Origin of the sequence: Rhodococcus sp. NPDC060084, assembly GCF_042730335.1 — a bacterium.
Taxonomy (GTDB): domain Bacteria; phylum Actinomycetota; class Actinomycetes; order Mycobacteriales; family Mycobacteriaceae; genus Rhodococcus.
The window spans coordinates 1-44,642 of record NZ_JBHWWX010000036.1; the positions used below are offsets into that span (position 1 = coordinate 1).

55 protein-coding genes are annotated in these 44,642 nt (G+C 66.6%); 47 read left to right on the plus strand and 8 right to left on the minus strand.

The genetic code is table 11. The features are described 5' to 3' along the window. On the plus strand, window positions 1-2,539 hold a 2,539-nt coding region (locus ACFWBU_RS16700), incomplete at its 5' end, for an amino acid adenylation domain-containing protein (RefSeq protein WP_378528778.1). Between the two features lie 134 nt (window positions 2,540-2,673). Then, window positions 2,674-3,732 (plus strand): alpha/beta hydrolase family protein, encoded by a 1,059-nt coding sequence (locus tag ACFWBU_RS16705; RefSeq protein WP_169619977.1) that lies wholly within the window; start codon window positions 2,674-2,676, stop codon window positions 3,730-3,732. Window positions 3,733-3,840: 108 nt separating this feature from the next. Here ACFWBU_RS16705 and ACFWBU_RS16710 read toward each other — a convergent pair whose 3' ends face one another. From ACFWBU_RS16710 to ACFWBU_RS16720, 3 genes are read right to left on the minus strand one after another with little or no spacing between them, the layout of a single operon-like run. Further along, entirely contained in the window at window positions 3,841-4,686 is an 846-nt protein-coding gene (locus ACFWBU_RS16710) for an ABC transporter permease (protein ID WP_378528779.1), read from the minus strand. Window positions 4,687-4,690: 4 nt separating this feature from the next. After that, complete coding sequence (locus ACFWBU_RS16715) at window positions 4,691-5,548, minus strand: ABC transporter permease (protein ID WP_169619975.1); 858 nt, start codon at window positions 5,546-5,548, stop codon at window positions 4,691-4,693. After that, entirely contained in the window at window positions 5,545-6,591 is a 1,047-nt protein-coding gene (locus ACFWBU_RS16720) for an ATP-binding cassette domain-containing protein (protein WP_378528780.1), read from the minus strand. The genes ACFWBU_RS16715 and ACFWBU_RS16720 overlap by 4 nt, the downstream gene beginning before the upstream one ends. Before the next feature lie 411 nt (window positions 6,592-7,002). On the opposite strand from ACFWBU_RS16720, the gene ACFWBU_RS16725 reads away from it, so the two are divergent. The 25 genes from ACFWBU_RS16725 (at window position 7,003) to map (ending at window position 21,703) form a co-directional block, all read left to right on the plus strand. Then, a complete protein-coding gene (locus tag ACFWBU_RS16725) occupies window positions 7,003-8,511 on the plus strand; it encodes an amidase (protein WP_378528793.1) in 1,509 nt (502 codons plus the stop codon). A gap of 464 nt (window positions 8,512-8,975) precedes the next feature. Next, window positions 8,976-9,281, plus strand: a complete 306-nt coding sequence (rpsJ, locus tag ACFWBU_RS16730) for a 30S ribosomal protein S10 (protein WP_003938093.1) — start codon at window positions 8,976-8,978, stop codon at window positions 9,279-9,281. Window positions 9,282-9,309: 28 nt separating this feature from the next. Further along, window positions 9,310-9,963 (plus strand): 50S ribosomal protein L3, encoded by a 654-nt coding sequence (gene rplC / locus ACFWBU_RS16735; protein ID WP_169619973.1) that lies wholly within the window; start codon window positions 9,310-9,312, stop codon window positions 9,961-9,963. Next, window positions 9,960-10,640 carry a 50S ribosomal protein L4 gene (rplD, locus tag ACFWBU_RS16740; protein WP_169619972.1) on the plus strand — a complete coding sequence of 227 codons (681 nt, stop codon included), beginning with the start codon at window positions 9,960-9,962 and terminating at the stop codon, window positions 10,638-10,640. Before rplC ends, rplD begins: the two co-directional genes overlap by 4 nt. Continuing rightward, window positions 10,637-10,942 (plus strand): 50S ribosomal protein L23, encoded by a 306-nt coding sequence (gene rplW, locus ACFWBU_RS16745; RefSeq protein WP_072813738.1) that lies wholly within the window; start codon window positions 10,637-10,639, stop codon window positions 10,940-10,942. Before rplD ends, rplW begins: the two co-directional genes overlap by 4 nt. A gap of 38 nt (window positions 10,943-10,980) precedes the next feature. Then, window positions 10,981-11,814, plus strand: a complete 834-nt coding sequence (gene rplB, locus ACFWBU_RS16750; protein WP_169619971.1) for a 50S ribosomal protein L2 — start codon at window positions 10,981-10,983, stop codon at window positions 11,812-11,814. A gap of 19 nt (window positions 11,815-11,833) precedes the next feature. After that, the gene (gene rpsS, locus ACFWBU_RS16755; protein ID WP_072699610.1) at window positions 11,834-12,115 is read left to right on the plus strand and encodes a 30S ribosomal protein S19; all 282 of its coding nucleotides are present in this window, start codon (window positions 11,834-11,836) and stop codon (window positions 12,113-12,115) included. Continuing rightward, window positions 12,112-12,510, plus strand: coding sequence for a 50S ribosomal protein L22 (gene rplV / locus ACFWBU_RS16760; RefSeq protein WP_169619970.1), 399 nt, complete (start codon window positions 12,112-12,114; stop codon window positions 12,508-12,510). The genes rpsS and rplV overlap by 4 nt, the downstream gene beginning before the upstream one ends. Further along, on the plus strand, window positions 12,510-13,307 hold the full coding sequence (gene rpsC, locus ACFWBU_RS16765) for a 30S ribosomal protein S3 (protein WP_072699608.1): 798 nt from the start codon (window positions 12,510-12,512) through the stop codon (window positions 13,305-13,307). Before rplV ends, rpsC begins: the two co-directional genes overlap by 1 nt. 3 nt (window positions 13,308-13,310) lie before the next feature. Continuing rightward, on the plus strand, window positions 13,311-13,727 hold the full coding sequence (rplP, locus tag ACFWBU_RS16770; protein WP_072699607.1) for a 50S ribosomal protein L16: 417 nt from the start codon (window positions 13,311-13,313) through the stop codon (window positions 13,725-13,727). Next, on the plus strand, window positions 13,727-13,963 hold the full coding sequence (gene rpmC / locus ACFWBU_RS16775) for a 50S ribosomal protein L29 (RefSeq protein WP_072699606.1): 237 nt from the start codon (window positions 13,727-13,729) through the stop codon (window positions 13,961-13,963). Before rplP ends, rpmC begins: the two co-directional genes overlap by 1 nt. Beyond that, window positions 13,960-14,244 carry a 30S ribosomal protein S17 gene (gene rpsQ / locus ACFWBU_RS16780; RefSeq protein WP_169619969.1) on the plus strand — a complete coding sequence of 95 codons (285 nt, stop codon included), beginning with the start codon at window positions 13,960-13,962 and terminating at the stop codon, window positions 14,242-14,244. Before rpmC ends, rpsQ begins: the two co-directional genes overlap by 4 nt. 298 nt (window positions 14,245-14,542) lie before the next feature. Beyond that, window positions 14,543-14,911: a 50S ribosomal protein L14 gene (gene rplN / locus ACFWBU_RS16785; protein ID WP_072699604.1), complete on the plus strand. Its 369-nt coding sequence runs from the start codon at window positions 14,543-14,545 to the stop codon at window positions 14,909-14,911. Continuing rightward, window positions 14,911-15,228 carry a 50S ribosomal protein L24 gene (rplX, locus tag ACFWBU_RS16790; protein WP_072699603.1) on the plus strand — a complete coding sequence of 106 codons (318 nt, stop codon included), beginning with the start codon at window positions 14,911-14,913 and terminating at the stop codon, window positions 15,226-15,228. Before rplN ends, rplX begins: the two co-directional genes overlap by 1 nt. 1 nt (window position 15,229) lies before the next feature. Beyond that, complete coding sequence (rplE, locus tag ACFWBU_RS16795) at window positions 15,230-15,796, plus strand: 50S ribosomal protein L5 (protein ID WP_169619968.1); 567 nt, start codon at window positions 15,230-15,232, stop codon at window positions 15,794-15,796. A gap of 4 nt (window positions 15,797-15,800) precedes the next feature. Next, entirely contained in the window at window positions 15,801-15,986 is a 186-nt protein-coding gene (locus ACFWBU_RS16800) for a type Z 30S ribosomal protein S14 (RefSeq protein ID WP_006554598.1), read from the plus strand. Between the two features lie 166 nt (window positions 15,987-16,152). Then, window positions 16,153-16,551 (plus strand): 30S ribosomal protein S8, encoded by a 399-nt coding sequence (gene rpsH / locus ACFWBU_RS16805; protein ID WP_169619967.1) that lies wholly within the window; start codon window positions 16,153-16,155, stop codon window positions 16,549-16,551. 14 nt (window positions 16,552-16,565) lie between these two features. Beyond that, window positions 16,566-17,105: a 50S ribosomal protein L6 gene (rplF, locus tag ACFWBU_RS16810; RefSeq protein ID WP_169619966.1), complete on the plus strand. Its 540-nt coding sequence runs from the start codon at window positions 16,566-16,568 to the stop codon at window positions 17,103-17,105. Window positions 17,106-17,107: 2 nt separating this feature from the next. Next, a complete protein-coding gene (gene rplR, locus ACFWBU_RS16815) occupies window positions 17,108-17,515 on the plus strand; it encodes a 50S ribosomal protein L18 (protein ID WP_169619965.1) in 408 nt (135 codons plus the stop codon). Window positions 17,516-17,546: 31 nt separating this feature from the next. Beyond that, window positions 17,547-18,203, plus strand: a complete 657-nt coding sequence (gene rpsE, locus ACFWBU_RS16820; protein WP_169619964.1) for a 30S ribosomal protein S5 — start codon at window positions 17,547-17,549, stop codon at window positions 18,201-18,203. Next, a complete protein-coding gene (gene rpmD, locus ACFWBU_RS16825; RefSeq protein WP_006554593.1) occupies window positions 18,203-18,382 on the plus strand; it encodes a 50S ribosomal protein L30 in 180 nt (59 codons plus the stop codon). Before rpsE ends, rpmD begins: the two co-directional genes overlap by 1 nt. A gap of 2 nt (window positions 18,383-18,384) precedes the next feature. After that, entirely contained in the window at window positions 18,385-18,828 is a 444-nt protein-coding gene (gene rplO, locus ACFWBU_RS16830; RefSeq protein WP_169619963.1) for a 50S ribosomal protein L15, read from the plus strand. Window positions 18,829-19,031: 203 nt separating this feature from the next. After that, window positions 19,032-20,345, plus strand: a complete 1,314-nt coding sequence (gene secY / locus ACFWBU_RS16835) for a preprotein translocase subunit SecY (RefSeq protein WP_169619962.1) — start codon at window positions 19,032-19,034, stop codon at window positions 20,343-20,345. Next, complete coding sequence (locus ACFWBU_RS16840) at window positions 20,342-20,887, plus strand: adenylate kinase (protein ID WP_296551752.1); 546 nt, start codon at window positions 20,342-20,344, stop codon at window positions 20,885-20,887. Before secY ends, ACFWBU_RS16840 begins: the two co-directional genes overlap by 4 nt. A gap of 18 nt (window positions 20,888-20,905) precedes the next feature. Then, complete coding sequence (gene map, locus ACFWBU_RS16845; RefSeq protein WP_296551753.1) at window positions 20,906-21,703, plus strand: type I methionyl aminopeptidase; 798 nt, start codon at window positions 20,906-20,908, stop codon at window positions 21,701-21,703. Between the two features lie 9 nt (window positions 21,704-21,712). Here the strand turns inward: map and dtd are convergent, their stop codons facing one another. Continuing rightward, entirely contained in the window at window positions 21,713-22,150 is a 438-nt protein-coding gene (dtd, locus tag ACFWBU_RS16850) for a D-aminoacyl-tRNA deacylase (protein WP_169651617.1), read from the minus strand. A gap of 184 nt (window positions 22,151-22,334) precedes the next feature. Between dtd and infA the strand changes: the two genes are divergently transcribed. The 10 genes from infA to ACFWBU_RS16900 all read left to right on the plus strand — a co-directional run bounded on the left by infA (window position 22,335) and on the right by ACFWBU_RS16900 (window position 28,080). Beyond that, window positions 22,335-22,556 carry a translation initiation factor IF-1 gene (infA, locus tag ACFWBU_RS16855; RefSeq protein WP_005140011.1) on the plus strand — a complete coding sequence of 74 codons (222 nt, stop codon included), beginning with the start codon at window positions 22,335-22,337 and terminating at the stop codon, window positions 22,554-22,556. 90 nt (window positions 22,557-22,646) lie between these two features. After that, window positions 22,647-22,760 (plus strand): 50S ribosomal protein L36, encoded by a 114-nt coding sequence (rpmJ, locus tag ACFWBU_RS16860; RefSeq protein ID WP_003938068.1) that lies wholly within the window; start codon window positions 22,647-22,649, stop codon window positions 22,758-22,760. 212 nt (window positions 22,761-22,972) lie between these two features. After that, a complete protein-coding gene (gene rpsM / locus ACFWBU_RS16865) occupies window positions 22,973-23,341 on the plus strand; it encodes a 30S ribosomal protein S13 (RefSeq protein ID WP_072699592.1) in 369 nt (122 codons plus the stop codon). Continuing rightward, window positions 23,341-23,754 (plus strand): 30S ribosomal protein S11, encoded by a 414-nt coding sequence (gene rpsK, locus ACFWBU_RS16870; protein WP_072699591.1) that lies wholly within the window; start codon window positions 23,341-23,343, stop codon window positions 23,752-23,754. The genes rpsM and rpsK overlap by 1 nt, the downstream gene beginning before the upstream one ends. 26 nt (window positions 23,755-23,780) lie before the next feature. Beyond that, the gene (gene rpsD, locus ACFWBU_RS16875; RefSeq protein WP_169619958.1) at window positions 23,781-24,386 is read left to right on the plus strand and encodes a 30S ribosomal protein S4; all 606 of its coding nucleotides are present in this window, start codon (window positions 23,781-23,783) and stop codon (window positions 24,384-24,386) included. Between the two features lie 99 nt (window positions 24,387-24,485). Next, window positions 24,486-25,547, plus strand: a complete 1,062-nt coding sequence (locus tag ACFWBU_RS16880) for a DNA-directed RNA polymerase subunit alpha (RefSeq protein WP_378528782.1) — start codon at window positions 24,486-24,488, stop codon at window positions 25,545-25,547. Between the two features lie 30 nt (window positions 25,548-25,577). Continuing rightward, window positions 25,578-26,129 carry a 50S ribosomal protein L17 gene (rplQ, locus tag ACFWBU_RS16885; RefSeq protein WP_378528783.1) on the plus strand — a complete coding sequence of 184 codons (552 nt, stop codon included), beginning with the start codon at window positions 25,578-25,580 and terminating at the stop codon, window positions 26,127-26,129. 5 nt (window positions 26,130-26,134) lie between these two features. After that, the gene (gene truA / locus ACFWBU_RS16890; RefSeq protein WP_378528784.1) at window positions 26,135-27,052 is read left to right on the plus strand and encodes a tRNA pseudouridine(38-40) synthase TruA; all 918 of its coding nucleotides are present in this window, start codon (window positions 26,135-26,137) and stop codon (window positions 27,050-27,052) included. A 133-nt stretch (window positions 27,053-27,185) separates the two neighbouring features. Next, window positions 27,186-27,767: a hypothetical protein gene (locus ACFWBU_RS16895; protein WP_169619954.1), complete on the plus strand. Its 582-nt coding sequence runs from the start codon at window positions 27,186-27,188 to the stop codon at window positions 27,765-27,767. Further along, window positions 27,760-28,080, plus strand: a complete 321-nt coding sequence (locus ACFWBU_RS16900) for a transcriptional regulator (protein ID WP_169651618.1) — start codon at window positions 27,760-27,762, stop codon at window positions 28,078-28,080. Before ACFWBU_RS16895 ends, ACFWBU_RS16900 begins: the two co-directional genes overlap by 8 nt. A 37-nt stretch (window positions 28,081-28,117) precedes the next feature. Here the strand turns inward: ACFWBU_RS16900 and ACFWBU_RS16905 are convergent, their stop codons facing one another. Further along, window positions 28,118-29,260 (minus strand): acyl-CoA dehydrogenase family protein, encoded by a 1,143-nt coding sequence (locus tag ACFWBU_RS16905; protein ID WP_378528785.1) that lies wholly within the window; start codon window positions 29,258-29,260, stop codon window positions 28,118-28,120. 56 nt (window positions 29,261-29,316) lie between these two features. On the opposite strand from ACFWBU_RS16905, the gene ACFWBU_RS16910 reads away from it, so the two are divergent. Continuing rightward, window positions 29,317-29,898: a TetR/AcrR family transcriptional regulator gene (locus tag ACFWBU_RS16910; RefSeq protein ID WP_296551755.1), complete on the plus strand. Its 582-nt coding sequence runs from the start codon at window positions 29,317-29,319 to the stop codon at window positions 29,896-29,898. A gap of 20 nt (window positions 29,899-29,918) precedes the next feature. After that, window positions 29,919-30,494 (plus strand): NADPH-dependent FMN reductase, encoded by a 576-nt coding sequence (locus tag ACFWBU_RS16915; RefSeq protein ID WP_169619950.1) that lies wholly within the window; start codon window positions 29,919-29,921, stop codon window positions 30,492-30,494. 9 nt (window positions 30,495-30,503) lie between these two features. Here the strand turns inward: ACFWBU_RS16915 and eccE are convergent, their stop codons facing one another. Beyond that, on the minus strand, window positions 30,504-32,132 hold the full coding sequence (gene eccE / locus ACFWBU_RS16920; RefSeq protein ID WP_378528786.1) for a type VII secretion protein EccE: 1,629 nt from the start codon (window positions 32,130-32,132) through the stop codon (window positions 30,504-30,506). A gap of 104 nt (window positions 32,133-32,236) precedes the next feature. On the opposite strand from eccE, the gene eccB reads away from it, so the two are divergent. Then, window positions 32,237-33,688 (plus strand): type VII secretion protein EccB, encoded by a 1,452-nt coding sequence (gene eccB / locus ACFWBU_RS16925; protein ID WP_378528787.1) that lies wholly within the window; start codon window positions 32,237-32,239, stop codon window positions 33,686-33,688. A gap of 4 nt (window positions 33,689-33,692) precedes the next feature. Here the strand turns inward: eccB and mycP are convergent, their stop codons facing one another. Further along, the gene (mycP, locus tag ACFWBU_RS16930; RefSeq protein WP_378528788.1) at window positions 33,693-35,066 is read right to left on the minus strand and encodes a type VII secretion-associated serine protease mycosin; all 1,374 of its coding nucleotides are present in this window, start codon (window positions 35,064-35,066) and stop codon (window positions 33,693-33,695) included. A gap of 4 nt (window positions 35,067-35,070) precedes the next feature. After that, entirely contained in the window at window positions 35,071-36,528 is a 1,458-nt protein-coding gene (gene eccD, locus ACFWBU_RS16935; RefSeq protein ID WP_378528789.1) for a type VII secretion integral membrane protein EccD, read from the minus strand. A gap of 250 nt (window positions 36,529-36,778) precedes the next feature. On the opposite strand from eccD, the gene eccCa reads away from it, so the two are divergent. The 7 genes from eccCa to ACFWBU_RS16970 form a co-directional block, all read left to right on the plus strand. Continuing rightward, on the plus strand, window positions 36,779-40,765 hold the full coding sequence (gene eccCa / locus ACFWBU_RS16940) for a type VII secretion protein EccCa (protein WP_378528790.1): 3,987 nt from the start codon (window positions 36,779-36,781) through the stop codon (window positions 40,763-40,765). Further along, window positions 40,747-42,276 carry a type VII secretion-associated protein gene (locus ACFWBU_RS16945; protein ID WP_378528791.1) on the plus strand — a complete coding sequence of 510 codons (1,530 nt, stop codon included), beginning with the start codon at window positions 40,747-40,749 and terminating at the stop codon, window positions 42,274-42,276. The genes eccCa and ACFWBU_RS16945 overlap by 19 nt, the downstream gene beginning before the upstream one ends. A gap of 139 nt (window positions 42,277-42,415) precedes the next feature. Then, window positions 42,416-42,781, plus strand: a complete 366-nt coding sequence (locus ACFWBU_RS16950; RefSeq protein WP_296551762.1) for a WXG100 family type VII secretion target — start codon at window positions 42,416-42,418, stop codon at window positions 42,779-42,781. A 36-nt stretch (window positions 42,782-42,817) separates the two neighbouring features. Beyond that, window positions 42,818-43,123: a WXG100 family type VII secretion target gene (locus tag ACFWBU_RS16955; protein WP_169619943.1), complete on the plus strand. Its 306-nt coding sequence runs from the start codon at window positions 42,818-42,820 to the stop codon at window positions 43,121-43,123. Window positions 43,124-43,381: 258 nt separating this feature from the next. Further along, window positions 43,382-43,825, plus strand: a complete 444-nt coding sequence (gene rplM, locus ACFWBU_RS16960; protein WP_169619942.1) for a 50S ribosomal protein L13 — start codon at window positions 43,382-43,384, stop codon at window positions 43,823-43,825. Further along, window positions 43,822-44,337, plus strand: a complete 516-nt coding sequence (rpsI, locus tag ACFWBU_RS16965; protein WP_169619941.1) for a 30S ribosomal protein S9 — start codon at window positions 43,822-43,824, stop codon at window positions 44,335-44,337. Before rplM ends, rpsI begins: the two co-directional genes overlap by 4 nt. A 193-nt stretch (window positions 44,338-44,530) precedes the next feature. Then, a partial coding sequence (locus tag ACFWBU_RS16970; RefSeq protein ID WP_378528794.1) for a hypothetical protein occupies window positions 44,531-44,642 on the plus strand: 112 nt, incomplete at its 3' end.

Here is a 44,642-nt window from a genome sequence, read left to right on the forward strand (position 1 = left end):
CGACGCGATTGCGGTGGTGTTCGAAGACGAGTCGTTGACGTATGCGCAGTTCGATGCGCGGGTCAATCGGCTTGCGCGGTATCTGATCTCGCGGGCTGTGGGTCCGGAGACGACGGTGGGGCTGGAGATGCGCCGGTCGTTGGATCTGCTGGTGGGGATGTATGCGATCGTGCGGGCGGGCGGCGCCTATGTGCCGATCGATCCGGATCAGCCTGCCGAGCGGAATGGTTTCATTGTGGAGTCGGTGTCGCCGGTGTTGGTGGTGTCGACGTCGCGGGACGGGTTCGAGCTTCCCGGTTCCGATTCCGGGTCCGGGTCGGTGCCGGTGGTGTCGATCGACACGCTGGATCTTTCGAGCGTTGCGGCCGGTCCGGTGTCCGATGATGAGCGGATTGCGCCGGTGCGGCCGTCGAATACGGCGTATGTGATTTTCACGTCGGGGTCGACGGGCCGGCCGAAGGGTGTGGCGGTCTCGCATGGGGCGATTGTCAATCGTCTCGAGTGGATGCAGCACGAATACTCGCTCACCCGAGATGATGTGGTGTTGCAGAAGACGCCGTTTACGTTCGATGTGTCGGTGTGGGAGTTTTTCTGGCCGTTGGGTGTGGGTGCGCGGTTGGTGATGGCTGCTCCGGACGGTCATCGGGATCCGGCCTATCTGGCGACGGTGATGGCCGAGCGTTCGGTGTCGGTGGCGCATTTTGTGCCGTCGATGTTGGCGGTGTTCGTAACCGAGGCCGGGGTCTCGGATCTGTCGGGTCTGCGCTACGTGTTTGCTTCGGGTGAGGCGTTGTCGCCGTCGTTGGCGGCGCGGACGCGTGCGATGCTTCCGAATGCTGCGGTGCACAATTTGTATGGTCCGACCGAGGCCGCGGTGGATGTGACGTTCCACGAGGTGACCTCGGCCGATACCGTGTCGGTTCCGATCGGTGCGCCGGTGTGGAATACGCAGGTGTTTGTGCTCGACAGCCGACTGGCGCCGGTGCCGGTGGGTGTGGCGGGTGAGTTGTATCTGTCGGGTGTGCAGTTGGCTCGTGGGTATGTGGGTCGGCCGGATTTGTCGGCGGAGCGTTTTGTGGCGTCGCCGTTCGGGGCGGGTGAGCGGTTGTATCGCACGGGTGATCTGGTGCGGTGGACCGGCGACGGTGAGTTGGAGTACATCGGTCGTACCGATTTTCAGGTGAAGTTGCGGGGGTTGCGGATCGAGCTCGGTGAGATCGAGGCGGCGTTGGTGTCGCACGAGTCGATCGCTCACGCTGTGGTGGTGGTGTCGGCCTTTGATCTCGGGGATCAGCTGGTGGGTTATGTGGTGCCTGTTGCGGGCGAGACTGTGGATCGTGACGAGTTGGCGGGGTTTGTCTCGGGGTTGTTGCCCGCGTATATGGTGCCGTCGGTCTTGATGGTGCTCGATGAGTTGCCGTTGGGTTCGTCGGGCAAGTTGGACCGCAAGGCGTTGCCTTCCCCTACCTTCGAAGCTCGCGAGTTCCGGGCGCCGCAGACAACCGTCGAACAGAGTGTGGCGTCGACGTTTGCGGACGTGTTGAGCCTCGAGCGTGTCGGTCTCGACGACAACTTCTTCGCCCTCGGAGGCAACTCCCTGGTCGCGACGCAGGTCGCCAGCCGGCTGCAGAAGGAGACGGGGGTCGAAGTTCGGGTCCAGTGGTTGTTCACCGACTCCTCGGTAGCTGCACTCGCGCACCGCATCGAAACCGATGCCGGGAGCGAGGAGGACTTCGATCCGCTCACGGACGGCGCCGTACAGGTTCTGCTGCCGTTCCGTACGCACGGTTCCGGAAACCCGTTGTTCTGCATCCATTCGATGTACGGACTCGCGTGGACCTACTCGGGCCTGACCGGATTCGTGGACGATCGGCCCCTGTACGGGATACAGACGCGCGCACTGTCGGACAACGACTACCTTCCCGGAACCATCGCGGAGATGGCGGACGACTATCTCCGGGAGATCAGGACGGCGCAGCCCGAGGGACCGTACAACCTGATGGGATGGTCGCTCGGAGGAGTGGTGGCACACGAAGTCGCCGTGAAGTTGCAGAAGCAGGGCGAGTTCGTGGAAAGCCTCGTGATGCTGGACAGCCACTGGGATCTCGAGGCAGCGGAGTTCCGCCGTGCCATTCGCGCCAACCTCGCACAGATCGGCGTGATGCTCGAGGACTCGGACGATGTGGCTGCCCTGTCCGACGAACACATCCGAAGACTCTGGGACACGATGGCACAGGACGTGACTGCGCTCAGCGCGCTCACCCTCGAGCGTTTCCGCAACTTGTACCGAAGCGCCGTCCGATCGGGACAACTGATCGCATCGCATCTCCCGGGAACGTTCGACGGTGACATCCTGTATTTCAGTGCAGCCAACCATCCGCCCGCCCGGCACGGAGCGGCGAAGCGGTGGGCTCACCTCGTGACCGGACATGTCACCGATGTACCGATCGACTTCAGCCACGACGACATGACCTCGACGGAGGCGCTCGCGGAGATCGGCCCCGTGCTCGACCACTACCTCAAACGGAATGTGGTGTAACAAGTTGCCGCTGGAATGCGACGCATGTAACTGTACGTAGGCTGCGATCGGGTACGTTCCGTTCGTACTCGCCTCGGACGAGGCGCCGTTGATGTCGACCACGCTGTCCAACCCGAAAAAGGTGAAAGAACCGTATGAAGCATCCGAGACGAGGATCCGGACGACTTCGCGTCCTGACTGCAGGCGCAGCATGCGCGTTGTTCTCTTCCGCTCTGCTGGTCTCCCCGGCAGCGGCTGATCCGGTCGCGGACACCCTGCAGCCGCTCGAGTCGGTGACGAGCGAGAACGGATCGCACATCAGCCGCATCGAAAAGTACGACGAGCAGCAGTTGCTGGTCTACGTTTACTCGGCCTCGATGGACAAGGAAATCCTGCTCGACGTATGGCGTCCGGCAGACATCAGTGAACCGCGCCCCACGCTGTACCTGCTCAACGGTGCCGGTGGCGGAGAAGACAGCGCGACGTGGCGTTACCGTACCGACGCCATCGACTTCTTCAAGGACAAGAATCTCAACGTCGTCTCGCCGGTCGGTGGTAAGTGGAGCTACTACACCGACTGGAATCAGGAGGACCCGGCCCTCGGCGTGAACAAATGGGAGACCTTCCTGACCAAGGAGGTTCCTCCGCTGATCGATGCGGCGCTGGGAACCAACGGTGTGAACGCGATCGCCGGTTTGTCCTCATCGGGTACCTCGGTGCTCCAGCTCGCGATCGCGGGCGGGGGTCTCTACAAGGGTGTGGCCGCCTACAGCGGATGTGCGCAGACCTCCGATCCGATCGGGCAGGAGTTCGTCAAGATCACCACCGAGGTGTGGGGCGGGGGCGACACTCGCAATATGTGGGGTGAAACCGACGATCCGACCTGGGTGGAGAAGGACCCGTACGTCAACGCCGAGAAACTTCGGGGTCTCGAGCTCTATATCTCCAACGGCAACGGACTGCCCGGACAGTACGACACCCTCTACGGCCCGGAGATCGACGGCAAGGTGGAGATTCTCGCCAATCAGGTGGTCGTGGGCGGTGTCATCGAAGCCGCGACGAATTACTGCACTCACAATCTTCGCGACCGGCTCGACGAGCTGGACATCCCCGCGACCTACAACTTCCGTGACTCCGGCACTCATTCGTGGAAGTACTGGCAGGACGACCTGAAGGATTCGTGGCCTGTGCTGCAGAAGGCCCTCGGCATCTGACATCGGCTGTGAACGCGTGAAGCCTCTCCCACATCTGGGAGAGGCTTCACTGCTTCCGGTCCCCTGGGCTGCCGGCTCCCGTGCGCACTATTCGGGAATCCGGCGTCGTCAGCCGTCCCGCGCTGCGCGTCGGTATCCCCGGATCGCAGGCACGAGGAACACTGCGACCGCGCCGAGCGACCACGCAAGCGTTTTCACGAACGGTTCGGCCACCGGCCCGCCGATCGCCAGCGCGCGCATCGTGTCGATTGCGCACGACATCGGCTGGTTGGCCACGATCGGCTGGAGCCAGGTCGGGTAGGCCATCACCGGCACGAATCCCGAGTTGAAGAACATGAGCATCGTGCAGACGATCGACACCAGTTCGACCAGGGGAATTCGTCCGGGAACGGTTGCCAGCACCGTCACCATCATCGCGAAGCCGATACCGAAGATCAGCGGCACCACGAAAAGCAGGACGGAAGCGCCGAGGCCCTGGGTGAACCGGAAACCCATCACCATCCCCGCGGCGACGATCACGAGCGAGGTCACGAAGACTCGTATCGTCTCTGCCATGAGGCGGCCCACGAGGCCGGCCGAACGATGGATCGGCAGGGTGTAGAAGCGTCCCAGCAGTCCGGAGTCGCGCTCGGCGCGCAGCCCGACCGCGCTCACCACCGACCCGAACATCGCGCCGACCAGCACGATCATGGGAACGGTACCGAAGATCGACGATTGCCCGGTCGCGGCGGTGATGCTGTCCCCGAGCACGATCCGGAACATCACCAGCGTCAGCGCCGGGTAGATCAACGCCTGGATCAGAGTTACCGGATCGCGCGCCCACCGCAGCAGGAGGCGCCCGCACTGCAACCGGCTGTGCTCCCACAACGCGGGGAGAGAGTTCTCGTCCCGCGCATGGTCGGCTGCCGGGTACACAACCGTGCCGTTCGGGCGTGATTCGACGGTGTCGCTCATCCGCTCACCCCCTCCTCGTCGTGGCCCAGAGAGCTGCCGGAAGACAGACCACAGCGAGCCCGATCATCCAGAACGCACTCGGCCTGAAGACTTCCCATGTCACGCCGTCCTGCGCCATGTCGCGCATCGCGAAGGAGAACTGCGAGATGGGCTGGTTGCGGACGAACGGCCTGATCCATTCGGGAAAGCCGCTCTCGGGCACGAATCCGCATGAGAGCATCCCGAGGATCAGTTGTGGGAGTGTCAGCGCCTGAGACGTCGCCTCCGGGCTCTTGGACAGGCTTCCGATCGCGTCGGCGCCCAGGCACAGCAGAACACTGATGGCGAGTGCGGTCGCGCAGAACAAGGCCGCCTGGCCGAATCCCGCCGAGAACCGGAAACCGATCGCATAGCCGAATCCGATGGCCGCAATCAGCGACACGATCGACCGGACCGTCCCGGCCGCCAATCTGGCCAGCATCGGTATCCCAGCCACCACCGGCATCGTCTGCATTCGTGTCGTCAGTCCGGTCGATGCCTCCGACGCAGCAAGCTGAGCCGCGGAGATCGCGGTGAACGCCATGGACTGCAACACGATGATCGGCATCAGGAACTGCGCGTAGTCGATGCCCTGGAGCTGCATCACGAACTTGAGAGGTAGGTAGAACCCGAGTCCGAAGACGACCGGCGCTATCACCGCGACCACGAGTTCGCCGTTGCGCGCCATCGTCCGCAGCGCGCGCGTGGTCAGCACCCACCATTGCTTCGAGGCGGCGGGCGCGATCCGGCGATGGTCTCCTCCGGGGCTGTCGCCCGAACCCGGAGTGGACGAGCCGGTCGACGGAGGGTCGGGGAGCGGCGCCCGATCGGTGCGTGTCGTCACGGTAGTTCCCCCGCCACCGCCGCCTCCGGTCGTTCTCCGGCGGACGGGTCCGCCGGCGACTCACCCGGTACGGGCGTCGCGGTGTGTCCGGTGAGACGCAGGAACACATCGTCGAGCGACGGCCTCCGAAGCCCGATATCTGCGAGGTCCACGTCGAGCGGTTCGAGGCGCCGAAGAGCCTCGGTGAGGGTCGCGGCGCCGTCGGGTGCCGGGATCGAGATCCTGTCCTCGTCTCCTTCGGTCCCGAGGGGGAACGCCGCGCGAGCGTCCGGCGGCACCATGTCACCGAGCGCCTGCGCGATGGCCGGGAGGGCGCGGGGCTCGACCGGCACGATCTCGCAGAAGCTGCCTCCTGCCGATGCCTTGAGCTGGTTGGCTGTGCCCTCGGCGATGACGGTGCCCTTGTCGATCACGATGATGTTGTCGCTCAGTACATCCGCCTCTTCGAGGTACTGGGTCGTCAGGAGCACCGTGATCCCCTGGTCCTTGAGCGCCGACACCAGCGCCCACACGCCCTGCCGGCTCCGCGGATCGAGTCCCGTGGTCGGCTCGTCGAGAAAGACCACCTCCGGGCGGACCACCAGTCCGCAGGCGATGTCGACGCGGCGTCGCATGCCGCCGGAGTAGCCTTTCACCGGGCGGCGAGCGGCTTCGACCAGATCGAACTGGCGGAGGAGGTCGTCGGCGCGCCGCTTCGCCGATGCGTTGTCGAGACCCATCAGCCGGCCGAAGAGCACGAGGTTCTCCCGGCCCGTGAGCGTGTCGTCGAGCGCTGCGAACTGGCCGGTCATCATGATGGATCGGCGCACCGCCGCAGCGTCGGTGACGACGTCGTGTCCCGCAACGACCGCTCGCCCGGAAGTGGGGCGCAACAACGTCGACAGGACCTTGACCATCGTGGTCTTTCCGGCTCCGTTGGGTCCCAGAATGGCGAGGACACGCCCCGCAGCGGCAGTGAAACCGATCCCGTCGAGGGCCTCGACATCGCCGAAAGACTTGTGCACGTCCTCCACGAGGACTGCCTGACCATGACTGTTCAGCATCACACTCCACCGTCGAACTCGGTCCCGCCCTGCATCGGGACTTCGTCTTCCCGCCGGCGGCGGTGCCGCCGACCATGACGGATGCGCTGCCGTCGAGAGGCGATGTTACCGGCGTCACTGCAACGAGGCGGGTCCAATGGTGTATCGGCGGGCCTCTGGCAACGGATGGTGGGAGGAATCGAGCCGCCGCGCCGTTTTCGAGACAAGATCACAACGGGACACCCCCGACCGGCGAATCCGGCCGATCCGTGGTCTTCTGGGGGCGTGGCAGTCCCAGTAACGCGTCGGCAGTTGATCGGGGGAGCGGCGGGCGGACTGGTCGCCTGGGGTTCGGTCTCGGCCGGTGCCTCTCGGGCCGCGCGGCACAGGCTGCCGGAGCCGGAGACGGTCACCGCCGGCGATCCCGCGCTGATGAGCGCCGTGGACGCCGCTGCGCTCCTGCGCGCCGGCCGGTTGCATCCCCGCGAGTTGCTCGAGTCGTGCCTCACCCGCACCCGCGCGTTCGACGGTGACATCGGTGCCTGGGTGCGGCTCTATCCAGAACTCGCGTACGAGGCGGCGGATGCGGCGGGGGAGCGTCTCGCCCGCGCGCGACGCGAGCAGACGCACATCTCCCCGTTGTGCGGGCTGCCGATCGCGCTCAAGGACATCTTCGCGGTATCCGGTCTGCCGTTGACCGCGTCGAGCCGGGTGCTCGAGGGCAACATCGCAGCCGGTCACTCGGGGGTGTGGCGGAGGCTCGACGAGGCCGGCGCGGTACTCGTGGGTCACACGCACACCGACGAGTTCGCGATCGGGGTCACGACCCCACAGGTCGGCAACCCCTGGAACACGAGATTCTCGCCCGGGGGCTCTTCGGGAGGCAGTGCAGCCGCTCTCGCGGCGCGCTTCGTGCCCCTCGCTCTGGGCAGTGACACCGGAGGCTCGGCACGACTGCCCGCCAGTGCCTGCGGAGTCTCGTCGATCAAACCCACCTACGGGGCGATCACGTCGTACGGCATGATCCCGCTCACCTGGACCCGAGACCATGTCGGGCCGATGGCGCGCAGTCTCGGAGACGCGGCCCTGCTCATGTCCGTGCTCGCGGGACCGGACGCCGACGATCCGATCACGTCCCTCGGGCGCCCGGTTCCGGAGGGCGGATACCCGCTCGCCGCTCGCGGCGGGGCGGCGCCTCTCTCCGGAATCAGGATCGGGGTACCGGTCGATTCCCGTCCCGCACCCGTGGCCGCGGTGCAGCGGGTCGTCGACGGATTCCTCGACGTCGTACGTTCGCTCGGCGCTGTGACCGTGCCGGTGACCATGCCGCCTCTGCCGTCGTCGCTCGCGACGGGCGATCAGGTGGAGATGGGCTCCTACCATCAGCAGTTCGCAGATCGGCTCGGGCTGTACCGGCCGGACAAGGCGGTGATGGTGTCCGCGGCCGTCGCGTCGCTGGGGGTGCCCGTCGGTGACTACCTCCAGTTCGAACGCGACCGGCTCCGCTACCAATCGGAGTACAACCGGATGTTCGCCGATCAGGATCTCGATGCCATTGCGGTGGCGGGGTCCGCGGTCGACGGTGCGCGTCGCGACGAGTTCCTCGGCGTCAGCGTCACGGCGGGTGTGGTGGGCGACGTGCGGTGGGCGAACTACGCGGGCGCGCCCGTGGTGACGCTTCCGGCGGGGCGGTCGGGGGACACGGGGATGCCGGTCGGGGTGCAACTCGGCGCCCGCCCCTGGCAGGATGCCGAACTCATCGCAATCGGCCTGGAAGTTCAAGCAGCAGTACCGTTTTGGCTTGACGAACCGGTGCTCGTGCCCGCGATCGCTCGTGTGCCCGAGGTGGGGAGGGCGCAGCCGGGGCCGGGGCCCGATCCCACCAACACCTTCGGCGCGGCGGCGCCGTTGCGCACGCCCGCGATGAATCCGGTGGGGTAACCGGCGCCCGGTTGCCGGGTGAGCGAGACCACGAAGGGCGCCGAGTTGAACTCTCGCGTGGACTCCTGCATACTGGTCGGGTTGCCTTGACCGGGCCATGGGTTGTTTCGCGGCTCGGATCGGGAAATCGTGACAGTCGCTGATCGGCCCGAGGGTTGGTTGCGGCCACAATGCAAGACGGAAGCAGTACCAGCGTGCGCTCGTATGAGTGCATTCGGTCCCGTTCTTTGCGGTGTCGAAGCCCAGAGCTTCGTCGCCGGGGAATGAGCGACTGGGCGACACGCCCGACCGCGTGGACCGGAGAACAATGACAGATGAACAGCGGCAGCGGATCGGGTGACCCCGGCTCGCAATGTGTATTCCAGTGCTGTTCTCTGTCGCCGTTCCCCTGGGGAACTGTGCAGACGAGGTGGTTCCCGGCTTGATCGGGTGCTACGAAACGCGGCAAGAAAAGGACACTAAGCGTGGCGGGACAGAAGATCCGCATCAGGCTCAAGGCCTATGACCACGAGGCGATCGACGCATCTGCGCGCAAGATCGTCGAGACGGTCACCCGTACGGGTGCCCGCGTGGTCGGCCCGGTGCCGTTGCCTACAGAAAAGAACGTGTACTGCGTCATTCGTTCGCCGCACAAGTACAAGGACTCGCGCGAGCACTTCGAGATGCGTACCCACAAGCGGCTGATCGACATCCTCGACCCGACGCCGAAGACTGTCGACGCGCTCATGCGCATCGACCTTCCGGCGAGCGTCGATGTCAACATTCAGTGAGCTTCGGAAGACGCAGCGGAGATAACACATGACTAACCAGATCAAGGGAATCCTGGGCACCAAGCTCGGCATGACCCAGGTCTTCGACGAGAACAACCGGGTCGTTCCGGTGACCGTCGTCAAGGCCGGACCGAACGTGGTCACGCAGGTTCGCACCGAGGAGCGCGACGGCTACAACGCCGTGCAGCTCGCGTTCGGTGCCATCGCGCCTCGCAAGGTCAACAAGCCCGTCCGCGGCCAGTTCGACAAGGCCGGCGTGACCCCGCGCCGCCACCTCGTCGAGCTTCGCGTCGAGGACACCTCGGACTACGAGGTCGGCCAGGAGCTCACCGCAGAGGTTTTCGAGGACGGCGCATTCGTCGACGTCACCGGCACCTCCAAGGGCAAGGGCTTCGCCGGCACCATGAAGCGTCACGGCTTCGCGGGCCAGGGTGCCTCGCACGGTGCGCAGGCTGTGCACCGTCGTCCGGGTTCCATCGGTGGCTGCGCCACCCCGGGCCGCGTGTTCAAGGGCACGCGCATGTCCGGCCGGATGGGCTCCGACCGCATCACGACGCAGAACCTCTCGGTCCACAAGGTGGATGCCGAGAACGGTCTGCTCCTGATCAAGGGCGCGATCCCCGGCCGTAAGGGCGGCCTCGTGATCGTCAAGACTGCAGTGAAGGGTGGTGCACGGGCATGAGCACCGAGACCGCAACCAAGCTGACACTGGACGTCAAGGCGCCCGGTGGCCAGTCCAACGGCACCGTCGATCTCCCCTCGGAGATCTTCGACGCTCCCGCGAACATCGCGTTGCTGCACCAGGTCGTCGTCGCACAGCTTGCGGCGGCTCGCCAGGGCACGCACTCCACGAAGACTCGTGGCGAGGTCCGCGGCGGCGGCAAGAAGCCGTACCGCCAGAAGGGCACCGGCCGCGCCCGCCAGGGTTCGACCCGTGCACCGCAGTTCGTCGGTGGCGGCGTCGTCCACGGCCCGCAGCCGCGCGACTACTCGCAGCGCACCCCCAAGAAGATGAAGGCTGCCGCTCTCCGCGGTGCCCTCTCCGACCGGGCACGCAACGAGCGCATCCACGTGATCACCGAACTCGTCGCGGGTCAGACCCCGTCGACGAAGAGTGCTCGCACGTTCCTCGGCGAAATCAGCGACCGCAAGAAGGTCCTGCTCGTCGTCGGCCGTGAAGACGTGGCGGCGTGGAAGTCGGTGCAGAACCTTCCGAACGTCCACGCGCTCGCGCCGGATCAGCTGAACACCTACGACGTGCTCTACAGCGACGACGTCGTGTTCAGCGTCGAAGCGCTGAACGCGTTCATCCACGGCCCGGCAGAGTCCGGCCAGGAATTCAAGGAGGAGACCAAGTGAGCACGATCGCCGATCCGCGCGACATCCTGCTGGCTCCCGTCATCTCCGAGAAGTCCTATGGACTGATGGAAGACGGCACGTACACCTTCCTGGTTCACCCGGACTCGAACAAGACGCAGATCAAGATTGCCGTCGAGAAGGTCTTCGGCGTCAAGGTGACCAGCGTCAACACCGCGAACCGTCAGGGCAAGCGCAAGCGGACCCGCTCCGGTTACGGCAAGCGCAAGGACACCAAGCGCGCGCTCGTGACCCTGGCCGCCGACAGCAAGCCCATCGAGATCTTCGGAGGCCCGGTCGCGTAGCGATCGGAACTCTCGAGAGATAGAGGACGAGAAGACTCATGGCAATCCGTAAGTACAAGCCGACTACGCCGGGCCGTCGTGGCGCCAGCGTGTCGGACTTCGCCGAGATCACTCGGTCGACGCCCGAAAAGTCGCTGGTTCGCCCGCTTCACGGTCGTGGTGGACGTAATGCGCACGGTCGCATCACCACCCGGCACAAGGGTGGCGGCCACAAGCGCGCCTACCGCCTGATCGATTTCCGTCGCAACGACAAGGACGGAATCCCGGCGAAGGTCGCTCACATCGAGTACGACCCCAACCGCACCGCTCGCATCGCGCTGCTCCACTACGTGGACGGCGAGAAGCGCTACATCATCGCCCCCAAGGGCCTGATGCAGGGTGCTCCGGTCGAGTCCGGCCCCACGGCCGACATCAAGCCGGGTAACAACCTGCCGCTGCGCAACATCCCGACCGGTACCACCATCCACGCAGTCGAGCTGCGTCCGGGTGGCGGCGCCAAGATGGCACGTTCCGCCGGCGCGAGCATCCAGCTCCTCGGTAAGGAAGGCACCTACGCCACGCTGCGTATGCCGTCCGGTGAAATCCGTCGCGTCGACGTGCGCTGCCGCGCCACCGTCGGCGAGGTCGGCAACGCCGAGCAGTCGAACATCAACTGGGGTAAGGCCGGCCGTATGCGGTGGAAGGGCAAGCGCCCGACCGTCCGTGGTGTCGTGATGAACCCGGTCGACCACCCGCACGGTGGTGGCGAGGGCAAGACCTCGGGTGGTCGCCACCCGGTCAGCCCCTGGGGTAAGCCGGAAGGCCGTACCCGCAAGAACAAGGCGTCCGACAAGCTCATCGTCCGTCGCCGCCGTACCGGTAAAAAGCGCTAGTCAAGGAGGGAGTTAGAGAATGCCACGCAGCCTCAAGAAGGGCCCGTTCGTCGACGACCACCTCCTGGCGAAGGTCGACGTCCAGAACGAGAAGGGCACCAAGCAGGTCATCAAGACCTGGTCGCGCCGTTCCACGATTCTGCCGGACTTCATCGGTCACACGTTTGCCGTCCATGACGGACGCAAGCACGTGCCGGTGTTCATCTCGGATTCGATGGTCGGCCACAAGCTCGGTGAATTCGCACCGACCCGTACGTTCAAGGGCCACATCAAGGACGACCGGAAGAGCAAGCGTCGATGAGCACTGAAACCACAACCAACAGCGCTCGGGCTGTTGCGCGCCACGTGCGCGTAACCCCGATGAAGGCGCGCCGCGTCGTCGACATCGTTCGCGGTAAGTCCGTCGAGGAAGCCCTCGCAATCCTCAAGTTCGCGCCGCAGGCCGCGGCCGAGCCGGTCGCCAAGGTGATCGCCTCTGCTGCTGCGAACGCGCAGAACAATTACAACCTCGACCCCAGCACGCTCGTCGTCGCGACGGCGTATGTGGACGAGGGTGCGACCCTGAAGCGGTTCCAGCCGCGTGCCCAGGGCCGTGCGTTCCGAATCCGCAAGCGGTCGAGCCACATCACCGTGATCGTGGAAAGCGTCGCATCTCGGTCGGGTTCGACTCGCAACCGCCGGAAGGGAGCTCAGTAGTGGGCCAGAAGATCAACCCGCACGGCTTCCGTCTGGGCATCACCACCGACTGGAAGTCGCGTTGGTACGCAGACAAGCAGTACGCGGAATACGTCAAGGAAGACGTCGCGATCCGTAAGTTCCTGGCCTCCGGCCTCGAGCGTGCAGGCATCGCGAAGGTCGAAATCGAGCGCACCCGTGACCGTGTGCGTGTGGACATCCACACCGCACGCCCGGGCATCGTCATCGGTCGCCGCGGCGCCGAGGCCGATCGCATTCGCGCCGAGCTCGAGAAGCTGACCGGTAAGCAGGTCCAGCTGAACATCCTCGAGGTCAAGAACTCGGAGTCCGAGGCTCAGCTGGTGGCGCAGGGCGTCGCCGAGCAGCTCTCGAACCGTGTTGCCTTCCGTCGGGCGATGCGCAAGGCCATTCAGTCGGCCATGCGTCAGCCCAACGTCAAGGGCATCCGCGTGCAGTGCTCGGGCCGCCTCGGTGGCGCCGAGATGTCGCGCTCGGAGTTCTACCGTGAGGGTCGGGTTCCGCTGCACACGCTGCGTGCGGACATCGACTACGGCCTGTACGAGGCCAAGACCACCTTCGGTCGTATCGGCGTGAAGGTCTGGATCTACAAGGGCGACATCGTTGGTGGCCGTCGTGAGCTCGCTGCTGCTGCAGCTGCTCCCGCCGACCGTCCGCGTCGTGAGCGTCCCAGCCGCCCGCGTCGTTCCGGCGCGTCGGGCACCACGGCGACGAGCACCGACGCCGGCCGCGCAGCCTCGGCCGACGCCCCCGCTTCGACTGAGAACAAGGAGGGCTGACGCATGTTGATCCCACGGCGGGTCAAACACCGCAAGCAGCACCATCCGAGCCGTACGGGTGCCGCCAAGGGCGGAACCCAGGTGACCTTCGGTGAGTGGGGCATCCAGGCTCTCGAGCCGGCCTACATCACCAACCGGCAGATCGAGTCCGCTCGTATCGCCATGACCCGGCACATCAAGCGTGGCGGCAAGATCTGGATCAACATCTTCCCGGATCGCCCCCTCACGAAGAAGCCGGCCGAAACCCGCATGGGTTCCGGTAAGGGTTCCCCCGAGTGGTGGGTCGCGAACGTCAAGCCCGGTCGGGTCCTGTTCGAGATGAGCTACCCGAACGAGGAGATTGCTCGCGAGGCCCTGCGTCGCGCGATGCACAAGCTCCCCTGCAAGTGCCGCATCGTGACGAGGGAGGAGCAGTTCTGATGGCTACCGGTACCCCCGCCGCGGAACTCCGCGAGCTGAGCGACGCAGAGCTGGCCGACAAGGTCCGTGAGTTCAAGGAAGAGCTGTTCAACCTGCGCTTCCAGATGGCCACCGGACAGTTGGACAACAACCGTCGGCTGCGTGTCGTTCGCAACGAGATCGCACGTATCTACACGGTGCTGCGCGAGCGTGAGCTCGGACTGGCCACCGGCCCGAACACGGGTGATGTGGCATGAGTGAGGAAAAGACAGTGAGCACAAACGAAGACCGCGCGAGCCGCAAGGTTCGCATCGGCTATGTCGTCTCGGACAAGATGGAAAAGACCATCGTTGTCGAGCTCGAGGATCGTGTGAAGCACCCGCTGTACGGCAAGATCATCCGCCGTACCACCCGGGTGAAGGCACACGACGAGAACAGCCTCGCCGGCGTCGGCGACCGCGTGCAGCTGATGGAGACCCGTCCGCTGTCCGCGTCGAAGCGGTGGCGTCTGGTCGAGGTGCTCGAGAAGGCCAAGTAGGCTTCCGGCATCGTCGGTGAAGTACCTCGACAGCACCCCCGGCACCCGATCACTCGGGTGGTGGGGGTGCTGTTCTTCGCCGTAGTGACGTACGGAACGGGCCGGCACAGCCGGACCCGGGGCATGGGACCGAGCACACGGTTCGCTAATTTGCCCTGGGTACGGTATATGGCCTACTCTGGACGGGTTGCTCACGGGACCCGTGCGCCCAGCGTATGTGCGCCGCGAGCAAACGACGACCGCGTACGTCCAGGTCGGAAATCTGACGTACATACCAATCCAGGTCAAGGAGAAGTAAGTGATCCAGCAGGAGTCGCGACTGCGCGTCGCCGACAACACGGGTGCCAAGGAGATTCTCTGCATCCGCGTTCTCGGTGGCTCGTCCCGTCGCTACGCCGGTATCGGTGACATCATCGTCGGCACCGTCAAGGAGGCGATCCCCGGCGGCAACGTCAAGCGTGGTGAGGTCGTCAAGGCCGTTATCGTGCGCACCACCAAGGAGCGCCGCCGGCCGGACGGCTCGTACATCAAGTTCGACGAGAACGCTGCCGTCCTCATCAAGGGCGACAACGATCCTCGCGGAACCCGCATCTTCGGACCCGTCGGTCGCGAGCTTCGCGACAAGCGCTTCATGAAGATCGTCTCGCTTGCTCCGGAGGTGCTGTGATGAAGGTGCACAAGGGCGACACCGTTCTCGTCATCTCGGGTAAGGACAAGGGCGCCAAGGGCAAGGTCATCGAGGCCTACCCGAAGCAGAACCGTGTCCTCGTCGAGGGCGTGAACCGCATCAAGAAGCACACCGCAGTCTCGGCCAACGAGCGTGGTGCCTCCACCGGCGGCATCGTCACGCAAGAGGCCCCGATCCACGTTTCCAACGTTGCGGTCATCGACTCGGACGGCAACGCCACGCGCGTGGGCTACCGCGTCGACGAGGAGACCGGCAAGCGCGTTCGGATTTCCCGGAAGAACGGGAAGGACATCTGACATGACCACCACTGAGACCAAGACCATGCCGCGCCTGAAGGTGCGGTACCGCGAGGAGATCCGCGACGCGCTGCAGTCGGAATACGGCTACGCGAACGTCATGCAGATCCCCGGCGTCGTGAAGGTCGTCGTCAACATGGGTGTCGGCGACGCCGCCCGCGACGCGAAGCTGATCAACGGCGCGGTCAACGACCTCGCACTGATCACCGGCCAGAAGCCCGAGATCCGCAAGGCACGTAAGTCCATCGCACAGTTCAAGCTGCGCGAAGGCATGCCGATCGGTGCCCGCGTCACGCTTCGTGGCGACCGCATGTGGGAGTTCCTGGACCGTCTCGTGTCCATCGCGCTGCCCCGTATCCGGGACTTCCGCGGCCTCAACGGCAACCAGTTCGACGGAAACGGCAACTACACGTTCGGCCTGAACGAGCAGTCGATGTTCCACGAGATCGACGTGGACAAGATCGATCGCCCGCGCGGCATGGACATCACCGTCGTCACGACCGCCACCAACAACGAAGAAGGCCGTGCCCTGCTCAAGCACCTCGGCTTCCCGTTCAAGGAGAACTGAGCCCATGGCTAAGAAGGCACTGGTCAACAAGGCCAACAAGAAGCCGAAGTTCGCGGTGCGCGCCTACACCCGCTGCCAGCGCTGCGGACGCCCGCATTCGGTCTTCCGCAAGTTCGGACTCTGCCGCATCTGCCTTCGCGAGATGGCACACCGCGGTGAGCTTCCGGGAGTTCACAAGAGCTCCTGGTGACGTGAACGGTGGGCGGAGCGCCGACGGCCTCCGCCCACCGCCACGCTGTCATGGGTCTGCGGCATCTGCCGCGGACCCGCATCGAAACCGAGTTCGATGTAGGCCCACGGCCGGGATATCCCGGTGTTGCATGGGAACCGCACCGAGAAAGGTGTACAGGTCAGCCATGACCATGACCGACCCCATCGCAGACTTCTTGACGCGTCTGCGTAACGCCAATACGGCGTACCACGACGAGGTCAAGCTCCCGTCCTCGAAGATCAAGGTGAACATCGCCGAGATCCTCAAGCGCGAGGGCTACATCTCCGACTACCGCACCGAGGACGCCGAGGTGGGCACGACCCTCATCGTCGACCTCAAGTACGGCCCTTCCCGTGAGCGCAGCCTTGCAGGCGTGCGCCGCGTGTCGAAGCCCGGCCTGCGCGTGTACGCGAAATCCACCAACCTGCCCAAGGTCCTGGGCGGCCTCGGCGTGGCGATTATCTCCACGTCTTCCGGCCTGCTCACCGATCGCCAGGCGGCCAAGCAGAAGGTGGGCGGGGAAGTCCTCGCCTACGTCTGGTAAGGGAGGCCACCACAATGTCGCGAATCGGAAAACTCCCCGTAGTCGTCCCCTCGGGTGTCGAGGTGAACATCGATGGCCAGGCCGTCGCAGTGAAGGGCCCCAAGGGCAACCTCTCGCTGACGGTCGCCGAGCCCATCGTCGTCACCAAGGGTGATGACGGAGCAATCAACGTCACGCGTCCGAACGACGAGCGTCGCAGCCGTGCGCTGCACGGTCTGTCCCGGACCCTGGTGCAGAACCTCATCGTCGGCGTGACCGAGGGCTACACCACGAAGATGGAAATCTTCGGTGTCGGCTACCGCGTGGCCCTCAAGGGTAAGGACCTCGAGTTCTCCCTGGGCTACAGCCACCCGGTGCTGATCGAAGCGCCCGAGGGCATCACGTTTGCCGTCGAGACCCCGACGAAGTTCTCGATCACGGGGATCGACAAGCAGAAGGTCGGCCAGATCGCTGCCAACATCCGCCGGCTGCGCAAGTCCGACCCGTACAAGGGCAAGGGCATCCGCTACGAGGGTGAACAGGTCCGTCGCAAGGTCGGAAAGACGGGTAAGTGATCATGAGCCAGACCGAGAACCAGAAGGCAAAGCGCATTCCGCGCGGCAAGGACGTGTCCACCACGCGTCGCCTCTCGAAGACGCGTCGTCACTTCCGCCTCCGCAAGAAGATCTCCGGCACCACCGAGCGTCCGCGTCTCGTCGTGAACCGGTCGTCGCGTCACATGCATGTGCAGTTGATCGACGACCTGACGGGTACGACCCTCGCCGCAGCTTCGACCATCGAACCCGATGTGCGTGCTGTCGAGGGCGACAAGAAGGCTCGTGGCGCGAAGGTCGGTCAGCTGATCGCCGAGCGCGCCAAGGCTGCCGGCGTGGAGGCCGTGGTCTTCGACCGCGGTGGCCACACCTACAGCGGCCGCATCGCGGCCCTCGCGGACGCGGCTCGCGAAAGCGGGTTGAAGTTCTGATGATGACTTTTTCGAACGGAAGGAACGCCTGATGCCGGGACGTCAGCGGCGTGACGGCGGCAGCGGCCCTGCCGGCCAGAACCCCAACAGCAGCAGCAGCGGTGACAACCGCGGCGGTCGTGACCGCCGTGACCGCGACTCGCGTGGCGGCAACGCTGCCGAGAAGTCGAACTACATCGAGCGTGTCGTCTCGATCAACCGTGTGTCGAAGGTCGTCAAGGGCGGCCGTCGCTTCAGCTTCACCGCTCTGGTGATCGTGGGCGACGGTAACGGCTTGGTCGGCGTCGGCTACGGCAAGGCCAAGGAAGTTCCCGCGGCCATCCAGAAGGGCGTCGAAGAGGCTCGCAAGGGCTTCTTCCGCGTGCCGATGATCGCCACCACCATCACTCACCCGGTTCAGGGTGAGGCCGCAGCAGGCATCGTCATGCTGCGTCCGGCTTCGCCGGGTACCGGTGTTATCGCCGGTGGCGCGGTGCGTGCCGTGCTGGAGTGCGCGGGCATCTCCGACATCCTGTCGAAGTCCCTGGGCTCCGACAACGCCATCAATGTGGTGCACGCGACGGTTGCGGCTCTCAAGAGCCTGCAGCGTCCGGAAGAGGTTGCGGCTCGCCGTGGTCTCTCCCTCGAGGAAGTTGCCCCCGCCGGCATGCTTCGCGCCCGTGCACAGGCTGCTGGGAGCGTGAAGTAATGGCAGAGCTGAAGATCACCCAGATCAAGAGCACCATCGGCGCCAAGTCGAATCAGCGGGACAGCCTGCGCACCCTCGGTCTGCGGAAGATCCGTCAGTCCGTCGTCCGCGAGGACAATGCGCAGAACCGTGGCTTGATCAACGTGGTGCGTCACCTCGTGACCGTTGAGGAGGTCTGAAAATGACCATCAAGCTGCATCACCTGCGCCCGGCTCCGGGCGCGAAGACCGAAAAGACCCGCGTCGGACGTGGCGAGGGTTCCAAGGGCAAGACCGCTGGTCGCGGTACGAAGGGTACGAAGGCACGTAAGAACGTGTCGGCAGCCTTCGAAGGTGGCCAGATGCCGATTCACATGCGTCTCCCGAAGCTCAAGGGCTTCAAGAACGCATTCCGCACCGAGTACCAGATCGTCAATGTCGGCGACATCGCACGGGTGTTCCCCGAGGGCGGCCAGATCGGCATCGACGAGCTCGTCTCGAACGGACTGGTCCGCAAGAACCAGCTCGTGAAGGTGCTCGGCGAGGGCGAGCTGTCGGTGGCCGTGCAGGTCACCGCCAACAAGTTCTCGGGCTCCGCCAAGGAAAAGATCGCCGCTGCCGGCGGCACCACGACCGAACTGGTCTGACCTGTTCGATCATGTGAGCCAAGGCTCGCGAACGGCCGCGTTGCAGAACCCTGCATCGCGGCCGTTCGTGCTTTCACCGAGTTGAAGTACGCTACCGGCGTACTCGCCCGCTGAGGGCACACTGTTAGAGTTTTAGAGTTGTCTACTTTTCCGACGGGTCCGAAGTCGACCCGCCGTCCCCGATCGGCCTGCCAGGAGGATCTTTGCTTTCCGCCTTCGTTTCGGCCCTCAGGACACCGGACCTGAGGCGGAAGATTCTCATCGCCCTCGGTCTCGTGGCCCTGTATCGCCTCGGTGCGACCGTGCCGTCCCCGGGCGTCGACTACGGCAACGTCCAGGCCTGTGTCGATCAGCTTGCCGGTGGTGATCAAGCCGGCATCTACTCGTTGATCAATCTCTTCTCCGGTGGTGCGCTGCTGCAGCTGTCGGTGTTCGCGATCGGCATCATGCCGTTCATTACCGCGAGCATCATCGTCCAGTTGCTCACCGTCGTCATCCCTCGCTTCGAGGAGTTGCGCAAGGAAGGCCAGTCCGGCCAGGCCAAGATGACGCAGTACACGCGTTATCTGGCCGTCGCACTCGCTGTTCTCCAAGCCACCGGCATCGTGGCCCTCGCGGCCCGTGGGCAGCTGCTTCAGGGCTGTTCCGAGCCGATCCTCGCCGATGACAGCATCTTCGCGATGGTCATCATCGTCCTGGTCATGACCGCCGGTGCCGCCGTCGTCATGTGGTTCGGCGAACTCATCACCGAGCGCGGTGTCGGCAACGGTATGTCGCTGCTGATCTTCTCGGGTATCGCTGCGGCGCTCCCGACCGAGGGTCGCACCATCCTCGAGTCGCGCGGCGGCCTCGTCTTCGCGATCGTCTGTGTGGTGGCCCTGGTCATCATCACCGGCGTCGTGTTCGTCGAGCAGGGCCAGCGCCGTATCCCGGTCCAGTACGCCAAGCGCATGGTGGGCCGGCGCATGTACGGCGGTTCGTCGACGTACCTGCCGCTCAAGGTCAACCAGGCCGGCATCATCCCGGTCATCTTCGCGTCGTCGCTGCTGTACCTGCCGAACCTCATCGGGCAGCTCACCGGCGCGACATCGGCGGTCGAGCCGAACTGGTGGCAGCGCATCGTCAACACGTACCTGATCGATCCGAGCAACCCCGTCTACATCTCGATCTACTTCGCGTTGATCGTCTTCTTCGTGTTCTTCTACGTCGCGATCACCTTCAACCCGGAGGAACGCGCCGACGAGATGAAGAAGTACGGCGGCTTCATTCCGGGCATCCGTCCGGGCCGGCCCACCGCCGAGTACCTCAGCTTCGTGCTCAACCGCATCACGGTCCCGGGCTCGATCTACCTCGGTCTCATCGCAACCCTGCCGAACTTCTTCTTGTCCGGGGGCCAGACCGCCTCGAGCATTTTCGGTGGGGCCGCGGTGCTCATTCTTGTCAGTGTCGCGCTGGACACCGTCAAGCAGATCGAAAGTCAATTGATGCAGCGTAACTACGAAGGGTTCCTCAAGTGAGACTTGTACTCCTCGGTCCTCCCGGTGCCGGAAAGGGCACGCAGGCCGCGATCCTGTCCGACAAGCTCGGTGTCCCCGCGATCTCGACCGGCGATCTGTTCCGCGCCAACATCGGGCAGGGAACGCCGCTCGGCGTCGAGGCCAAGAAGTACATCGACGCAGGAGACCTCGTACCCGCGGAGATCACGAACAACATGGTGCGTGACCGTCTCGGCGAGCCCGACGCGGCACACGGCTTCCTTCTCGACGGCTTCCCGCGCAGCGTCGAGCAGGCCAAGGAACTCGAGAACATCCTGCAGGACCTCGGGGTGGCCCTCGACGGCGTGCTGTCCTTCGTCATCGACGAGGACGTCGTCGTCGGGCGCATGCTCGCTCGCGGCCGCGCCGACGACACCGAGGACGTCATCCGTAATCGCCTCCGGGTCTACCGCGAGGAGACAGCTCCGCTGCTCGACTACTACCGCGACGCGATCATCACGGTCGACGCCATCGGTGAGGTCGAGGAGATCAACGCCCGGGCGCTCGCAGCGCTCGGCAAGTAACACGTAGGAAGTTTCGACATGGGTTTCGGGCGCAAGCGCAAGGTGGTTCCGTTCCGTACGGCCGGTGAACTCGACGCGATGGCGGCCGCCGGCGCGATCGTCGGTGCCGCACTCGTTGCGGTGAGGGATGCGGCGAAGCCGGGCGTGAGCACCCTGGAACTCGACCGGGTGGCGGAAGCGGTGATCCGTGATGCGGGCGCCGTTCCGTCCTTCCTGGGATACCACGGTTTCACCGGTTCGATCTGCTCGTCGGTCAACGACCGCGTGGTCCACGGCATCCCGTCGGCGGACGACATCCTCGCCGAAGGCGATCTGGTCTCCATCGACTGCGGCGCGATCCTCGACGGCTGGCACGGCGACTCGGCATGGACATTCGGGGTCGGTGAACTCGCACAGGACGACGCCGAGCTGAGTGAGGCGACGCGGCTGTCGATGGAGGCCGGCATTGCGGCGATGCTTCCGGGCAACCGTCTCACCGACGTCTCGCACGCGATCGAGAACGGCACGCACGCCGCCGAGAAGCTGTTCGGCCGTTCCTTCGGGATCGTGGACGGCTACGGCGGCCACGGCATCGGCCGCGAAATGCACATGGAGCCCTTCCTGGCGAACGAAGGCGCGCCCGGCAAGGGACCGCAACTGGTGGTCGGATCGGTGCTCGCGATCGAGCCCATGCTCACTCTCGGCACGTACGAGACCGAGGTGCTCGAGGACGACTGGACCGTGGTCACGTCGGACGGCAGCCGCGCCGCGCATTGGGAGCACACCGTCGCGGTCACCGAGTCGGGCCCGCGCATCCTCACGCTGCGCCCCGAGTAGCGGCGTTCGTCACACCTCGACGATCAGGGTCACCGGCCCGTCGTTGACGAGGCTCACCTCCATGTGTGCGCCGAACACTCCCGTTTCGACGTGTGCGCCGAGCGCACGCAACGCGGACGTGAACTCCTCGACGAGAGGTTCCGCCACACTGCGCGGCGCCGCCGCCGACCAGGACGGCCGCCGGCTCTTCCGGGTGTCGGCCATCAGCGTGAACTGGCTGACGACCAGCACCGGAGCACCCACATCGGACGCAGATCTCTCGTCGTCGAGGATGCGCATCGTCCACACCTTGCGGGCGAGTGTCGCCGCTGTCGCCGCGTCGTCGTCGTGGGTCACCCCCACGAGCACGAGCAGACCGTGCCCGCCGGGTGGGGGAGTGATCCGGGCAACCTCGTCGCCCTCCACCGCAACCGACGCGGTCGTCACCCGCTGAATCAGCGCCCGCAACTCGTGTCCTCCTCGTCCGTCTCCATTTGGCCTGGTGGGAAAACTCCCGTAGCATTGACCGGTGGTGCGCGCTGCGCTCCGGGTCGGTACGTGTCGAATCTCGATTCGCGCGACTTCCGGAGGCCGAGCGTCACGGTATCGGATGCCGATGCAACCACACATCGAACGACGGATCGCGGAGGATATGGCTAAGAAAGACGGGGCAATCGAGGTCGAGGGCCGGGTTGTCGAACCACTGCCCAATGCGATGTTCCGCATCGAGCTGGAGAACGGTCATAAAGTTCTGGCCCATATCAGCGGCAAGATGCGCCAGCACTACATTCGTATCCTTCCCGAGGACCGCGTGGTCGTGGAGCTTTCGCCCTACGACTTGACGCGTGGACGCATCGTCTACCGGTACAAGTAGAAGCTTCCCCGGCTATACGGTCGGGGGGAACCCTGTCTTCGGTCGCGGTCAGCCGTGTCCGGGGGCGCACATACAGGAGATCGGACGCACGTGAAGGTTCAGCCTAGCGTCAAGAAGATCTGCGAGAAGTGCAAGGTGATCCGTCGTAACGGACGGGTCATGGTGATCTGCGAGAACCTGCGTCACAAGCAGCGTCAGGGCTAGATCGGACCTTCGTCTCGAAGATCTGCTTGGCAACAAGCAAAGAAGACCTTCCAGCACCAGTCGCACGGTTACGATCCTCGATCAGTCGAGGAGCTGTGCGATCAACCCCCGGTTCGGAGGCCGGGGCCCCACTGTGTTTATCGACTTACACAGTTTTTCGACGCAGGGGACGGGCTGGGAGCAGACCTCCGCACACCGAATAGGAATGCCACATGGCACGTCTCGCAGGTGTCGATCTACCCCGTGAAAAGCGGATGGAGATCGCACTCACATACATCTACGGCATCGGCCGTACGCGCTCCCAGGAAATCCTTGCGGCAACCGGCGTGAACCCGGATCTGCGCAGCAAGGATCTGTCCGACGAGGATCTCGCCAAGCTCCGCGAGCACATCGAGGAAAGCTACAAGGTCGAGGGTGACCTCCGCCGCGAGGTCCAGGCGGATATCCGCCGCAAGATCGAGATCGGCTGCTACCAGGGCCTGCGGCATCGTCGTGGTCTGCCCGTGCGTGGACAGCGCACCAAGACCAACGCCCGTACCCGCAAGGGTCCGAAGCGCACCGTCGCAGGAAAGAAGAAGTAATGCCTCCCAAGTCACGCACCGCCGGTCCGAAGAAGACCCAGAAGGCACGGCGCAGGGACAAGAAGAATGTTCCGCACGGCGCCGCTCACATCAAGAGCACCTTCAACAACACCATCGTGTCCATCACCGATCCCCAGGGCAACGTGATCTCCTGGGCGTCGTCGGGCCACGTCGGCTTCAAGGGTTCGCGCAAGTCGACCCCGTTCGCCGCCCAGCTCGCCGCCGAGAGCGCTGCCCGCAAGGCGCAGGAGCACGGTGTCAAGAAGGTCGACGTTTTCGTGAAGGGCCCCGGTTCGGGCCGCGAAACCGCGATCCGCTCCCTCCAGGCCGCAGGCCTCGAGGTCGGCACCATCTCCGACGTCACGCCCCAGCCGCACAATGGTTGCCGTCCGCCCAAGCGGCGTCGCGTCTAATACGGGAAAGGAAAAGGTTCTAAGTCATGGCACGTTATACCGGTCCCGTTACACGTAAGTCGCGTCGTCTCCGCGTCGACCTGGTCGGAGGCGATCAGGCCTTCGAGCGCCGCCCCTACCCGCCCGGCCAGCACGGCCGCGCGCGGATCAAGGAGAGCGAGTACCTGCTCCAGCTGCAGGAGAAGCAGAAGGCTCGCTTCTCCTACGGAATCATGGAGAAGCAGTTCCGTCGTTACTACGAGGAAGCCGCCAGCCGTCCCGGTAAGACCGGTGAGGTGCTGCTGACCATCCTCGAGTCGCGTCTGGACAACGTCGTCTACCGTGCCGGCCTCGCCCGCACGCGTCGTCAGGCTCGTCAGCTCGTCAGCCACGGCCACTTCCTGGTCAACGGCAAGAAGGTCGACGTTCCCAGCTACCGCGTCTCGCAGTACGACATCATCGATGTCCGCGAGAAGTCGCTGAGCACGCTGCCCTTCCAGGTGGCCCGTGAGACCCAGGGCGATCGCCCGATCCCGGGTTGGCTGCAGGTCGTCGGTTCGCGTCTGCGGGTGCTGGTTCACCAGCTGCCCGAGCGCGCACAGATCGACGTCCCGCTGCAGGAACAGCTCATCGTCGAGTACTACTCGAAGTAAGGCACTTCGTGCCGTGTGTTTCTCCGGTCCTTCGGGCCGGAGAAACACACACCCATCCACCAGGGCGTCAAATAGCGGACGCCCACAAGGAGGCAACAGATGCTCATTTCGCAGCGACCCACCCTGACCGAAGAGGTCATCGCTGACAACCGTTCGAAGTTCGTCATCGAACCCCTCGAGCCTGGCTTCGGGTACACACTCGGCAACTCGCTTCGTCGCACCCTGCTCTCCTCGATCCCGGGCGCAGCCGTCACCAGCATTCGCATCGACGGCGTGCTCCACGAGTTCACCACGGTTCCGGGGGTGAAGGAGGATGTCACCGACATCATCCTGAACCTCAAGGGCCTCGTGGTCGGCTCGGAAGAGGACGAGCCGGTCACCATGTACGTCCGCAAGCAGGGTCCCGGCACCGTTACGGCCGGCGACATCGTCCCCCCGGCCGGTGTCACCATCCATAACCCGGACCTGCACATCGCCACCCTGAACGACAAGGGAAAGCTGGAGATCGAGCTCGTCGTCGAGCGCGGTCGCGGCTACGTCCCCGCCGTCCAGAACAAGGCGTCCGGCGCCGAGATCGGCCGTATCCCGGTCGACTCGATCTACTCGCCGGTGCTCAAGGTGACGTACAAGGTGGAAGCGACCCGCGTCGAGCAGCGCACCGACTTCGATCGGCTGATTCTCGACGTGGAGACCAAGAACTCCATCACGGCGCGGGACGCGCTCGCTTCGGCGGGCAAGACCCTCGTGGAGCTCTTCGGTCTGGCTCGTGAGCTGAATGTCGAAGCAGAAGGTATCGAGATCGGTCCCTCGCCCGCCGAGGCCGACCACATCGCCTCCTTCGGACTTCCGATCGAGGACCTCGACCTCACGGTCCGGTCCTACAACTGCCTCAAGCGCGAAGGCGTTCACACCGTCGGCGAGCTCGTGGCACGCACGGAATCCGATCTGCTCGACATCCGCAACTTCGGTCAGAAGTCCATCGATGAGGTCAAGGTCAAGCTGCACTCGCTCGGCTTGTCGCTCAAGGACAGCCCCGCATCGTTCGACCCCAGCACCGTCGCCGGCTACGACGCCGCGACCGGTACCTGGAGCGACACCGAGGCCGGCTCCTTCAGTGAGACCGACGGCAACGAGGACTACGCCGAGACCGAGCAGCTGTAGCAGCTCACGGTCCGTTACTAGGAGAAAATAATGCCCAAGCCCAAGAAGGGCGCCCGCTTCGGCGGGTCGGCCTCGCACCAGAAGGCGATCTTCGCCAACCTGGCCACCGCGCTCTTCGAGCACGGCCGCATCACCACCACCGAGTCCAAGGCCAAGGCCCTGCGCCCGTACGCCGAGAAGCTCGTCACGCACGCAAAGGCCAACACGTTGGCTTCGCGTCGTGAGGTGCTGAAGGTCCTCCGCAACAAGGACGTCGTCCACACGCTGTTCGCGGAGATCGGTCCCTCCTTCGAGGACCGCAACGGTGGCTACACCCGCATCATCAAGACGATGCCGCGCAAGGGCGACAATGCCCCGATGGCGATCATCGAGCTCGTCCGTGAGAAGACGGTCAGCAACGAGGCGGATCGCGCTCGTCGCGTCGCCGCTTCGCAGTCTGCTCCGGCTGCCGAGGAGAACGTGGTGGAGGCCGTCGAGGCCGACGCCACCGACGCCGAGGTCGAGAACGCGGATGCCGTCATCGACGCGATCGAGGACGACACCGCCACGGCCGCCGATGCCGACGAGGCCAAGAAGGACTAGTTCCCTTGGTTTCGGCATCTGCTGAAGCACCCGAGCCCGCCGACCCTTCCGAGGGCGGCGGGCTCGTTGCTTCCGAAAACTCTGCAGTCGTGGGCGGGCCCGAACTCACCCGGCTCCGGCTCGACATCGCTTATGACGGAACCGATTTCTCCGGTTGGGCGCGACAGCCCGGCCGCCGCACCGTGTGCGGCGAAATCGAGGAGAAACTCGGGGCGATCGTCCGCACCCCGGTGCTTCTCACCGTCGCCGGCCGCACCGACGCGGGTGTCCACGCGTCCGGCCAGGTCGCGCACGTCGACGTGCCCACCGCGGCGCTGCCCGACGACCCGTCGCGGTGGATCCGGCGACTGGCCCGGTTTCTTCCCCGCGACATCCGGGTGACGGGAATCTCCCTCGCGTCGGAGCATTTCGACGCGCGGTTCTCGGCGATCCGGCGCCACTACGAGTACCGGTTGACGACAGCCCCGTACGGCGCGGAACCGTTGCGTGCCCGCGACACCGTGGCGTGGCCGAAAACCGTCGACCTGGACGTGATGCAGCGCGCCTCCCACTCGCTTCTCGGCCTGCACGATTTCGCCGCGTTCTGCAAACGCCGCGAGGGCGCCACGACTGTCCGTGAACTCCAGCGCTACGACTGGGTGCGTGACGGTGACATCCTCACCGCTTATGTCAGCGCCGATGCGTTCTGCTGGTCGATGGTGCGCAGCCTCGTCGGCGCTGCCCTCGCGGTCGGTGAAGGCCGGCGCAGCGTCGAGTGGATGACCCGGTTGCTCGACGAACGCGAACGCGCCGCCTCGGTCGCCGTCGCGCCCGCGCACGGACTCTCGCTCGTGCGCGTCGATTATCCGGCGGACGACGAACTCGCCGCACGCAATGTCGCGACCCGCGAAGTCCGCGGGCCCATCGTGCCGGGTTGCTGCTGACGGTCTCGTCCCGTCCCATGTCCTGTCGCGCCGGCCGGCGCAGCGGGAGTCCTGCCGTCTTCTGCTGCAGCGTTACCGGATTGTCGGCGCCGACCCATTGACACTGCTCACTTTGCGTTGCAAAGTGAACGGCATGAACCCTCCCTCGCACAGTGAACGCGACGCCGACCAGGCGCGGGATCTCATCACCGACATCGACCAGTGGTCGCGGCAGGGGAGAAGGCTGTCGTCGCCCGCGTGGTTCCCACTTCTCGTCGTGTCCGTCGCGGTGTTTGCGGCACTACCGGCCGCGCTTCTGCTCGGCGGCAACGCGACGGGTTACTGGGCTGTCGTGGCTCCGCTTTCCGCGGTGGTCACGGGGTGGTACTTCGCCACCCGTCGCGTGCAGTTACCGATGATGCGCGGCACGATCGTGTTCGCAACCGGCGTCGTGATGCTCCTCGTCGTCGCCGGCTTCCTGCTGTGGTTCGCCGGGGACAGCGCAGACTTCCTGCCCTGGCTCGTGATCGCCTGCGGTTTCGGGATATTCGCTCTGATGTGGCGATCGGCGCCGACCGGTTTCTTCGCCGCAGCGACCGCGGTGGCGATCGTGGTCGTCGCGCTCGGTGGCTGGGGGAACGTAGGGGTGATCATGACGCTCGTCGTCGGAACGGGAGCGGTCGCGGCGGCCATGGTCGAACTCGCGCAGGCGGATCCGGGACGTGCACATGCCTGACACGTCTTCTCCGGACGAGCATCCGACGCTCGGCCTCGACGACGTCGTCCACCAACGCACCCGCCTCGGAATTCTCTCGCTTCTCCGAGACGGTGCGTCGATGCAATTCGGGGTGCTCCGAGAAACGCTGCGCCTGACGGACGGAAATCTGAACCGTCATCTCAAAGTGCTCGTCGACGCGGGACTGCTCGAGAGCACGCGTGAAGAAGGCAAAGGACGCACACGTACCTGGGTCACGATCACCCCGTCCGGTCGCGCCGCGCTCGACGCGGAGATCGCCGCGCTCCGCGCGCTGATCGGCGCGCACGACTAGACGGAGACTCGCCCGGTGTCGGGGACTGCCGGTCGGCTCAGCCGGCGAGGGACCGTGCGATCACCAGACGCTGAATCTGATTGGTGCCCTCGAAGATCTGCGTGATCTTGGCGTCGCGCATGAACCGTTCGACGGGGAAATCGCGCGTGTAGCCGTAGCCGCCGAGTACCTGCACGGCATCGGTGGTGACCTTCATGGCGGCGTCCGTCGCGACGAGTTTCGCAACCGAGGCCTGGCGCGAGTAGGGGAGACCCGCGTCCTTGCGGCGCGCGGCGTCGAGGTAGGTGGCGCGGGCGGAGTCTACTGCCGCAGCCATGTCGGCGAGGACGAATCCGAGACCCTGGTGGTCGATGATGCGCTTGCCGAACGCCTTGCGTTCCTTGGCGTAGGCGGTGGCCTCGTCGAGCGCTGCCTGTGCGATACCGGTGGCCACGGCGGCGATGCCGAGGCGGCCCGAATCCAGCGCGCTGAACGCGATGGGCAACCCTTGGCCTTCGCCGCCGATGCGGCGGTCGGCCGGAACGAATGCGTCGTCGTAATGTGCTGCGGTGGTGGGAATCGCGTGCAGGCCCATCTTCTCCTCGGGTTTGCCGAAGCTCAGGCCCTCGGTTCCGTCGGGCACGAGGAAGCACGAGATGCCCTTCGAACCGGTGTCCGCGGTACGCGCGAACAGAGTGTAGAAATCGGCCTTGCCACCGTTGGTGATCCACGCCTTCGATCCGGTGATGCGGTATCCACCGTCGACCGCGGTCGCCCGGCACGCGAGGGCGGCGGCATCCGATCCGGCCTGCGGCTCGGACAGGCTGTACGCGCCGATGGTGTTGCCGCCGAGCATGTCCGGAAGCCACGCGTTCTTCTGTTCGTCGGTGCCGTGGGTGGCCAGGGCGAAACAGGAGAGGCCGTGCACACTCACCGCGACCGCGACCGCAGCCCACCGGGCTCCGAGTTCTTCGAGGACCTGGAGGTAGACCTCGTAGGGCTGGTCACCGCCGCCGAACTCCTCGGGGTACGGCAGGCTCAGCAGGCCGGCCGCACCGAGCGCCGGGAACACACCCTCCGGGAACGTCTCGGCGCGCTCGTGCTCGTCGACGCGCGGGGCCAGGACCTTGTCGGCGACATCGCGGGTCAGCTCGATCAGGTCGTAGGCCTCTTGGGTGGGGAGAAGACGCTCGACAGCCACAGGATTCCTCCCTCAGAAAACAGTACTGAGAACGATACTGCAGTACTGTCCTAAGTATGACAAGAGCGGAGACGCGCCGGACGACAGCGCGCCGGGCCCAACTGTTCGACCAGCTCGTCGCGATGTTTCTGGCCGAGGGCTTCGCGCACCTCACCCTCGACGACATAGCCGCCCGCCTCCACTGCTCGAAGTCCACGCTCTACGCGCTCGCGGAGAACAAGGACCGGCTCGTCTACGCCGTCACGGTGCACTTCTTCCGGGGTGCCACCGAGCGCGTCGAAGCAGAACTCGCACGCAGTACAGGAGCGGAAGCGCGGATCCGCACCTACCTCGAGGCCGTCGGACGGCAACTCGAACCGGCATCCGCGCGCTTCATGGAGGACATCGCCCGAACTCCCGTCGCGCGCGAGGTGTACGAGCGCAACACCCGGATGGCGGCAGATCGGGTGCGCACGCTGATCTCCGAGGGTGTCGACGCGGGCGATCTCCGCGACGTGCACGCGGCTTTCGTCGCCGACGTCGTCGCGTCCGTGATGGTGCGAATCCAGCAACGGCAGGTCGCCGAGGCGACGGGACTGGCCGACGCCCAGGCCTACCGCGAACTGGCGGCGCTCCTGACGCACGGTCTCACAACCTGACCGCGCCTAGGATCGCAGGCATGGACCCACAGATCGGGACCGGGCCGGTCCGCCTCGAGATCGTCGTGGCCAGCGTGCGCGCCGGACGCGTCGCACCGGTGGTCGCCCACTGGTTCGCCGAGACCGCTCGGCGCCGAGCAGAATTCGATGTGGGAATCATCGACCTCGCGGACACTCCCTTACCGCAGGATCTCTCGGGAGGACCCGAAGCCGACGCGTTCACCCGCCGGGTGGGCGCGGCCGAGGCGTTCGTCGTGGTCACCTCGGAGTACAACCACGGATATCCCGCTGCCCTCAAGACCGCGATCGACACCGTGAAACACGAATGGCGCACCAAACCGATCGGATTCGTCTCCTACGGCGGGCTGTCCGGCGGTCTGCGCGCCGTCGAGCAACTCCGGCAGGTCGTCGTCGAGGTGCACATGGTGCCGGTTCGCGAATCGGTGAGCTTCCACCGCGTCAAGCACGCGTTCGCGCAGGACGGCACCACCACCGACGGGGCGGCGATCGACGCGGCGGAGCGCATGCTCGACCAGATCGATTGGTGGGCGCGGACTGTGCGGGCGGGGCAGGCTCGCACGGAATATCCCGGCTGAGCGGGGCAGTCAGGACACCGGAACAGGTTCGGGACTCCGCGGCCGTCCGATGTGGGTGGTCTCGGCGGCAATGGTCACGAGCGTGAGGCGCACGCGGGTGCCGGCTGTCGTGAGCAGGATCCGGTCTCCCGATGCGCCCGGTTGGTGAAGCAAGACCGTGGGGCGTTCTCCGGGCAGGCTGTCCGGGTGCATCTGCACGTGAATCGCGCTGACCTGGGGCGGAACCGTCGTGGGCCGCACGCCGTCGTAGACCACGGTGTCGAACTTCCGGTCGTCGGCGTACTCACCTGCCACGCGAAGCCGATCCGGTCCGGCAGCACCGTCGAGCAGCGGTCGCCACGCACCGACCCGGTCGGTGTACAGGAGAACCCGCGCTCCCACGGCCACCGCTCTGAACACGACCTGCTGTGCCAGGTACAACTCACCCGCGACATGCACAGAGCGGATCCCGGGGCCGAAGAGTCGCACGGTGACCGCACGCCCGGCATCGTCCGAACCGATGAGCTGACCGCAACCGCCCGGTGGCAGTGCGAGCCCATCCAGTTCGCCGGCACTCACATCACGCAACGGCGCCACGTGCTCGAGCCGCGGAGCGGCCACCGGCAAGGCGGCGGTCAACGACTCCCGGTCGAGCCCGTACGGGCAGCGGAGTCCGGGCAGCGCGGGAACGACAGGCGATCTCGTGGTGAATCGAGCCGATCCCGCGACCCGGACGGCGCCATGATCTCCCGGCCGCAGCCGGACCACGAGTGTCGAGGAGAGGGCGGGATAGGTCCACACGCTGGTCGCTGCTCGCCGACCGAATCGGCGGGGGTCGAAGTAGCCGCCGCTGTTGAAGCCCATCGGGAGGGGGACGTGATGCGGGTGCCGCGCGAATTCGGCCGGCGCGACACCGTGCGCGACGCGACGCGAGGCGTTCTCGATGTCGGAGGCGCTGAGAATGATTCCCGCACAACCACCTTCGTCGAGCACTCGCACGACGCGCCGCGCCGCCGCCGCGACGGCACGTGCCGCCCCTTCCGCTCCGCCGCCGCGCCGGGCGATCGCCTCACCACAGGTCGACACGTCGAGACGGAGAGCGAGCCAGACCGTTCGCTCGGCTGCAGCGGGCAGCGGACCCAGCAGGTGTGCGTAGACCTGCCCTGCCGGGCTCGAATCGCGTACCCGCCATCCGTGCGTCACCACATCGATCCCGTCGAGGGTGACGTCGTGCCGGCGCAGGCACGATGCGATCGCGTCGAGCGGCAGCGTGACCTCGGCCTCGACGCTGTCGCGCCCCAGTCGCATGACCTGCCCGGGCCGCGACACGACTTCGACGACCGCCGTCACGTATGGAGCGTCCCAGCTCAGACCGATCGGGCGCGCGGCCGGCTGCGGGAAGTCGCGCAGGACCGCTTCGTGTCCGCGTCGTCCGAACCGGTAGCGCACCAGTGTGGAGGCGAACGTGATCGCATCGACTCCGCGAACGGGGATGATCAGGGCCGCCGCGACGAGCGCGCCCGCCGCTACCGCCGGCCACATCCGCCCGGTGGCACCGTGCACTGCGGCCCACACCGCCACCGCAGAGATCTGTGCGATCACCAGACGAGTGACGGCAACGGATTTCGTCCGTCCCGCCGCCGCCGAAGCCCCAGCCATGTCTCCCCCCGATCCCGCCCGGCCGCGCCCCCTGCGCTCCACCGGACTTCCCGGCGGAACTGTACTGTGTTGCGGCAGAGAGCGTGCCGCACAGGGGGAGATGCATGGCAGCACAGCCGACCACGCGATGGCAGGTCAGCGGATACAGATTTCTCATGCGGCGCATGGGACACGCATTGGTGCGACGCGATGTGCGGATGATCCACGACCCGCTTCGTTCCCAGTCCCGCGCGCTCGCCGTGGGAACGGTCGTGGCCTGCCTCGGACTCGCCGGCTGCGCCGCGCTGGCGCTGTTCCGGCCTCAGGACCGGATCGGGGATGCCACCGTCGTCGTCGGACGCGAGTCCGGCGCGCTGTATGTCGCCATCGACGGGACCTTCCACCCCGCCCTCAACCTCGCGTCCGCACGCCTCGTGCTCGGCTCGCCTGTCGAACCGGTCGTTGTGGCCGACGACCAGCTGGCGGATCGCCCCCGTGGCCCTCTTGTGGGGATCCCGGGGGCGCCGTCGTCGCTGGCACACGGTGCGGACGATCGGCCGTGGACCGTGTGCGACACCGTCGAACCTCACGGAATGCTCGCCGTGACGACCGCCGTCGTCGTCGGCGAGCCGGAGAGTGGCAGAAATACGCCCCTGCGCGACGACGAGGCGTTTCTGGTCTCGTCCGACGATCGTTTCTACTTGGTGTACAACGGGGTTCGAGCCGAGATCGATCCGGACGACCGTGCGTTGACGCGCGTGCTCGGTCTCGATGTGACGCGGGCTCGTCCGGTGAGTCCCGGCCTCCTGGGCGCGATTCCCGAAGTGCCTGCTCTCGCCGCTCCGGTGATTCCCGGTGCGGGCGGTGCTCCGAGCGTGCACGTTCGCGGGTTGCCCGTCGGATCTGTGGTGGCGCTGACCGAACCCGATGGGCAGAGTTTCCATGTCGTGCTGCGTGACGGCGTTCAAGAGGTGTCGCGCGCGACCGCGCAGATCCTGCACGCGTCGGATTCCCAGGGGGCGGCGGAGATCCCGGTCGTACCGCCGGATGTCCTCAAGGATGCGCCCGCCGTGCGGGAGCTTGCGGTGGCGACCTTCCCCGCCGTGATTCCCGACATCGTGGAGCCGGCTGACGCTCCCGTGGCGTGTCTGACCTGGGACCCGACGGGACCCGGGGACGACCGGAACCGCTCCACGCTGGGGTTGTCGGCCGGCACCGGGCTCCCCCTCGCCGAGGACGCCGTCCCGGTGGTACCGGCGCAAGCGGACGGCGCCGGCCCGAATGCCGACGCCGTGTACGTTCCGCCGGGGCGGGGCGTGTACCTCGGCACGACGGCCGTGACACCCGGTAGCGATCGCGCCGGCCCGTTGTTCTATGTCGCGGACACCGGTGTCCGGTACGGCATCGTGGACGGTGACTCCGCGGCAGCCCTGGGTCTGTCGGACCCGGTCCGCGCCCCGTGGCCGATGGTGGAACTCCTCGCACCGGGTCCCGCTCTCGGCAGGACAGAGGCCCTGCTCGCACACGACGGTGTTGCACCGGACCCGAGCCCCGCACCCGTACGCGCGGGAGGCTGACAGCTCAGGACCGCTCGCCGAGACGGCGCCGCGGGATCGACAGCAACACGACGGGCACCAGCGCGATACACACAGCGGCCGCAGCGATCAGCGCGATGGTGCGCGACCGGTTGTCCGGCGGGGGAGTGTCTGCGGGCGCAGCGAGCGGGCGCGGTTCGGGTGGACGCGCCTCTGCCGGAAGTGAACGGCTCGCCGTCAGTGGCGCGGTGACGGCTGCGTACGGATCCACGATCCCGTGGCCGACCCGCGGATTCCAACCTTCGGCAGGGGCGTGCGCGGTCGCCTCGATCCGGGCCATCACCTCACGTGCGGTCAGGTGCGGGTGCCGGGCACGCACGAGAGCCGCAGTCGCCGCGACCAGTGGCGCTGCGAAACTGGTGCCGGAAATCGATTGCGGCCCGTTCGATCCCCAGACCTGGTCCACGAGACCCGCCGTGCCGGGATTCAAGGAGACCAGTCCGCTGCCCGGTGCCGCGACATCCACCCACGGGCCGGGCAGGCTGTATTCGGACGGGGTGCCGTCCGGTTCGACAGCGCCGACGGCGAGCACGTAGTCGTCGTACCAGGCCGGCGACGCCAGAGTCGTCACAGAATTCCACGGATCTGCTTCGGGCGCAGCAGGATCGAGCGATCCAGGATTGCCGGGGCGGCAGGTATCGGTGTTCCCGGCCGCCACGACCACGACGACGTCTTCGACATCGGTGGCGTACTGCACCGCCGCGCCCAAGGGGCCGTCGAACAGCCCTTCGGCAGTGGTCCGGCATGCCACCTCCGAGATGTTCACGACGGTCGCACCCAGATCCACCGCTCGACGGAGCGCGAGGGCGAGTGTGCGCACGTCGCCGTAACCGGTGGCATTGCGGGCGGTGTCGTCGTCTGCGCGTGCCCGATCCGAGTACCGTCCGCTCGACTGGCGAATCGTGATCAGCTGGACATCGGGCGCACCACCGGCGAACCCGGATCCGGGAACCTGGGCAGCCGCGATGAGACCTGCGACGAGTGTGCCGTGTGCGTCGCAGTCGTCCGTGCCGTCCCCTGTCGACACGTAATCGCCACCCGGTTGCAGTGCGGGTAGCCGGGGATGGGGTTGCACCCCGGTGTCGATGACCGCGACGATTTGCCCCGCGCCCCGGGTGAGCGGCCAGACGGACTCGAAATCGAGAATCCGCTGGGCAACGGGCATCTGGGGCCCGTCCGGTGCCTCCTCCGGTTCGGAGCACACGATGCGTTGTTCCGTGGCGTCCGGCGGCGCCGGAGTGCCACCGGACGGCAGAAGGGCGGGGTCCGGAACGGGTGGTCTCGCCGCGGCCGGACTGCCGCCGCCTGCGATCACAGCCGCGATGACGACAACGCAGGCGGACGCCGCAGGCCGTCGCATCCCTTCACAGCCCCCGCACCGCGGAGTACAAGCCCGCGACCCAGCACGCGAGCGGAACGATGAGCGCGATCACGGTGTATTCGGTCAGTTCCGCGATCCGGCGCTGCACCGGCGTGAACTGACGGCGGGGCGCCACCACACCGAACACGATCGCGCCGGCGAACATTGCCAGGGCAGCGGCGGAGACGAACCACGGCGAAACGGGGGCGAGTACCGCCGCTCCGGTGATCAGCCCGATCAGGATGGTCGCGCCGCCCAGCACCAGCGGCACCGCTTCGGTCGCGGACGTGTAGGAGCGGCCCCGGAACATCAGCACGACCGCGGTGGTGACGGCCAGACCGACCCCCGGCCACGACACCGCCCCGGCCACCGGATAGGCCGCGCACCACGCGCCGCCGACAGCCAGGGCGGCCGCGGCGTAGATCAGCCCCGTCAGATGCGCGCGGGCGCGTCCGATCCGTGCCTCGAGTTCCCCGAACGACGGGAGCGGAGCGGCTGCCTCCGGATCGGGCGATACCGGGTCGAGTGACGTTCCGGGTACGGGTACCGGAGGTACGGGCAGGCGGCCGAGAACCGCTGCGAGACGTGGCGTGGAGGCGACGAGAAGCAAGGCTGCGATCACCGTGCCCGCCCCGACCGCGTGCGGCCCGGCACCGGCCGTCGACGCAAGGACCAGTGCGACCGCCGCACCTGCCGCAGCGGCGGCGACACCGGTGAACGTCGCAGTACCGACCATGGCCGTTCGCAAGGCGATCACCGCCGCCGCACCGACCAGCACTGCCCCGAGCAGTAGTTGTGGAGGCCCCACATTGCCCGGCACGAGCAGCACTCCCGCGGCGAACACCGGCGGTACCGCGCAGACGGCGGGCAGGAGCCCTGTCCGCGGGTCGCCGTAGCCGCGTGAGACGACCGCTGCCGCGAGCAGGAGCAGAACGCCCAGCACCGCCGCGATCGCGCCCGCCACGAGTCGGTGAGGACCTGCCGGCAGTTGCAGCAGGGAAAAACAGCCCGCAGCGAGCGCCGCCGGAGCGAGGACCGTTGCCAGCACACCCGCGGGAGCGGCGCCCCACCGGCGCAAGCTGTCCTTGCCCTCCACCGCCACCGCATACATCACGTCGTCGAACAGTGGGGGAGGTGCAGGAGATCCGGCATCGGCCAGGACGAGCAACTCGCCGTCGCGTACCCCGTGTTCGTCGAGGCTCAGCGCACCCGCAAGCGGCGCATGACCGATCCGGGCGAGCGTCCACGCCCCCGGCTCCACCTGCTCGGGCGTGAGATCGAACCGGTTCGCAGCCCGGTGCGATGCGACGAGGTCCACGATGCCGGGAATCAGCAGCGCCACAGGAACTCCGAGGGGAAGAGCGAGATCCACCTCGGTGTGTTGCGCGAGCACCGTGATCCGGCACAGGTCCGGAGCCTGGACAGCGCCGTGATGCTCGGATCCGGTCTGCGCGGACGTCATCGCTCTTCTTCCCCCGTCGTTCACTCGGTCGCCGGCCGCTGCGCGCGGCTCCCCTCGGATGTGCACCGCGCCGACCGGGACGACGCAGACCATACGACACGCGCCGGTCGGTGTCTCGTGACGGAGTCGCCGGCAGGACCCGATCACGAGGCGCCCTGTATGTCTGCGTCGTGCGCTACCCTTCCTCGGACCGTGGGGGTCGGCCGTCGGGGGACGGTTGTGGGATGCGGTGTTCCGGGGGTGGCGAACGTTGAGTACCGAGCGCTTCGTGCGCGCAGCGCGCAAGGAGGCTCCGCGGGCTCCTAGCGGCGAGTTGAGTGTGCAAGCGCCGCCCGATATTCCGCGTCCGACGCCAGGGAATCTGCTGGTGAGGTTACTGCCGCTCGTGATGGTGGCGGCCATGATCGGCATGATGGCGCTGATGTTCACCTCCGGCATGGCCCGGAGTCCGATGGCGATGATCTTCCCGATCATGATGGTCGTCTCGATGGTCGGCATGCTCGCGAACGGCGGGCGCGGAGGAACGAAGACCTCCGAGGTGGACGAAGACCGCAAAGACTATCTCCGGTATCTCGACCAGGTCCGGCGCGAGGTCACCGAAACCAGTGGCGAACAGCGCAAGTCGCTCGAATGGGCACACCCCGACCCGGCCCTGCTCTGGACTCTCGTCGGCACCGCGCGGATGTGGGAACGGCGGTGCACCGACGCGGATTTCTGCCACGTGCGGGTCGGACGGGGCGGGCAGCGACTCGCCACCCGCCTCGTCGCACCGGACACCGGTCCGCTCGAAGATCTCGAGCCGGTCGCGGCGGTCTCCCTCCGGCGATTTGTGCGCGCCCACTCGGTGGTACCCGCGCTGCCCACGGCGGTCGCACTGCGAGGCTTTGCGGCGATCGGACTCGACGGAGACAGGCAGGCCGCCCGGTCTCTGGTGCGCGCGATGCTCATTCAGTTGTGCACCTTTCACGGGCCGGACGTCCTTCGGGTAGCGGTCGTCTGCGGACCGGACACCGCCGCGGAATGGGAGTGGGCCAAATGGCTCCCGCACGTTCAGCACCCCGATGCCCGCGACGGTGCGGGGAGCGCGCGAATGGTCTTCGGCTCGGTCCTCGAACTGGAGACGGACCTCGCTCCGGTCCTCTCGACCCGAGGACGCTTCACACGCAATGCCCCGGCCTTCGAGGGAGTTCCGCAGCTCGTCGTCGTGGTCGACGGTGGTGTGTCGGGGTCCGGGTCGGGACTGCTCGAGGACGGGCTGGATTCGCTGACGATCCTCGACCTGTCGGGTTTCGCGCCGCGACTCGCGTCGGCTCGCGGTCTCCAACTCGTGGTGGAGGACGGCTCTGTCGGCGCACGATCCGGCGTGGAGGTCGAATCGTTCGCCGACGCCGATTCCGTCAGCGCGCCACGGGCTCAGACGGTCGCGCGCCGTCTGGCTCCGTATCGCGTGGTCGCGCAGGCTTCGGCAGGCGACAACTCCGACGAAGGTCCGGCCACCTGGCAGGACCTTGTGGGGGTCGGCGACGTGCTGCGCTTCGATCCCGGCCGAGCATGGGTCCCACGCCGGGGGCGCGACCGTCTGCGGGTTCCCATCGGTGTCGATCCCGACGGCAGACCTGTGGAGATCGACCTGAAGGAAGCCGCCGAGAACGGGATGGGCCCACACGGTCTGTGCATCGGAGCGACCGGATCAGGGAAGTCGGAGTTACTGCGCACACTTGTCCTCGGGCTCGTCGCCACTCATTCGCCCGACGATCTCAATCTCGTTCTGGTCGACTTCAAGGGCGGTGCAACCTTTCTGGGGTTGGAAGGCCTTCCCCATGTAGCGGCGATCATTACCAATCTCGCGGATGAACTCGCAATGGTCGACCGGATGAAGGACGCACTCGAGGGTGAAATGAACCGCAGGCAGGAGTTGCTCCGGGCGTCCGGAAACTTCGCCAACGTCGGAGACTACGAAAAGGCACGTGCGGCGGGTGCTCCCCTCGATCCGCTCCCGGCGTTGTTCATCGTCGTGGACGAGTTCTCCGAACTACTTTCGCAGCAACCGGAATTCGCCGACCTGTTCGCGGCGATCGGACGGCTGGGGCGCTCGCTGCACATGCATCTTCTGCTCGCCAGCCAGCGACTCGACGAGGGACGACTGCGAGGGCTCGACAGTCACCTGTCCTACCGCATCGGCCTCAAGACGTTCTCTGCGAACGAATCGCGCAGCGTCCTCGGCGTTCCCGATGCCTACCATCTGCCGTCGGCGCCGGGTGCGGGTTACCTCAAGTCGGATTCGGCGGAGATCGTCCGGTTCGCTGCGGCGTACGTTTCCGGGCCCTCGGTGTCCGGACGCCCGTCCCGGCGGACTGCGGTGCACGGCGTCACCGGTGCACTGCGGCCCCGGGTGTTCACCGCGCGCGCCGTTCCGCTCGACGATCCTGTTCCGCAGGCGGTCCCGGCAGCGGACATTCCCGACGACACGGCGGCCGCAGGAGGCCGTAGCCTCCTCGACCTCGTCGTGGACCGGATCCGCGGACACGGAACACCGGCGCACGAAGTGTGGCTTCCTCCCCTCGAGGAGTCTCCGACTCTCGATGCGCTGGTGCCGCGCTCGGTCCTCACGGGCGAGGTACCCCAGCTCGCCCCCCTGCGGACTCCTGTCGGCATCGTCGACCGGCCGTTCGATCAGCGCCGCGACCTTCTCGTGGTGGATCTTGCGGGTGCGGCCGGCAACGTCGTGATCGTGGGCGGTCCCCAGGCGGGAAAGTCGACGTTGCTGCGCACTCTCGTCGTGTCGACGGCCCTGACGCATACCGCGGAGCAGGTGCAGTTCTACTGTCTCGACTTCGGAGGCGGTGCGCTCGCAGGTCTGGCAGCGCTGCCTCACGTCGGATCGGTCGCAACCCGTCTCGATGCCGATCGGGTGCGGCGTACCGTGGCGGAACTCGTGTCGTTGTTGCGGAGCCGAGAGCGACTGTTCGCCGAGCAGGGTATCGAGTCGATGGCGGAGTTTCGCCGCCGCCGGGCCGGCGGCGCACCCGGCACGTCCACCGATCCGTTCGGCGATGTCTTCCTCGTGATCGACGGATGGCCGAGTATCCGGCAGGACTTCGAGGCTCTCGAGCAGGTCGTGAGTGTGTTGGCGTCCCAGGGGCTTTCGTACGGTATCCACGTGGTGCTCAGTGCGCCCCGCTGGGGGGATGTCCGTCCGGCGATGCGGGATCAGTTCGGCACGCGACTCGAACTGCGCCTCGGGGATCCGTCCGATTCGGAGTACGGACGGAAGAAGGCGGCGACGGTGCCGGAGGGGAGACCGGGCCGTGGGATCGACCGCGACGGGCTGCACATCCTCGTGGCGCTGCCGCGCGTGGACGGTGTCACGGACACCACCGATCTCGGCGCCGGAGTGTCGGGAGCGGTCGCCGCGATCGCCGCCGCGACGCCCGGCGGACGCGCACCGAGGGTCCGGATGCTGCCCGACACCATCGATCGCGCCGATCTGCTCGCGGCGCTGCCCCGCGGATGGCCGAGTGGCCCGGATGCGCCGCCCGCGGTGCGTCTGACGATCCCGATCGGCATCGACGAGTCGGAACTCGCGCCGGTCGCCGTGGACTTCACCGACAGCCCGCATCTCCTCGTATTCGGTGATTCCGGCTGCGGGAAGACAGCCGTTCTGCGTGGGATCTGCCGAGGATTGATGGAGTCGAACACCTCCGACCAGGTGCGCATCATCGTCGGTGACTACCGCCGCACCCTGCTCGGCGTGGTCGAGGGCGACCACCTCGGCGGCTACGCACCGGCCGCGAGTGTGCTGGCCACGATGGCCCAGGAACTCGCCGGGATCTTCGAGCGGCGACTGCCCGGGCCGGGGACGACTCAACAGCAATTGCGGGACCGTTCGTGGTGGTCCGGGCCGGAGGTCTTCGTGATCGTCGACGACTACGACATGGTTGCGGCGAGCGGCCAGAATCCGTTGGCCCCGCTGCTCGAGTATCTGCCGCAAGCCAAGGACCTGGGTCTGCACCTCGTGGTGGCGCGCCGAGCCGGAGGCGCGGGCAGGGCACTGTTCGAACCGGTGCTGGCCCGATTGCGCGAACTTTCCAGTCCCGGGCTGGTGATGAGCGGCAATCGGGACGAAGGTGCGCTGGTGGGCTCGGCCCGCCCGTCGCCCATGCCGGCCGGAAGAGGACTGCTCGTGCGCCGCGACGGCGCGTCGCTCGTGCAGACCGCATGGTCACCGCTGCCGTGACGTCGCCGGAAGTGCTGGTCCTGGCCGTGCTGCCGGGGTGGGTGCGGGGGAAATGGGGTGAGACGTCACGATCGGTACCCGCGGTCGCGGCTCGGTTCGGCGGCGGCTGGGTGTTCGGCGACTCGGCTCTCGACTCTCCGGACGCGATCGACGTCACCGACACGGTCGACGACCCCGCTGCGGTTGCCTCGCCGCGAACGGACGGCCACGAGCCAGGACCCGTGCTGACCGGACTCGTGTGCTATGCCGCCGCGGCCGTGGGTGCCCCATCGATGGTCGCGACAGCCGTCGTGGTGCACCCGACCTGGTGGAACGAGCGTCGCCGCCGCCTACTGGACACGGCCGCGCGTCAGGTCGCGCACAACGTGCTGCTGGTTCCGGTCTCCGTTGCGGCATGTCGTGCCGCGCACCAAGGCGATGCCGAGCGGTACGTCGTGCTCGAGTTCGCCGAGCGAGGCGTCACCGCTGTATCGGTCATGCCGGGGTCGCGCGATGACGGTCCGGCGGTCGACCGGGTCGCCCGGAATCCGGAGATCCTGGTCGACGACCTCGTGGCGGCGGATGCAGGCGACACCGTGTCTGCGGAAGGGGCGGTCAGGTCGCTGATCGCAGCGGTGAACGACGGCCGGGAAGACTCTTGTGTGCTGGTCGTGACCGGTGCGCCGGGCGAACCGGCGGGAGGGTCGGCGTGCGAGCAGATAGCGAACCGGATCGCCGGCACCGTCCCGACCGTGCCGGTCGCTGCCGCGGAGATGGTGGCGGCAGTGTCCGGCCGCCACACCCAGGGCACCGCCCCCGCCGAGACCGCCCCCGCCGAGACCGCCCCTGCCGAGACCGCCTCGACGGTGCCGTGGTTACACGAGGTACGGACACCGGGAACCGCTCCTGACACCGGCGACGGGCGAACCGCCAAGGTCATCCTCGCGGTGGTGAGCTTCGGTGTGCTCGCCGCGGTGTTCCTGTGGGTCGGCGCACACGCGCCCCCCGGATCCGTGGCGGGTGCCGGGACGACCGGCGACGGCGCCGGTGCCACCGACAGCCCCGCCTCGGCGGCAGACCCGGATCTCTCACAGCCCCGCACGGATCGGCCGGCTCGCTTCGAGATCGGGCCGGTGCGCCTCGACCTGCCCGGTTCCTGGCGCCTGCGAACGCCGGAATCGGCGGACTCCGGGCGTGCGGAACTCGTCCCGGCGTCGGGCACCGACCGGAGAATCGTGATCGTGCACAGCGTCCTGGCCGACGGCATGGACGAGCATGCCGTGGCCGCGGTGCTCGGGACACGGGCGGAGGAACGCGGCCGGGTGATTCGAAATATGGACGCCGACACCACATTCGCGGACCGGAGTGTGATCGCCTACACCGAAGTGCCCGACGAATTCTCCGAGGTTCGGTGGTCGGTCGTGGTCTTCCCGGGGTTGCAGGTCGCGGTGGGTTGCCAGTTCCTCGACGGTGAGTGGGCAGGGATGCGGCGCGAGTGCGAGCAGGCGGTGCACACCCTCCGGACCGGGTGAAGACACGCTGGAAAACGAATTCCGGATCCGAGGGAACCGCTCGGCCGGTTGCGGCGTCCAACCTTGTGTAGGCGCAATCCGGCTCAGACCAACTGGGGGGCTGAGACAGCCGGTGCGCGGAACGATCGAAGGAGCACTCGTGACCGAACCGTCGGCCGGAGCAGGGTCCGGCCACTCGAATGGCTTGAGCACAGATGTCGCAACCATGGAGGTGGTCGCGGGGCAACTTCAGGATTCTCGCAACGAACTCGTGGGGATTCTCCGAGTGCTCGGCGACGTCGTGCAGTCCGCACCGTCCGTGTGGCGAGGTGTGTCCGCCACGCGCTTCGCCGGAATCATGGAGCGCTGGAATGTCAACAACACCAACCTGACCGCCGCGCTCGACGAACTCGCGGAAGCGGTGCGGACCAGCGGCCGGTCCTACGACGCGACCGAACAGGAGAACGCACGGGCGCTCGGTGCCGTCGACCCCGGTGCCGGTTCCCTTCTCCGCGGTTCGTTCTGATCCCCGGTCCCGAATCCAGCTGAAGGAGAACGAACAGTGACAGTCGACGGTGGATCCGAGATCTTCCAGAATTTCGCGGGCGTCGCAGATCTGCACGCGCGTCTCGTCTCGGGCGAGAAGGCGATCAGGGACACGCTCGACCGGATCGAATCGCAGGTAGCGCCGCTGGTGGCCACGTGGAGTGGTGAGGCGCAGGCCGACTACGTCGCGACGCAGCAGCGGTGGAACCGGGCCGAAGCGGGCCTGATCCAGGTGCTGCAGGACATCGGCCGGATCGTGTCGAGCGGCAACGACGACATGCTGGCAACCGAACGGAGGAACCAGGCACGCTTCCCGGGGTGATACCCGGTGCGTCCGGTGGGTGCAGGGGGAGAACCCACGGCACTGCGTCCCGGTGGTGGAGAGGCCGCCGGGACGTTGTGCTGTCCGGATGCGTTTTGACCTACCGGCCGCTGCGCCGGTAAAGTGGTTCCTCGGCGTGTCGTCCGTCGTCGTTGCCTTGTGCGCGGCGAACATCTCATCCCGGGTCTCAACTGGCCGCCGGGTGTGACCATCGGCGGCATGCGGGCCAGCAGCGAAAACGATAGACGAGGAAATTCTGTGTCTACGTACACACCGAAGGCCAGCGAGCTGACCCACGAGTGGCACGTCATCGACGCCACCGACGTGGTCCTCGGCCGCCTCGCGGTGCAGGCGGCGAACCTGCTCCGTGGCAAGCACAAGCCCACCTTTGCTCCGCACATGGACGGCGGTGATTTCGTCGTCATCATCAACGCCGACAAGGTCGCCATCTCCGGCAACAAGCGGACCGACAAGTTCCTGTACCACCACTCCGGTTACCCGGGTGGCCTGCGGGGTCGTTCGGTCGGCGAGGTTCTCGACAAGAACCCCGATCGTCTCGTGGAGAAGGCCGTCACCGGCATGCTCCCGAAGAACAAGCTCGGCCGCGCCATCGCCAAGAAGCTGAAGGTCTACGCGGGCCCGAACCATCCCCACGCCGCGCAGCAGCCGGTGCCGTTCGAGATCAAGCAGGTGGCACAGTGACGACGCCCGAGGAACAGAACGAGAACGTGACGAACGTCGAAGAGTTCGCCGACAACGTCGAGGTCGCTGCAGACGAGTACGTGGCCGAAGAGGCTGTTGCGGAGCCCGTGGCTCCGATCGTGCTCGACCGTCCGATCCAGACCGTCGGTCGCCGTAAGGAGGCCGTGGTCCGCGTGCGTCTGGTGCCCGGCTCCGGCAACTTCGTCCTCAACGGGCGCACCATCGAGGATTACTTCCCGAACAAGGTGCACCAGCAGCTCGTGAAGTCGCCGCTGGTGACCGTCGAGCGCCCCGAGGGCTTCGACATCCACGCTCGCCTGCATGGTGGCGGCCCGTCCGGCCAGGCCGGCGCGCTGCGTCTCGCCATCGCACGTGCACTCATCGAGGTCACTCCCGAGGATCGCCCCGCGCTCAAGCGCGCCGGCTTCCTCACGCGTGACCCGCGTGCCGTCGAGCGTAAGAAGTACGGCCTGAAGAAGGCCCGTAAGGCATCTCAGTACTCCAAGCGCTGATGTGTCGCCGACGCTGACCTGGTCAGCCTCGGCACTTGTTCGACCACGAGAGCAGGCGTCGGTAGAGATTCGCTACCGGCGCCTGCTTTCGTGCATTCTGTCTTCCGTCAGATTCCGGGGCCGGGTACGCCGTGCCGCGGAACAGGGGAGCATTGCGCGGTAGTGACCGCAGTGAATGGTGAGGGGCGTGTCTATGGGTCGGTTGTTCGGCACCGACGGAGTTCGAGGCTTGGCAAATGCCGAGCTGACGGTGGAGTTGGCATTGCGTCTGGCCGGTGGTGCTGCCGCGGTGCTGGCGCCGGTGG

Excerpts from the sequence above, each read along its gene's own strand:
- ACFWBU_RS16705 (WP_169619977.1), top strand. The coding sequence starts at position 2,674 with ATGAAGCATCCGAGACGAGGATCCGGACGACTTCGCGTCCTGACTGCA.
- ACFWBU_RS16710 (WP_378528779.1), bottom strand. The coding sequence starts at position 4,686 with ATGAGCGACACCGTCGAATCACGCCCGAACGGCACGGTTGTGTACCCG.
- ACFWBU_RS16720 (WP_378528780.1), bottom strand. The coding sequence starts at position 6,591 with ATGCTGAACAGTCATGGTCAGGCAGTCCTCGTGGAGGACGTGCACAAG.
- ACFWBU_RS16725 (WP_378528793.1), top strand. The coding sequence starts at position 7,003 with ATGAGCGCCGTGGACGCCGCTGCGCTCCTGCGCGCCGGCCGGTTGCAT.
- rplC (WP_169619973.1), top strand. The coding sequence starts at position 9,310 with ATGACTAACCAGATCAAGGGAATCCTGGGCACCAAGCTCGGCATGACC.
- rplD (WP_169619972.1), top strand. The coding sequence starts at position 9,960 with ATGAGCACCGAGACCGCAACCAAGCTGACACTGGACGTCAAGGCGCCC.
- rplB (WP_169619971.1), top strand. The coding sequence starts at position 10,981 with ATGGCAATCCGTAAGTACAAGCCGACTACGCCGGGCCGTCGTGGCGCC.
- rpsS (WP_072699610.1), top strand. The coding sequence starts at position 11,834 with ATGCCACGCAGCCTCAAGAAGGGCCCGTTCGTCGACGACCACCTCCTG.
- rplV (WP_169619970.1), top strand. The coding sequence starts at position 12,112 with ATGAGCACTGAAACCACAACCAACAGCGCTCGGGCTGTTGCGCGCCAC.
- rplP (WP_072699607.1), top strand. The coding sequence starts at position 13,311 with ATGTTGATCCCACGGCGGGTCAAACACCGCAAGCAGCACCATCCGAGC.
- rpmC (WP_072699606.1), top strand. The coding sequence starts at position 13,727 with ATGGCTACCGGTACCCCCGCCGCGGAACTCCGCGAGCTGAGCGACGCA.
- rpsQ (WP_169619969.1), top strand. The coding sequence starts at position 13,960 with ATGAGTGAGGAAAAGACAGTGAGCACAAACGAAGACCGCGCGAGCCGC.
- rplX (WP_072699603.1), top strand. The coding sequence starts at position 14,911 with ATGAAGGTGCACAAGGGCGACACCGTTCTCGTCATCTCGGGTAAGGAC.
- rplE (WP_169619968.1), top strand. The coding sequence starts at position 15,230 with ATGACCACCACTGAGACCAAGACCATGCCGCGCCTGAAGGTGCGGTAC.
- ACFWBU_RS16800 (WP_006554598.1), top strand. The coding sequence starts at position 15,801 with ATGGCTAAGAAGGCACTGGTCAACAAGGCCAACAAGAAGCCGAAGTTC.
- rpsH (WP_169619967.1), top strand. The coding sequence starts at position 16,153 with ATGACCATGACCGACCCCATCGCAGACTTCTTGACGCGTCTGCGTAAC.
- rplF (WP_169619966.1), top strand. The coding sequence starts at position 16,566 with ATGTCGCGAATCGGAAAACTCCCCGTAGTCGTCCCCTCGGGTGTCGAG.
- rplR (WP_169619965.1), top strand. The coding sequence starts at position 17,108 with ATGAGCCAGACCGAGAACCAGAAGGCAAAGCGCATTCCGCGCGGCAAG.
- rpsE (WP_169619964.1), top strand. The coding sequence starts at position 17,547 with ATGCCGGGACGTCAGCGGCGTGACGGCGGCAGCGGCCCTGCCGGCCAG.
- rpmD (WP_006554593.1), top strand. The coding sequence starts at position 18,203 with ATGGCAGAGCTGAAGATCACCCAGATCAAGAGCACCATCGGCGCCAAG.
- rplO (WP_169619963.1), top strand. The coding sequence starts at position 18,385 with ATGACCATCAAGCTGCATCACCTGCGCCCGGCTCCGGGCGCGAAGACC.
- map (WP_296551753.1), top strand. The coding sequence starts at position 20,906 with ATGGGTTTCGGGCGCAAGCGCAAGGTGGTTCCGTTCCGTACGGCCGGT.
- infA (WP_005140011.1), top strand. The coding sequence starts at position 22,335 with ATGGCTAAGAAAGACGGGGCAATCGAGGTCGAGGGCCGGGTTGTCGAA.
- rpsM (WP_072699592.1), top strand. The coding sequence starts at position 22,973 with ATGGCACGTCTCGCAGGTGTCGATCTACCCCGTGAAAAGCGGATGGAG.
- rpsK (WP_072699591.1), top strand. The coding sequence starts at position 23,341 with ATGCCTCCCAAGTCACGCACCGCCGGTCCGAAGAAGACCCAGAAGGCA.
- rpsD (WP_169619958.1), top strand. The coding sequence starts at position 23,781 with ATGGCACGTTATACCGGTCCCGTTACACGTAAGTCGCGTCGTCTCCGC.
- ACFWBU_RS16880 (WP_378528782.1), top strand. The coding sequence starts at position 24,486 with ATGCTCATTTCGCAGCGACCCACCCTGACCGAAGAGGTCATCGCTGAC.
- rplQ (WP_378528783.1), top strand. The coding sequence starts at position 25,578 with ATGCCCAAGCCCAAGAAGGGCGCCCGCTTCGGCGGGTCGGCCTCGCAC.
- ACFWBU_RS16895 (WP_169619954.1), top strand. The coding sequence starts at position 27,186 with ATGAACCCTCCCTCGCACAGTGAACGCGACGCCGACCAGGCGCGGGAT.
- ACFWBU_RS16900 (WP_169651618.1), top strand. The coding sequence starts at position 27,760 with ATGCCTGACACGTCTTCTCCGGACGAGCATCCGACGCTCGGCCTCGAC.
- ACFWBU_RS16910 (WP_296551755.1), top strand. The coding sequence starts at position 29,317 with ATGACAAGAGCGGAGACGCGCCGGACGACAGCGCGCCGGGCCCAACTG.
- ACFWBU_RS16915 (WP_169619950.1), top strand. The coding sequence starts at position 29,919 with ATGGACCCACAGATCGGGACCGGGCCGGTCCGCCTCGAGATCGTCGTG.
- eccE (WP_378528786.1), bottom strand. The coding sequence starts at position 32,132 with ATGGCTGGGGCTTCGGCGGCGGCGGGACGGACGAAATCCGTTGCCGTC.
- eccB (WP_378528787.1), top strand. The coding sequence starts at position 32,237 with ATGGCAGCACAGCCGACCACGCGATGGCAGGTCAGCGGATACAGATTT.
- mycP (WP_378528788.1), bottom strand. The coding sequence starts at position 35,066 with ATGCGACGGCCTGCGGCGTCCGCCTGCGTTGTCGTCATCGCGGCTGTG.
- eccD (WP_378528789.1), bottom strand. The coding sequence starts at position 36,528 with ATGACGTCCGCGCAGACCGGATCCGAGCATCACGGCGCTGTCCAGGCT.
- ACFWBU_RS16945 (WP_378528791.1), top strand. The coding sequence starts at position 40,747 with ATGGTCACCGCTGCCGTGACGTCGCCGGAAGTGCTGGTCCTGGCCGTG.